Genomic DNA, 57,671 nt, shown 5'->3' with positions numbered 1-57,671 from the left:
GTCGGCACCGGGCTCGAACGCCAACTCCGCCCCATCGCCGACGACCTGGTCGGACACCATCTCCAGGACTGCGGCCACATCATCCCCCTCGACCGCCCCGACGCACTGTTCGCGCTCCTTGCCCCCTTCCTCTCCGCCGATCTGCCGAAGTGACCGGAACGGGGCCGAAGGATCACCGCCGGCGGTCCGGGCGCTCGTCCCAGCGGTGAGTTGTCCAGGGCCACCGGATCAGGCTGCGCACGGTGACGACTGTGTCGGCGTCGTATCCACTCGTCATATCGGTCTCCACGCGATCGGGATCAGGCTGGAGGCTGCCCGGTGACCTCACCGATCCGGTGCTCGTCGTGAACGTCGACCGCACCGACTGATGGTCAGGAGCGCCGGGGCGGCTCGTGCTACAGATCGGAAACAGTGATCGTCCGGGCCATGCGCGGACGCCCGCGGTGGGGCATATTCATTTCAGCCCCACTGATCCTCCATTACATCTTCACTTGACCTCCAGGAGTTGGCAGATGCACGAGCAGCCATCTGGCATACCCGCACAGTCGCCGGACGGGAACGTCCCGCCGCCACCCTCGCTCCCGCCCGCCTACGGTCCGCCTCCGCCCGGGTACGGGCCGCCGCCGGCCGGGTGGAACCAGCCGGCACCGGCCAAGTCCTCCCGCGCCGGGCTGTGGATCGCGCTGGGGACCGTCGCGGCGATCGTCCTGGCCGGCGCGGCGTTCGCCGTCACGAGGCCGGGGGAGACCGCGCAGCCCGGCACGGCCACGTCGGGTGCTGCGGCGGCTCCGGCCGGAGGTGCGGCCGCACCTCCGGCCGACGGCGCAGGGACGGCTACCGGGGCGGGTCCGGGCAAGCAGGCGCCGGGTGCGGGGAACCAGGCGATGGGTCGCCTTCGCCTGCCCGACACCTTCCTCGGGATGAAGCGCGACGACAACGCCCCCGAAGCCGCAACGCTGCGCCAGCAGGTCGCGGCCATGACCCAGGACGATCCGAACGCGCACGCCGTCGTGACCGTGTACAAGAGCGGCCAGTTCGGGGAACACCACGCGGTCGTCGTCGCGGTCGAGAGCGACGTCCCGTTCTCCGAGAAGGACCGCGCCGAGGCACTTGACGAAATGAACGACGGCTCGGCGAACGCGCCGGGCATACAGGTGAGCCATGGCGAGGTCAAGGACGCGGATCCGGGGCCGCTGGGCGGCGTCATGAAGTGCAAGGTGACCTTCACGAAGACCGAATCGACGGACGCGGCCGGCAACAACCTGTTCACCGCGACCAGTTGTGCGTGGCTGGACGGGAACACCTACGTGACCGTCTCCGAGAGCGACGGCATGACCGGGCTGAACATCGCCAAGGCTGCGGACAATGCCCGCCAGTTCCGCGCGCAGGCGGAGACCCGCCGGTAGCATGCCCGGCTCCGAGGACAGGCTCCGACGGGCGGGGCCCCGGCGGGGTGGCCGGGGCCCGTGAGGGGGGTGCGTGTCGGTTGTTGTGGCGGTGGTCCGGTCAGGGGGTCACGGTCACGGTGATGCTTTCGGGGCTGCCGCTGTTGTCCTGGTACGTCGAGTCGCCGCTGTAGACGGCGGTGACGGTGTGGGCGCCGATGGTGCGGAAGGCGGTGACCAGGCCGGCGGCGGCGCAGTTGCCGAGGCCGAGGACCAGGCGTGAGGTACCCAGGGTCGTGCCGGTGGTGGTGTCGGTGAACGTCACGGTGCCGGTGGGCCGAGTGGTCGAACCGCCACCGGGACAGACCAGGTCGCTGAGCACGACCGGCGCGCCGGTGCGGGTGCGCTGGGGCATTGCGCTCAGGAAGGTGGTGACCGGCTTGCCCACGACGTAGGTGATGATCACCTGGCCGTTGTGGTTCGCCGTACCGACGGTGGAGGTGCTGTAGCTGGTGCCGCTACCGGACGGGGTGGCGAAGCTGCTGCCCCCGCCGCCCCCGCCGCCGCTGCCCGTCGTGCCGAGGTTGTTGACGGAGGCGCTGCCGCCGCCCCCGCCGGCGAAGTAGCCGCCGCCACCGCCACCACCGGCACCGGTGACGGCGAGGGCGCAACCGCCGCCGATGCTGCCGCCGGTACCACCGGTGCCGACCGTGGTGCCGGTGAACCCGCCGCCCGGCCCGCCCGGCGTGGCCGAACAGGGCGGAGCGTTGCCGGCGGTGCCGCCGGCGCCACCGGTGCTGGTGCCGGTGCTGCCACCGCCGCCGCCCTGCCCCGGTGAAGACCCGGGGCCGGTGGCGGTCCCCGCGGTACCGCCGGTGGCGTCCGGCGTCCCGCCGTTGCCACCGCCGCCCCCGGCCGAGCTCCCTCCGGTCCCGCCGGCGCCACCGCCGCCCCCGGCGACCGCCAGCAGGGAGCCGCCCGCGCTGACGCTGGAAGCTCCGCCCCCGCCCGGGCCTTCGTCCTTGAAACCGGTGGCCGGGAAACCGCCGCCGGGGGCGCCCCCGTTGAACCCGCCGGCGCCCCCCGTACCGGTACCGTTGCAGCCCTTGCCGCCGGTGCCGCCGACGTTGATGGTGAGCGTCGTCGCGACGGTGGTCAGCGGGAGGGTGGTCACCACTCGTGCCCCCGTCCCGCCCGGTCCCGTGACAGTACAGGCGGTGCCGGTGTTGTCGGCGCCGCCTGCGCCGTCTGCGGTGATCGTGACCACCGCGTTCGCCGGGACGGCGAGGGACTGTGCGGCGCCGGTGTAGGCGAAGGTGTACGTCGGATCGGCACCCTGGGCCCGTGCCGGGGCGGTGGCCGGCGTGGTTCCCGCCGGTGCGGCGCTCGCGGGTGCCACACCCGTGCCGGACAGGGCTGCGCACAGGCCCGCCACTGCCCCTGCCTGCCACCACCGCTCACGGGCGAGGACGCCTGCGCGGGCCCGGCTGCGTCCGGCCCTCCCGCGGTCGGCCGATTGTTCCGGGGCGTGGTCTCCGAGTGGGGCGTGGTCTCTGATCACCGGTATCTCCTGACGTCCTGGCTCGGGGGTGGGACTGCCGGCGGCCGTGGGCCGGCGTGGCGGGGCTACGGCAGGCCGGTCGGTCGCTCATCCCTATTGCATGTGTACGATAAGTGGCGAAATGTCATGCTTTGGGATGCCGGACCACGCGTCGTGCCAACGATCCGTCACACCGGCCGCACGCTCCGGGCTGAAAGCCGGAGCATCAAGGCCGTCGATCTGTCGCGGCGGGCGGCCGCCTCGCCGCATCCCTGTCCGGCGGTCCGGCGCGCCCGGAGAGGTGGACAGGGCCGCGCCCCCTGGCGGGGCCCCGCCCGAAATCCGTTTGACCCAGAGCCGCGACGACGCTGCACTGTGGCACGCGGCGCCGCCACAGGGCGTGGTGCCGGCAACCAGGGGAGGCAGCACCAACAATGGAGATCCGTCCCACCACCGACCAGGATCGCGACGTCTTCGTCGACACGCTCCTTACCGCCTTCGGGATCTTCCCGGAGGCCCCCACCGCGAGCGGTACGGTCTGGTGGTCCGCGTTCGAGATGGACCGGAACCTGCTCGCCGTGGCGGCGGACGGGCGGCCCGTCGGCACCGCCGGTGCGTACTCCTTCGAGCTCACCCTGCCCGGCGAGGTCCTCGTCCCGACCTCCGGGGTGACCGCCGTCGGTGTCGTGCCCTCGCACCGGCGCCAGGGCGTGCTCACCGCGATGATGCGGCGTCAGCTCGCCGAGCTGCGGGGCCGGGGGGAGTTCCTCTCCGTTCTGCTGGCCTCAGAGGCCCTGATCTACCGCAGGTTCGGGTACGGCCCGGCGACCTACACGCAGAAGCTGACGGTGCCCCGCCACCGGGCCGCCCTCGCCGTCCCCCGGGCGCGCGGGGCGGCCGACGACGCCGCGGGCGGCTCGGTCGAGATACTGAGGCGGGCCGAGTGCGGCGAGATTCTTGAGGACGTCTACGACCGCTACCGCCGCGCCCAGCCCGGCGCGCTGTCCCGGCCGCACCGCTGGTGGGCGTCGGGCGCGGGGCAGCCGCCGATCTCTCCGGCGCCGCGCTACGTCGCCGTCCACCGCGACGGTGACGGCATCCCCGACGGGTACGCCAGCTACGCGATCGGCGAGCCCGGCACCTTGACGGTCGACGAGACCATCGCCACCGACGACGCCGTCTTCACCGCGCTGGTGCGATGCGTGCTCGGCCACGACCTGGTCACCCAGGTCGTCTTCAAGCATGTCCCGCCCGGCCACCCGCTGCGCTGGCAGCTCACGGACTTCCGCGCCGGCCAGGTGAGCGACGACACCGACTGGCTCTGGGTGCGGCTGCTGGACGTCCCGCGCGCGCTCACCGCGCGCGGCTGGTTCACCGACGGCGAGCTCGTCCTCGACGTCGACGACCCGTTCCTCGGCGAGCGCGGCCGCTACCTGCTGACCGTTCGGGACCGCAAGGCCGACTGCGTCCCGACGGACCTCGCGCCCGACCTGTCGCTGGACGTGAGCGACCTCGGCTCGATCTACCTCGGCGGCACCGCCCCGAGCACCCTCGTGCGGGCCGGCCACGTCCGGGCCCACCACACGGACGCGGCCGCCCTCGCCGACGCGCTCTTCCGCTCCGACCCCGCCCCGCACTGTCTGCACTGGTTCTGACCCCCGAACCCGTGGCGCTGAACGGCCCGCCCGGCCGGCTCCGGGGTGGGCGGGGCGGACCCTCGCGTCACCACCGGCCCCGGCGGTGACGCGAGGGTCCGCCGCTGCCCCCGATCAGCCGTCGACGTCGACGTCGGACGAGGCTGCTCCCGCGATCCCGCGCAGGGCGTCGACGCAGGCCGCGATCGCCGGTTCGTGCGCCGTGTCGTGGCGGACGGCGATCCCGATCGTGCGGGCGAGGGTGGCGTCCGTCACCGGTCGCGCGGTCAGCGCGGGCGGGAGGTGCGTGGTGGCCATGCGCGGGATCAGGGCCGCGTGGCCCGCGCTCGCGGCGAGGGCGATCATGGCGGAGAAGTCGGTGCAGACGTTCCGCACCCGGGGGGTGAACCCTGCCGAGCGGCAGGCCTGGAGGACGGCGTCCCCGCAGGCGGTCTGCGCCGGGGCGGTGGTCCACAGGGTGTCCGCGAGCTCCCGCAGCTCGATCGAGGGCCGACCCGACCGGGCGGCCGGATGGTCGGAGGGCAGCACGGCGACCAGGGGGTCGTCCCGCAGCGTCCGGGTCTCGACGTCCCGGTACGGGGGCGTGGCCAGGTTGTCGTACCGGTAGACGAGGGCGAGGTCGGCGCGCCGTTGGGTGAGCAGTCGGACGGCGGCCTCGGGTTCCGCCTCGGTGACGTGGAGCCGCACGTCCGGGTGGGCGGCCTCCAGCGCGTGGCCGAGGGGCGCCGCCAGGGGGACGAGTGCGCTGGGGAAGCAGGCGAGGCGGAGGGGGCCCGCGGGAGCGCCGGACTCGGCGTGCAGCCGGGCGCGCGCGTTCTCCAGGGCGGCGAGCACCTGTTCGGTGTCCTTGGCCAGTCGCCGGCCCGCCGCGGTGAGGTGGACGGAACGGCCGGTCCGCTCCAGGAGGCCGACACGCGTCTCCTCCTCCAGGAGCCGCAGCTGTTGCGAGACGGCCGACGGGGTGACCCCGTGGAGGTCGGCGACGGCGGTCACCGTGCCGTGCGCCTCCAGGTCGCGGAGAAGGACGAGTCGTCGGACGTCGAGCATCAGTCCATCTTAACGACTGACTGTAGGAGATGTAGCTGGACGCGGGGGCGCCTGTGGGGCGACCCTTGCTGCCGTCGCCCCGCCACGTCCACGACAGAGGAGTCCTTCCGTGCGTGCCACCGTGATCCACGGCCCCAACGACATCCGGGTCGAGGAGGTGCCCGACCCGGTCGTGCGCCACGCCACCGACGCGGTCGTCCGCGTGGTGAACGCCTGCATCTGCGGCAGCGACCTGTGGGCCTACCGCGGGGTGGCCTCGCGTACGGCGGGGCAGCGCATCGGCCACGAGTTCCTCGGGATCGTCGAGGCGGTCGGCTCCGAGGTGCGGGACGTCCGCCCCGGCGACTTCGTGGTGGCCCCGTTCGTGTGGTCGGACGGCACCTGTGACTTCTGCCGCGAAGGGCTGCACACGTCCTGCCCGCAGGGCGGGTTCTGGGGCGAGATCGGCTCCGACGGCGGGCAGGGCGAGGCCGTGCGGGTGCCGTTCGCCGACGGCACCCTGGTGCGGCTGCCCGGGGAGACCGCCGGCGAGGAGAAGCTGCTGCCCTCCCTGCTCGCGCTCTCCGACGTGATGAGCACCGGCCACCACGCGGCCGTGACGGCCGGAGTGCGCCCGGGCGCCACCGTCGCGGTGGTCGGCGACGGTGCGGTCGGCCTGTGCGGCGTCCTCGCCGCCCGGCGGCTCGGTGCGGAGCGGATCATCGCGCTCGGCCGGCACGAGGCGCGCACCGCGATCGCCCGTGCCTTCGGCGCCACCGACGTCGTCGCCGAACGCGGCGACGACGCCGTGGAGGCGGTCCGGGAGCTGACCGGCGGCCAAGGCGCCCACGCGGTGCTGGAGGCGGTCGGCACCGAGCAGTCCATGCGGACGGCCATCGCGATCACGCGCGACGGCGGCGCGGTCGGCTACGTCGGCGTGCCGCACGGCGGCAGCGCCGGCATCGACATCGGCCGGATGTTCGACCGGAACGTCTCGCTGCGGGGCGGCGTCGCCCCCGCCCGCGCCTACATCCCCGAGCTGCTGCCGGACGTGCTCTCCGGCGCGATCGAGCCCGGGCTGGTCTTCGACCGCACCGTGGACCTCGACGGGGTGCCGGCGGGTTACCGCGCGATGGACGACCGCACCGCGCTGAAGGTGCGGATCGCCTTCTGAGCCCGTCCGCCCGGCGGCGGCGGAGACCCCGGAGCACCACCGGCTTCGTCCTGATGTTCATGGCAGGCGAGGCCGAGCCCGACGAGCAGGACGTCGCCCTGGGGATGCACACACACTGCCTGGTCACGGCCGGGCAGGGCATGCCTGCGGGCGCGTGCGCGAGGCCGTCCTCGACTTCTTCTCGCCCAGCAGCTCGCGCTGGTGTTCGTCGCAGTGCCAACATGCCGCGGCTGAGCTTGGGGTTCAACGTCGCTGGTCACTCGACCTGCTGAGATTCAGGGTTCCGGGGACGCGTGACATGGCCGTTCTTCACGCTTCGAGATGTCGAGTAACGAAGTGCGAGAGAACGGCCGCTGCGTATGAGTCTCCCCGTTGACGTGCCCGCAGGCGAGGCCCTGGGCTCGTTGTCCCGCTTTCGGGTTGAGTTCTACGAGTGCCTGTATGTCCGCGCGGACACGCTCTTCGAGCTCGCTGACGCGGTGCTCTGCGTGGATGGGCCAGTGAAGACGCTGGTCGAGCCGTCGCTCGCGGTCGAGCACCGGCGCGGACACGGTGCGCTGTACGCCGCGCCGGACCGGGGCTGGATCGAACCGACGCGGTTGCGCCGCACACTGGCCGTCCTGCCACTGCCGAAGGCGGCGGGCGCCCTTCAAGATCGGAGCGGCAGCAGCCACTGACATCCCCGCCCAACGCGCAATCCCGCCGTTGCAGTGGCCGTGACGGGTTACAGCTACGGGGTTGTGGCGCCGTCGCTCGGGTTCAATGCAGGACGTGACCGGTGCTGCGGCGGACAGGTCGTGCGAGGTGAGCGATCAGGTGGCGGACCTCAGCGACGGTCAGCGGTATCCGCCCGGGCGGCCGCGCGGATGCGCCGCCAGCGCAAGGCCGCGGGCGGGACGCGTCGCCTGTTGTGATGGCGGAGAGTCGGGGCGCCCAGCCGGCTTCGGAGGGGCAGCAGAGTTGGTTCTCGCAGTGCCTGGAGCAGTGCTCAAGACTTGTGGATCAGCCCCGGGCGCGACGTGGAAGGCGTACCTTCCCGAATGATCCTGTGATGGTCACCGAACCGAACCCAGTGCTGCTCGCCAAGGGTGGGGACCCGCGAGGCGACACAGCCAAGACCACGGTCGGCCGGAGCTGGAGGGTCGGAGTGGCCTGACTCTCCGACAAACCCGTTCCGGGAAAGCTGATTTAGGGCAGACTGCTCGCCACCGACGGAGATTTCGAGGGGGGTCTATGGCAGGGACCGAGGGTATGGGTGCCGAGACAGACGAGGAGGTGACAGCTGGAGCGGCGGCGGGCCCCCCGCTCGCCGGAACGGCGCTCGTCATCGCGGTCACGGTTATCGCACTGTGGCTCGGGCTCCTTGCCTGGCTGGCCTTCAGCGCCGACGCGAGTGACGTCACCTGGTCACGCTTGCTTGTCGTTCTCGGGTCCGTGGAAGCCGTCGCGTTCGCGGCCATCGGCGCCTTGTTCGGCACCACAGTGCAGCGGCAACGGGTGGCAGACCTGACGGCTCGGACCGAAGCAGCCGAGTCCCGGGCGGACGCCAACGCGACAGCGGCCCTCAACGGGCACAGGCTGGCGGCTGCGGTCCAGGCCACCCGTGCCCCCGGAGGCGGGCCAGGCGCGGAACAGCTCTCGGCCGACGGCCGATCCGGCAAGGATCCCCTGCTCGAACTGGCCAACCGACTGTTCCCGGACTGAGGCATCTCAGTGGACACCATCGGAAGACTCGTACGTGACGGCGAGCCGGTCGGGACCGCGGTCGTCCTCACAACCGACGGGCTCGCCGCGACCGCCGCTCATGTCCTTGCGCCGCACCCGGCCGCGCGATGGACCTTCGAGCCGATTACCGCGCCCGGAGTCTCCCACCCCGTCGACTGCTCGCTGCCCTCGGACAGCGCGAGCGACGTAGCGCTGATCCACGTAGGCGAGGCCGACGACTGGAACCCGATGACGCTCGCCTCGCACACGAGCGCCGTGCCGGGCGCCCCGGTCCATCTCCGCGGATTCGCTGTTTCCCGCGACTACGACTCCGGTGTCGGCCATTACGTCGGCGTCACAGCACAGGACGGCCGGTCCTGGGTGAAAGTGAGCTGCCGCCACGCCCAACCCGGCATGAGCGGCGCACCGGTGCTGCTCACCGGGACCGGCAGTGTCATCGGCATCGTGTCGGCGCGCCTCAACGCGGGGCTCTGGAACCGCGACACCGTGCTGCTCTCCCCGATCGAGCGCCTCGTCACTCTCGCCCCGGATCGCCTACGCCTGGCCGCACCGGTCCGCCGGTTCACCGATGGCACCCTTCGGCTGTCGTGGCTGCACGGCAGCAGGACGGAACTCATCCTGGAAACCGACGACTTCACTGTTTCGATGGGTCGTAACATGCACAACCGGGTGTACCTGCCAGACCAACGCGACAGCCGTTTCCACGGCCATCTCACTCTGATCGGTACGACCTTGACCTACCAGCACCTGGGCTCCCACCCTGCCTTCCTGTCCGGCGCCACACGCCAACTGAGACTGGCCAAGGGGGACTCATGTCCGGTCGGGGACAAAGACAGGCTGACCGTCTCAAGCGGAACAATGCTGGTGGAGTTCTCCGTGCCCGACCTGTTCGACCCGAACGCGAGAGTGACCCCGGAACAACCCGAGTGACAGGGGAACCACCAGTTGGACAGCGATACTGACCTGACGGCCGAGGGACCGTACGAGCCACCGCCACCGCTTGCCGGCGCTCCCGCTGTCATCGGCGAGGTACTGACCGGTCGCTGGTCGGTGGCGGAGGTCCGTCGCGGCGGGCAGGCCTGGGTGCTCATTGTCGACGACCTTGAGCACGGAGGCCGCCGCGCGATCAAGACCCCTCTGTCCGGCACCCTCGCGGGTGACGCCGAACTCGCGATGCTGCTCGACCTCGAACCACATCGGCACATCGTCACCACACTCGACGTGATCGATGTACGGGGTCGGCCGGGCATTCTCCTCGACTACGCGCCCTCGACCCTGACCGACCTGATCCAGTTACAGCACGGACCCGGACTCGCCGCAGTGCTGCAGCAGGTGTGCGCCGGCATGACCCACCTGTCCAACGTGGCCGAGGTTGCCCACCTCGACCTCAAACCGTCGAACGTACTCATCGACGGCACCGGCGAGGCCAAAGTCGCTGACTTCGGCCTCGCCCAGCACATACGCATTGAAGGCGGGCGCTTCGCCTCGGCCCGGGGAGGCACCTGGGCGTACGCCGCGCCCGAGGTGCTGCGGCGGGAACCCTGCGACACCCGTGCCGACATCTTCTCCTTCGGGGTGCTCCTCTACGAAGCCTTCACGGGCAAGCTCCCCTACCCTTTCGTCCTCGACCCCGACCCCGCGACGCAGTATGCACAACTACTGAACTACTACGCATCACCAGGTCCGGAGGATCGGCAGGCCGAGCTCTACTACTGGGGCCGGCACAAGCGTGTCCAGGTACCCGTAACCCCGCCCGAGGACATCAGCATACTTGTGTCGAGTTGCCTGCAGCAGTACATGTCCGAGCGTCCGCAGTCATTCCCGATGCTCGGTCGCATGCTCGCAAGGGCCGTTCGGAGCCAACCGGTCGAATCCCCGGGGATTCCCTTGCCCAAGATTGACAGGCAGTGCCGAGCACTGTCGCTGGCCCGGGCGCTGATTCGGCTCGGCCGACACGACGAGGCCATCAACGAGCTCAACCGATTGCTGGCCGCGCCCCTTCCCGAGGCTCTCTTCGTCACCGTACGAGAGACAGCCGCGCAGGCACTTGCCAGCGCCGGGCGGCATACCGAAGCAGCCGAACTATCAGATTGACGGTGAACATCATGCGACGATTCGAACTGTCGGACTGGGAACAGGGCCCGCGCCTCACCCACCTGCGGAACACGGTGGCAGGACTACTGACCAAGGGACGAAACCGTAGCGCCCTGGACGAGGTCCTGCGCTACCTCCGCCGCGATCCGGAGAACACTGACGCGCTGTTCGTGGCGCTCCTGGTCGCATACCAGAGCCGCACGGCACGGCTTGCGTCCGGTGAGCCTCTCACCGACATGCAACGGCTGAACGCACTGCTCGCTCCCATCACGACGGAGTGCTCGGCCTGTCGCAGCGGCTGGTTCTCGACTCACGCGATCCTGGCGATGGACGGCGGCGGGGAGATTACCGTGGCGAACCCCATTGGCCTGCAATGCCAGGCCTGCCGGTACACGCTGTGCCGGGACTGTCTGAGGCGGAAGCAACCGCCCTCGTACACAGACCCCGTCGACGTGGCGGACCCGGTCGTCGTCCTGTGCGAGAACCCGCGCTGCGGGCGCCACCAGCCCCTGAAGACACCTGTGCTGCCCACAGGACGCTACAACGTGACACCGATAGACCCCGACAGTATCGAAGGCGTGGTCGTCGCCCGGGCCGGCATCATCCGCCCCACGACAGACGAAGCCCTCGTCGTCGTGACCAAGTTCCTCCCGCTCATTCCTGAGGATGCGCCCCTCGTCCACATCCGCAGCGCCGGCCTCGGGACCCTGGGCGACGACTCGGCCCGTGAGGGACTCGCCCGCTCCCTGCTGCGCGACCTGGAACACGAAGGTGTGTTGGCCCCCAGTGCTTGGAGCCGTTCCAGCCGCATGCACGTCCTGGCGGGGACAGCGCGGGACACCGACTACCTGATCACCGTGGTACGCAAGACAGAGCATCGCCCGGCAGCGACATCTCCGCTGGAAAGGTCCCACTGAACCAATGGCCAACCGGGGAGAGCATCCTTCGGGGTTGGCGGCCCAGTCGGATACTCCGCGAAACGATCGGCGACGTCCTCGGCGCGCTCGGCGTCCTGGACACCGCCGCGGGAGCGGGAGCGGCTGATGCTGCTCGACCACGACCGGCGCGGGGTGGGGCTGGCCTCGCAGCCGTTCCTGGCACCAGCCGGGCCGGCAAGAGGTGGGTGGTGGAGCGGAGCCGCTCGTGGATGATGAACAGCTTCGGCAAGTTGCGGCGCTGCGCTGAGAATCTCAGTCGCGTCGTGGAATTCCATCTCTGCCTGTCCGCCACGATTGTCACACTGCGCATGCTCATCCGCCGCGCGACCGCGGGGATGGCCGCTCCACCACCAAGTGCCTGAGGTGATGCCTACCGGCGGGTGTTCTTGGCCGTGGGCTGTGTCTTCTGGTTGTAGATCTCCTTGCCGTCTGCGTTGTAGGCATGGACGTAGGGGGCCGGGGGGAAGGAGTTTCCGTCGGGGCTGGTGGAGACGGCCGCCGTGTAGACGAACGCGCCGCCTGCCATGACGGTCGGGTACTGAGTCGGGTCGTCGCCGTAGCTGATGGTGACCTTGGCGACCTCGGGTGTGTAGTGCCCGGCGCCCAGTGAGAGGCGTTGCCCCGCACCGGCCGGCGCGCTGAGGCTGTCGAAGAACTCGATCAGGTGACCGGTGCCCCACAGGCGATCGTTGATGAACGTCGCAGGGACGGACCTGCTGTTGCCCTTGTTGCCCTTCGATTCGCATTGCACGTACTGGTTGGCGGAGTTGACGGCGATGACCACGCCGTCGGTGTCCGCCGAGGCGACGGGAGTGCGGACCGCGATCACCGCGTGGTACTGCGACGCGTCGGAGCCCAGGCAGGAGGCCAGGATCCCGGGGACGGCCCCGGCGTCGATCGGGGTTGTGCTCGTGCTGGTGACGGTGAAAGCGGCCGGGGTGGCAGTCGAACGGGTAACGGACGGGCCGCTGCCGGGGACAACCGAGGCTCCGGCCGAGCCGGCGCCGGACGCCGAGGCGGTGGGCGTAGCGGAGGGCTCGCCGTGGGCCGTGGGGGTGGGCGTGGAGGTGCCGGTTGCGGCGGTGGCCATTCCCCCCGCGGTCGCGATGGCTGCGGCGGTGGCGGCGATGAGCATGATCGGGCGGATACGCATGAATCCGTGTCCTTTCCTGCCGGGCGTCCGGTTGACGCCTGCGCCCCTGTACGCCTCCTGACGCCCGGCAGGTCGCGCCCCGTGCACGTGATCCAGGTCATAGGCCGCGGGTGCGACCCTGGGGCGGTGCTCGTGCGTACAGGGCGGGAGGCTCCGCCCAGGACGCACGGCTCCACGCCGCAGCCGAGGAGTGCTTCCTCGCGAGCCGCCTGTGCCGCGAGCTGACGGACAGCCCCGGAGGAGAGGCCCTTGATGACGCCACAGGAGTTCGACGCGTTCTACGCGGCGTCCTTCTCCCGCCTGACCGGGCAGCTCTACGCGATGACCGGCAACTGGTCCGAAGCACAGGACGTGGTCCAGGAGGCCTTCATCCGCGCGTGGGACCGAAGGCGCACCTTCGACCCGGACAGCGCCCCGGAGGCGTGGATCCGGACCACGGCCCGGCGGCTGGCCCTCTCCCGCTGGCGACGTGTGGCCCGGGGCCTGCACTTGGCCGCACGCCACCACCGCCAAGAACCGCCCACCGTCAAGCCGCCCACCGAGGAGCACCTGATGCTGGTCACCGCGCTACGCGACCTGCCCGAGGTGCAGCGGAGCGCTCTGGTCCTGCACCACATGTGCGACCTCTCCGTCGAGCAGGTCGCGGCCGAGACCGGCGCCAGCGTCAGCGCCGTCAAGAGTCGCCTCGCCCGCGGCCGGGTCGCGCTCGCGGCCAGACTCGCCGACCGGACCTCGACCAGCGAGGAAGGAAAGCTCCGTGTCTGACCCCGTCCACGACACCCTCGCCGACCGGCTGCGGCTGCTCGGCACGCAGATGCCCGCGCCGAGCCTGCCCGCTGCGGAGATCCGCCGACGCGCCGACCGGCGCCGGCGCCGCCGACACGCCCTCGCTGCGACCGCGGCCTGCACCGCGGCAGCCTTGTGCCTGGCTCTCCCGTCCGTGCTGCACTCACCGGGACCACGGAAGGGAGCGGCCACCACAGACGTCTCCTCCGTGCCTGCTTCCGTTCCGGCTTCCCCGCGTCCCCCGGCCGCTTTCACCGTCACCAGCACGAGCACAGCGCCGATCGACGCTGGGGCCGTCCCCGGGATCCTGGCCTCCTGCCTGGGCTCCGACGCGTCGCAGTACCACGCGGTGATCGCGGTCCGCACTCCCGTCGCCTCGGCGGACATCGACGGCGTGGTCATCGCCGTCAACTCCGCCAACCAGTACGTGCAATGCGAATCGAAGGGCAACAAGGGCAAGAGCAGGTCCGTCCCTGCGACGTTCATCAACGGTCGCCTGTGGGGCGCCGGTCACCTGGTCGAGTTCTTCGACAGCCTCAGCGCGCCGGCCGGTGCGGGGCAGCGCCTCTCACTGGGCGCCGGGCACTACACACCCGAGGTCGCCAAGGTCACCATCAGCTACGGCGACGACCCGACGCAGTACCCGACCGTCATGGCAGGCGGCGCGTTCGTCTACACGGCGGCCGTCTCCACCAGCCCCGACGGGAACTCCTTCCCCCCGGCTCCCTACGTCCATGCCTACAACGCAGACGGCAAGGAGATCTACAACCAGAAGACACAGCCCACGGCCAAGAACACCCGCCAGTAACTTCAGTGGGAGGAGTCCTCGATGCTGCCGGGGAGGGCGAGGTGGCGCAGGCCCGGAAGGTCGGCCAGCAACATCGAGTCCGGGGTTGGGCAACGGGACGGGTCGAGGGAGCGCGGCGCGGGGAGGGTGCGCAGCGGGGCGAGGTCGATCGGGGTCTCGGAGCCCGAGCTCTACCGGGCTGACTTGGCCGCGGTGTCGGGAAGGTGGACGTGCTGGGTGAGGAAGAGGGCTGCGCGGTCCAGTGCCTGGTCGGCCTCGTCGAGCACGCCGGCGAAGGACTGGAACACGTGGGGTACGTCGGCGGTGATGTCGAGGATCACGTCCACTCCGGCTGCGCGGGCGCGGGCGGCCATCCGGGTGGAGTCGTCCAGGAGCACTTCGTCGGTGCCCGCCTGGAGGAGCACCGGCGGGAAGCCTGTCGGGTCGGCGAGGACGGCGGGGCTGAGCATGGGCTGGTGCGGGTCGGCTCCCGCCAGGTACATGGCCCCGGTGTGTCCCAGGCTCTCGCGGGTGAAGAACGGGTCGACGCCTGCCTTGGTGTCCATGCTCTCGCCCGTCCGGGTGGCGTCGAGGCCGGGGGAGAAGGCCACGATCGCGGCGGGCATCGGGAGACCGGCGTCGCGGGCGGCGAGGCAGGTGGTGACGGTGAGGCCGCCGCCGGCGGAGTCCCCGGCGAACGCGATGGTCGAAGGGTCCTCGCCGCTGTCGAGGAGGGCGCGGTAGGCGCTCAGCGCGTCCTCGATTGCGGCCGGGAACGGGTGCTCGGGGGCGAGCCGGTAGTCCAGCGAGTACGCCGTGAGCCCGGTCCTGGCCACGAGGTTCCCCGTGAGCGACAGCGCGGTCTCGGGGGAGCCGAACACCCAGCCGCCGCCGTGGAAGTACAGGATCGTCCCGGTGCGCGTCCCGGTGCCCGGCTCGACGTACAGCGCCGGTCGGTCGCCGAGCGTCGTCCTGGTGATGCGGAGGCCGTCCGGGACGACCATCTGGGCCATCATCGCCTTGAATCCGGCCCGGAGCGCCTCGACCGACTGGGGGCCGTCGGGTCGGGGCTGCCGCAGCATCGCGCTGATCTGCGTGCGCTGTTCCTTGCTCATGATGCGTGGTCCCGTCGTAGGTAGCTTCTTCAGCACTATATGCCGCGGCATCTAACGTAGGCTATATGCCATGGCATCTAAAGTGAGCGTTGAGACGGTCGACCTCCCGGGCTTCTTCGCCGACCTCGTCCGATGCGAGACGCGTCTGTACAACGCCCTCAACGACCGTTTTCGCGAGCGGCACGGGATCGTCACGTCACAGTTCGAGTTCCTGCGCCACATCCGCGACCACCCCGGGGCCCGGGTGGCGGATCTGGCAGCCGAGTTCGCCGTCGGCATCGGGGCCACGAGCAAAGGCGTCGACCGCCTGGAGCGGCAGGGATGGGTCGCCCGCATGCCGAACCCGTCGGATCGCCGGTCCTCACTGCTGGAACTCACCGACGACGGCCTGCAGTTGGTCGACGCGGCAGAAGGGACCTTCAGCGAGCGGTTGGCCGAGCTGATCGCAGATGCACTCAAGTCGTCCCCCGTCGCAGCCGCCGCGCAGGCCCTCTCGGAGCTGCGTTCCGTCCTGGAGCGCGACCAGATCGGCACGCCCACGGGGTGACGCGATTTCGCAACCCGACGAAGAGGGCGGTAAGTGAGTTGACGTCCGTGCCGTTTCGGCCGGGACAGGCGGCCTGGTCGCCGGCTCGCGGGGCGGCCACGGCCGGGGCCGGGCGAACGCCCCCTGCTCGGTATCGGCCAGGATCCCGCGGTCGACCGGCCGCTTGAGCTTCGGGCGGACGATATTGACGGGGTAGCGTGGTCTTACTGAGTTCGGCCGGTCAGGGCGCGGTGCGGTGCGGGGCGCGGAGGGCCGGATGCCGGCACCGGCCATGAAGCCGTTGTCCGGGCCCGGCACCTGTGTGTCCGATACTGGCCCCATGTTCTTCCGTCGTCGACGCCGCCGCGCCGCGCCGCCCTCCGACCAGGCGCCGGCCCCCGTGCCGATACCGGCGGTGGAGCCGGCCGAGCCGTGGGCTGCGGAATGGAGCACCGGCCTCGCTCCCAGCCACGGTGAACCGATCAGCAGCGTGGCCACGGCAGTTGTGGGAGGTCGCACGGTCGCCGTCACCGCGGGGCGGGACGGAGTCGCCCGGGTGTGGGAGGTGGACGGCGGCCGTCTCCTCGGCGAACTGCCCGTCGGCCGCTGGGGCAGCGTCGCGCTCAGCGCGCTGGGCGACGCCCCGGTGGTCCTTGCAGTCGGCGACTACCGGCCGGAGTTCGCCTGGGACCTGGCCTCCGGCCGCTGCCTGCAGACCTTGCCCGCAGATGACGCGATGGCCGTGACCACGACCGTCCTCGACGGCCGGCCCGTGGCCGTCACCTGCCACGAGGACGGGACGGTGGGCGGCTGGGACCTCGGCGACGTCCGGCAGCCCGCCCGGCAGTTCGGCCGGCCCGTCGGGGGTCACGGCTTCGCGCTGCACGCCGTGGCAGCGGCTGCCGTCGGCGGTCGCCTGCTCGCCGTGTCGAGCAGCGGCATGAACGCGGACCAGAGTTGGGACGAGGACGTCCGCCTGTGGGACCTCACCGCCGGGACGCCGGTCGCCGTCTTCGACGCCGCCCGGACGTCCTCGGTCGATGCCGTCGCCCTCGCCGACCTGGACGGCAGGCCGGTGGTGGCCACCGCCGACTGGCAGGGCACGGTACGACTCTGGGAGCCCTCGCCCGGTGGGCGGCGGCAGGACGACGGGGTGGAACTGCGCGGCCACACGGCCGGGGTGTGGACACTGGCCGTCACCACGCTCAGCGGCCGTCCCACCCTGGCCTCCGGCTGCGACGACGGCACGGTGCGCCGCTGGGACCTGGCGACGCGCCAGCAGATCGGTCAAGTGCTCCGTTTCCCCCATCCCGTACGCGCGCTGGCCGCCGCGCCGGGCGATCGGTTGGTGGTCTGCTTCGGGCCGAATGTGGCAGTGCTGGCTCCTGAGCGGCCCTCGGGTGCCGAGGCGGGTCGGGTCTCCGGCTGAGTGCTGCATGCGTCATGCGTCATGCGCCATGCGTCATGGCATGTCCGGCCAACTGCTCCTCGAAGGTGGCGAGTTCGCGGACGGCGTCGGCCGATAGCCGTTGCGAAGGGCCGGCGTCCCGCGGTGTCCGGGCTATGGTGTTCCGTCACCGCCCCACACTCCGATAACCATCGAGTTATCGATCAATGCACAAAGCCTGCGTTGATCCCGACACGGCGCTCGCGGGAGGCTTGAGGCGCCCGGGCAGGCCGCTCGTCGGGGATCTCGGTTCCCCGGTCGTCGCCCCGCCCGGACGCCTGTCCCGTGATGCCCCGCCCCGTCGGGCGCGGCGTTCCGCCGCCGCGTCCCTGAAGGAAGCAGCCCACGGCTTCGCCGGACAGGCGATCAGTCGCCGAGACGAAACCCCGCGTGCACTGCGCGGGTTCGAAGCAAGTCACCCTGCCCTCGAACGAGACGCAACGTTTCGTTCCTCCAGACGGGAGCGTCATGAAGGTTCTGCTCACCGGTGCCACCGGCTACATCGGCTCCGCGGTCACCGACCACCTGGTCGCCGCCGGTCACCAGGTCGTCGCCCTGACCCGTGGCGCCGAGCCGCGGCCCGGCCGGGGCTGGCACGCCCAGCTGGTCGGGGACACCGCCGATCCGGCCTCGCTGGCCGGTGTGGTCACCCCGGACATCGAGGCCGTGGTCCACCTGGCGCCGCCGAGCGGTGACGTCGACGTGGACACCGCGGTCGTCGAGGCGCTGGCCGCGCCGCTGCGCGGTACCGGCCGTCCCTTCGTCTACACCAGCGGGGTGTGGGTGCTGGGTGCGACCGGTGAGGCGCAGGAGGTCGGGGAGGGGGCTGCGACCGATCCGATCGACATCGTCGGCTACCGTCCGCGGATCGAGCAGCGGGTGCTGGCCGAGGCGGCGGAGGGTGTGCGGGCGGTCGTGGTGCGGCCCGGCATCGTGTACGGCCGCGGGGGCGGCATCCCGGCGATCCTGGTCGACCGGGCCCGCGTGCAGCGGGTGCCGGAGTACTACGGGCAGGAGGGCGTGCGCTGGCCGACCGTTCACGTGGACGACCTGGCCGAGCTGTTCGTGGCCGCCGTCGAGCGGGCCGGGGCCGGCACCGTCTGGCACGGCGTCGGCGAGTCGGCCGTTGCGGTCCGGGATCTCGCGCGGGCCGCCGGGCGGGCGGCCGGCGTGCTGGCCGCCCCGCAGGTGGTGCCGGTGGAGCGGGCGGCGGAGGTGTTCGGTCCGCTGTTCGCGGACGCGCTCGCCCTGGACCAGAGCGTCAGTGGTGCCGCGGCCCGGTCCGTTCTCGGGTGGCGGCCGGTGCGCCCGGGTGCGGTGGCCGAGTTGGTGGCGGGCTCGTACCGGCCGGTCGAGGTGTTCGGTGCACCGGTCGGTGCGGAGACCGATGCCGAGGTGGCGGCGATCCGCGGGGTGGTCGCGGAGGTCGAGCACGCCCAGCAGAACGAGCTGGTCGACCGGTTCCTGGGCGTCTTCCGCCGGGAGGACCCGGTGTGGACCACCGGTCACGGCAGGCGGCTGTCGGGCTTCGAGGAGATCGCGGCCTTCACCCGCAAGGTGCTGCCCGGTGCGGCGGCGGAGTCCACCGCCGTCTACGACGTCGAGCGGGTGCTGTTCCTGCGGCCCGACGTCGCCGCGGTGAACGTCCGTCAGCAGCCGGTCCGCCACGACGGTACCCGGATCGCCGACCGGCCCGAGGGCCGTCCGTTCTACATCCTGGTCAAGGAGGACGGTGCCTGGCGCGTCGGCGCCGCCCAGAACACCGTCGTGGTCGACTGACGCCCCGCCGACCACCCGCACCGCCCCCGGCGCAGACACCGAACCGTAACAACGAGGAGGGGAGTGTTGACGGGCCGCGGCGCGGCGGCCGGCCGGGCCCCGGCCGGCCGACCGGGGTGCCGTCAGGCGGACGCGCGGTCGACGAGGTCGGCCAGAGCGTCCGCCAGGGCGCCGAGCCCGGGGCCGGCCGGACCTCCGGGCTCGGCCATGTAGAGGTCGCGGCGGATCTCCACCATGAGCGCGCTCACGTTCGCGGCCTTCCCGTAGTACCGCAGGGGCACGTACGTTCCCGCGAACGGGCTGTCGAGGCCGGTACCGCCGAAGCCCCCGAACGCCTGCTGCGCCGCGTCGAGGAGGGCGGCGGGCGTGTGGAAGGGGTCCGTGCCGAGGCAGATCGGCGGGCGCGGGCCGTCGCCGTGGAGCTCGTACGGCAGGGCCTTCGTCGGGTACGAGTGGACGTCGACGATGACCGCGCGCCCGACCGCTTCGATGCGCTCCGCGACGGCGGCGGTCACCGCCTCGGCGTACGGGTGGAAGTAGCGGTCCAGCAGTGGCTGTCCGTCGAAGCCGGCCGGGCGGAGCTCCTCGCGGTGCGTGGTCCGGGTGTAGACCGCTCCCATTCCGGCGGCCAGCATCTCCTCGCGCTCGTCGGGGAACCGCTCGGGGTCGACGACCAGGCGGGAGAGCCGGTTGACGAACCGCCAGGGTGTGACGCGCGCCGCTGCCGCCGCGCCGGCGGCGATCTCGGCGGTGTGCGCGTCGGTGATGTGGTCCAGCTCCAGCGCGAGCGCCCGGTCGTCCGGCACGATCCCCGCGCGGACGTCGGCGGGTATGGCGCGGGCGGAGTGCGGGACGTGCAGGATCACGGGGGAGTCGGGCGATCCGGGGTGGAGCCGGAAGGAGGTGGGGGTGTCGGTCATCCGTTCCTCACTGCGTGTCGTGTGTCTCTGTGAAGAGCCACCTTCCGGCGACGGGATCCTCCCGGAGTGATGACCGATCAGTAACTTACAAGATGATGACGATGGAACAACCGCGGTCCTCCAGATGACTAACGGTGACCTTATTTAGGTTAGCCTCACCTCATGCATCACGCCCTGCTGGCCGCGGACACGGCCGGATACACCATGCCCCAGCTCTGGCGGGTCCTCACCAAGGCCGGCTACTTCATCGGCCTCAGCGGAGCCATCGGCGCCACCGTCACGTACGCGACCACCGTGCGCCCCGCGCTGCGCGCCCCGGAGACCAGCGGCCAGGACGCCGAGGTCCTGCGAAGAAGATCGGCGACCTACCTCGCCTGGGGAGGGGTGGTGCTGCTGGTCGCCGGCTACTTCCAGCTCGCCGCCCGTCTCGCCCGCGCCGGCAAGGGCATGCCGTTCGGCGACGCCCTCGCCCCGGACCGGATCTGGGACTACCTCCACGCCCCGGCCGCGAAGGGCGCCTGGATCGCCCAGGGCACCGTCTACCTGGTCCAGAACGCCGTGCTGGCGGTGACGGCTGCAGCCCTGATCGCCCTCTTCGTGCCGGCCGTCCGCCGCCACACGGACGCCGTCGCCCTCACCGCGCTGCCGCTCTCCGTGGCCGTCACCCTGATCGCGGCCGTCCCCGCCACCAAGCCCGCCGACCTCGACCGCTGGCTCGACCTCGCATTCGACCAGACCCACATCATCTCCGGCGTCGTCTGGCTCGGTGGCCTCGCCGTCCTGGTCGCGCTCGCCGGCACCCGCGGCCGCCTCGGCGACGGCGCCGGCCTTCTCTGGGCCGACATGTGGCGCCGGTTCAGCCTCGTCGCCATGGTCTGTGTCGGCGCCGTCACCGTCTCGGGCCTCTGGCTCAGCTGGAAGCACGTCGGTGCGGTCTCCCAGCTGTGGACCACCGGCTACGGCATCGCCCTGCTCGTCAAGATCCTCCTGGTCGCCGGCCTCGTCACCGCGGGCGCCTTCAACCAGTTCTGGCTGATGCCCCGCATCGCGCAGGCCCGTCGCGCCGACGACACCTCCTCCCTCCTCCACCTGACCCTGCGGCACTTCCCGAAGGTCGTCTGGGGCGAGGTCGCCCTCGGCCTCGCCGTCCTCGTGGTGATGCCCTTCCTCGCCGGCTCCGCCCGCACCGAGGCCGGCAGCGCCAAGGCCGTCTCCTCCGGCAGCATCTTCGCCGCCGGTGCAGCCCTGGCCATCGCCCTGGCCGTCTCGCTCTACGCCACGGCCAAGGCTTCCGACGCCCTGTCCCGCCGCCCGGCGGCAACCACCGCCTGAACAGAACACCTGAACCCGGCTGCACGCGCGGCCGGGGAACGGGGCCGTGCGGGCCGGTCCGGCCCGCACGGCCCCGCCGTCCGATCGTGCACGGGAGGGCCCGGCGTCCCCGCGCCCCGGGCGCCTACAGACGTACCGGCAGGGCGACGAGGGCGCGGACCAGTCGGGACTGCCGCCAGACGAGCCGGTCGGCCGGGGCCGCCAGGCGCAGACCGGGGAACTGCTCCAGGAGGACGCCGAGCACGATCTCGATCTCTGCGTGGGCCAGCGGGGCGCCGAGGCAGCGGTGGATCCCGTGACCGAAGGCCAGGTGGCCGGCGGCGTCCGCGCGGCGGAGGTCGAGCCGGTCGGGGTCGGGGAAGCGGGCGGGGTCGCGGTTGGCCGCGCCGGGACACACGAAGACCGGGCTGCCGGCGGGCACGTGGGTGCCGCCGAGGTCCAACTCGTCGGGAGCCCAGCGCCAGGTGGCGATGCTCACCGGGGAGTCGTAGCGCAGCAACTCGTCGACCGCGGTCCGGATGCGGTGGGGGTCGGCGCGCAGGTGCTCCATTTCGGCGGGGTGTCGGAGCAGTGCCAGGACGGCGTTGCCGATGGCCGCGGTGGTGGTCTCGTGGCCGGCGACCAGCAGGAGTACGGCGAGGGAGAGCAGTTCGTCCTCGCTGAGCCGGCTGGCGTCGTCGTCGTGGACGGCGATCAGCTCGGACAGCAGTGAGCGGTCGGGGCGGGTGCGCTTGCCGGCGATCAGGTCCGCCATGTAGCCGGCCAGGGCGTGGGAGGCGGCGTCGATGCGCCGGTGGTCGCCGGTGGCGAACAGATCGGTCGACCAGGCGCGGATCGCCGGTCGGTCGGCCGGGGGGACGCCCAGCAGCTGGCAGATGACGGTGACCGGGAGGGGGCCGGCCAGTTCCTCGACGAGGTCGATCTCGGTGCCGGGTGCCCAGCGGCTGACGAGCTGTCCGGCGAGCGACCGGATGTAGGGGCGCAGTCCGTCGACCACGGTGGTGGTGAACGCTCTGGTTACCAGGCGGCGCAACCGGGTGTGCTCGGGCGGGTCGGTGGCGAGCATGGTCCGGGCAACGGCCGGATGCAGGGAGCGGTCGGACGGCCTGTCCGCGAAGTACGCGCCGGTGTCCTTCGACAGCGGGGCGGCGAAGGCCTGCCGGGCGGCGTCGTAGCCGGTGACGACCGCCGCGGTACCGGCCTTGCCGTCCATGGGGATCCGGAGGACCGGCGACTTGGTGCGGAGGGCGTCGTAGGTCGGGTAACGGTCGCGGTAGAACGCCGGGTCGGCGAAGGGGGAGGTCATGGTCGAACCGATCCTATGCCGCTTCGGGCGCCGTCTGCCGCTGGGCGGCGACGACGACGGCGCGGACGCTGTCGGAGGTCGTGTACCGGCGGGAGACCGAGCGCCGCCAGAACGCGCCGGCTTCATCTGTCAAGGGATTTCGGTGGCGGGGCTGATCCGCCGGGTTCATCGTGCATCATGGACGCCACCCTCACCTTGATCGGCCCGGCCCGGCCTGCCCCGGCCCGAGGCCGCCTTCCCCCCGGAGCGCCTTGCCCATGAACACCTCCCGCCTGATCGGCCGGGCCGTCACCGTCGCGGCGGTCGTGGCCGGCTCCCTCAGCCTGGCCGTGCCGGCCTTCGCCCACGTGGAGGTCGAGTCCGAGAGCGCCCAGGCGCTGGCCACCGACGCCACGATCACCTTCACCGCCGAGGCGGAGTCCACCACCGCCGGGCTCGCCAAGTTCCAGGTCGTCCTGCCCGAGGGCATCGCCCCTGCCGACGTGGCCCTGGCCGACGCCCCGGCGGGCTGGACCCTCACCCCCACCGCCGACGGCTACACGGTCGGCGGCCCCGCGCTCGCCCCGGGCAAGGACGGTGTGTACAAGATCACCGTCAAGCAGCTGCCCAACGCCGAGGAGCTGGTCTTCAAGACCCTGGAGACCTACAGCGACGGCCGCATCGACCGCTGGATCGAACTCCCCAAGGCCGGCACCAAGCCGGAGCACCCCGCGCCCACCCTCAAGCTCTCGGCCGCCGCGCCCGGAGCGACCCCGATCGGCACGCCGAGCGCCGCGCCGACCAGCGCCGCGCCCTCCGCGGCCGCCTCCGCCTCAGTGGCCCCGTCGGCGCCGGCTTCACCCTCGACGTCGGCCGCCGCGGCGGGCGCTCCGAGCGTGACGGCCTCGCCCAGCACGGCGGCGACCGCTTCGAGCAGCGACTCCTCGTCCGCCGCTCCGATCGCCGTCGGTGCCGCCGTGGTGGTCGTACTCGCCGCGGGCGGCGCCTGGTGGTGGCGCCGCAAGCGCACCGGCGCCGCCTGACGGTCCTCGGTCGCCCTGGTGCCCGGCCCCGTGACGTGGGGGCCGGGCACTGCGGCTCTCAGCCGACGTGGAGGGTGAGTTCGGCGGTGTGCAGTTGTCCTGCGGTCCGGAACTGGAGGTGGACCCGCCAGTTGCCCGGTTCGGCGAACAGGGCCTGGAAGGTCAGGGTGGGCCCGCCGTGGTCGCCGTTCACCGGGTCCGCCGGGTGGAGGTGGGCCAGCGCCTGGTCGCCTTCGTGGAACGCGCTGAGGTGGGCGTAGCTGTCCAGGTAGGGCTGGAGGTCGGTGACCGGCCGGCCGTCCTGGCTGATGACTGCGGTCAACCGGTGTGCGCCGGCCATCGGTCGGGCGTTCAGCGTGACGGTGTAGCCGTCGACGGTGGTGCTGTCGCTCGGGGCGGGCAGGGGCACCGGGGCGGACTCGCCGGAGACCGTCACGGTGCGGCTCAGGACGAGCTCCGTGGCGTGGGCGCCGGTGTCGGGGATGAAGTCGGCGTACAGCCGCCAGGCGCCCGGGGCGAGGGCGGCGAGGTCTGCCGTCCAGGTGCCGTCGTCGGCCATCTCCGGGTGCAGGTGCTGGAAGCCGGTGAGGTCGGAGCGGATCGCGTAGAAGTGCAGCTTCCTGGTCTGGTGGACGGCGAAGTCGGTGACCGGCCTGCCGTCGGGGCCGGTGACGATGAACTGGAAGGCCGTCGGTTGTCCGGCCGGCATGCTGCAGGTCACGGCGTTCAGCCGGTAGCCGTCCTGTTCGGCGGCGAGGCCACGCGCGAGGGCCTGGGAGGCGTCCGCCGGGTGGGACATCCCGGCCATTCCTGCCATCCCGGCCATTCCTGCCGTGCCCGGCGTGCTCGCCGTCGCGGGCTGGGGGAAGTCGGCGGGAGCCTGCGGCGCGGGCGGGACGGATGCGGCCATCCCGAGAACGAGCAGCACGGGCACGCAGGCCGCGAGCAGCCAGCCTCGGGCGAGCGGACGAGGGGGAGCAGCGGTCATCGGCAGGTCTTTCCCGTAGCGGGCGCGCCGTGACGGGCGCCGTCCGGAGCCGAGGGGATTCGGCCTTCCTACAACAGGAGACCGGTGCCGGGAGGCGTGATAACCGAAAAGCGGCGACGGGAACGCAAAGCCGTCCGTGGGGCGCGGATGCAGGACGGACCCGGCATGGCTCGCAGCTGCCAGGCCGGATGCTCGTTCGGTCGGGCTAATGCCAGCCTGATGTCCTCCTTCTCCTGGCATTGACCGTTCTATGCTCGCGGAGACCGTCCCACGGCCCAGGGAGACCCCGTGTACCGTTCCGTCACTGCCGGCGTCGTGGCCGCAGCTCTGCTGGCGCTGGGCGCCTGCTCCTCGAGCAGTTCGAGCACCTCGTCCAGCCCCTTCGCCTCGGCCTCCGTCTCCGCCTCCGCGTCGCCGACGGTCACCGGGACGGTGACCGTCTTCGCCGCCGCCTCGCTGAAGAACACCTTCACCCGGATCGGCAAGATGTTCGAGGACGCGCACCCCGGTAGCAAGGTCGTCTTCAACTTCGGTGGCAGTGACACCCTGGCCGCCAGCATCGTGAACGGTGCACCGGCGGACGTGTTCGCCTCCGCCAGCCCCGCCACCATGAAGACCGTCACCGACAACGGCGACGCGGCCGCCGCCCCCACCGTCTTCGCCGGCAACGAGCTGGAGATCGCCGTCCGGCCCGGCAATCCCCTTCACGTCACCGCACTCCAGGGTCTCGCCAGCCCCTCGGTCAAGGTGGTGCTCTGCGCGAAGACCGTCCCCTGTGGCGCCGCCGCCCAGACCGCGCTCGCGGCGGCCAACGTCACGGTCACGCCCGTCAGTTACGAGCAGGACGTCACCGCCACGCTCACCAAGGTCGAGCTCGGCGAGGCCGACGCGGGTCTCGTCTATCAGACCGACGTCAAGGGTGCGGCCGGCAAGGTCGACGGCGTGACCTTCCCCGAGTCCGTCTGCGCGATCAACAAGTACCCGATCGCGACGCTCTCCCAGGCCCCCAACTCGGCAGGGGCCGCTGCGTTCGTCGCGTTGGTGCAGTCGCCGGACGGTCAGAAGGTGCTCACCGAGGCCGGCTTCCTCGGCCCGTCGGCCTCCCCGTCCGCCTCAGCCTCGACGTGCCGGTCCTCGTCCCCGTCGGCCCCGGCTGCCGGCTCCGCCTCCGCCTCGCCGGCCACGCCCTGAAGGGTCGGGCCGGGGGCGGGTCGCGCGGTCGGCCGCGGGTGGGTCGCACCTCCGACCGGCCCGACGCCTTGAACGGTGACGCCGCCGGCGATGAACCACGTCGGCCACGGGCTGCTACCCGCGTGCGGGCTCCAGGACGAAGACGGGGATCAGGCGGTCGGTCTTCGCCTGATACTCGGCGTAGGGCGGATACGCGGCGACCGCTCGCTCCCACCACTCGGCCTTCTCGGTCCCGGCGATCTCACGTGCCGTCATGTCACGGCGTACGGGCCCGTCCTGGAGCTTCACGTGCGGGTCGGACTTGACGTTGAAGTACCAGACCGGGTGACGGGGGAAGCCGCCGTTCGAGGCCACGGCCGCGTACCGCCCCTCGTGCTCCACGCGCATCAACGGGATCTTGCGGATCTTGCCGCTCTTCGCGCCGCGTGTCGTGAGAATGACGACCGGCAGGCCCGTGTCCCAGAGCGTCGATCCCTGTGTGCCGCCCGAACTCTCGTACAGCTCGACCTGTTCGCGGATCCACTGCACGGGACTCGGCTCGTACTCGCCCTCAAGCGCCATCGCATTCACCCCATCGTCACGTCATGAAATGTGGTGTCCGACAGGTGGCCGGATGAGGCGCAGAGCGCCCACGACCAGCAGGGAATGAGGACTGTCGAGGCCCTTGTCCCCGCTCCGGTGAGGCACCTCTCAGGTGAGGCAGCATATCGGGTGCCACCCGCGTGCCCGTGCCGGAATCGGTGGCTGTTCGGGTGATCTCACGGGCCCCGGGCGGTGCTGCTGGTCGAGAGGCCGCAGGGCCGGCTCATTGTTCGAGCCTGCCGCCGCCGAACTCGGCCTCGCCCGGGACCCGGTGTCTTCGAGAGGCTGCCCGTCAGTGACGGGTGGCCGTCGGGATCCGGGCGAGGACGGCCGTCGCCTGCGCCGTGTCGGCGCGCAGCCAGGCGGCCAGGTGCTCCCGGACGGCCTCGGCGACGCAGGTGCGGACGGGTCCGTTGCCGAGCCGGTCGTGGAGGGCTCCCTCGAACTCGGGGTGGTCGAGCTTCACCGACACCACCGCGGTCAGGCCCGCACCGAGCTGGGCGGGAGTGAAGTCGGGGTCGGCCGGGGTGAGGAGCTGTTGTTCCCGGGCGTACGCGTTGACCGCGGCCGCCAGGCCGTCGCGGAAGCCGACCTCGTGCGCGCCGCCGCTGAGGGTCGGCCGGCTGTTGGCGTAGCTTGCGACCCGCTCCTCGCGGGAGTCGCACCAGCGGAGGGCCACCTCGACGGTTCCCTCCATCTCGGGGCACTCGCGCTCGAAGCCGATCACGTCCGGGTGGAGGGGGGCGCGGGCGGTCTGCGCTGCCACGTGGTCCCTCGGTCCGCCCGGGAAGCGGAAGCGGGCGGTCCGGGGCCCGGCGGGGCCGCGGTCATCGGTCAGGCTGATGTCCAACTCCCGGTTCAGGAATGCCAGTTCCCTGAAGTGCTCGGCCAATGCTTCGAACGAGAACTCCAGTGTCTCGAAGATCTCGGCATCGGGCCGGAAGGTGATCGCGGTCCCGCTGCCGTCGGCCGGCCCGGTGCGGACCGGCACCCCGACGGGCACGGCTCGCTCGTACTCCAGCACCCAGCGGGAGCCGTCGCGCCGCACTTCGGCCGTCAGGCGGACCGACAGCGCGTTGACGACGGCCAGCCCCACGCCGAAGAAGGCGCCGTACAGCGAGCGCCGGTCGCCCCGTGCCCCGCACCCGCCGGAGAGCGCGGTCAACCAGGTCTCCAGCGCGGGGCCGTCGCTGTGGCCGGCGTGCTCGACCGGCAGGCCCGGGCCGTCGTCGGCGACGCGGACGCCGCCGTCGGCGGTGAGAGTGATCTCGACGCGGCCGGCGGTGCCGCCGAGGATCTCGTCCAGTGCCCGCTCGGCGACCTCGAACGCCAGGTGGTGAAGGCCGCGTTCACCGACCGATCCGACGTACATCCCGGGCCGCTTCCGAACGGCCTCCAGCCCCTCCAGAACCACGATCATGCTGGCGTCGTACGCCGTGGGTTCCTCGCTCATGATGCCCCCTCCGAGAGTGTCCGACAGAGCTCCCCAGCCTAGGAGATTTCCGAGAAAACACCAGGTCAGGGCGGTTTCGGCGAGGCCGTGGACGGGCTTCTGAGGGGCAACCGGGAGCGCCCGGCCGCCTGGGTTCCGCACTACCGCCGCAACCCCGCCGTGCCCCGCCGAGGGCCTCCTGCGGCACCGTTTCGGGCGGCTGCGAGGCCACCAATTTCAGGAATTCCCCGCGACGGCCCGGCCTGCGACCCCGCGCCGGGCACTGACCGGTTCCGCGGTGCAGCCGTCAGTCCGCGCCCGCTCGCATAACGGGGACGTGGGGCGGGCCGGGGGCCAGGCCCGCGACGAGGTCGCCCGCGGTCAGGCGCTCCAGGTCTTCCGGCGCGGCGTCGACGGGGCCCGGGTAGAGCCGGTACAGCGTTCCGGACACCTGCTCCGGTGCGGGCACGTCGCCGTCCACCAGGGAGATGAACGCCCGTCGCCCGGAGAGGAGTTCCGAGAGGGCGGGGGCCGGCTCCGGCTCCTCGTCCCGGAGGGCCCGGAGGCGGGCCGCGAAGCGTCCGACGCTCTCCTCGGCGCCGCGCCGCCATCGCCGGACCCGGCCGTCGAGCCCGCGCACCAGCACGTCGTCCGTGCACGCGGCCGCCCGGGCGAGCGCGACGTCCCAGAGCGTGGCCCTGTTCTCCGGGGCGAAGTGCGCGAGGACGTCGCGGCTGAGTGCGCCGACCTCGGCCTGGTGCCGGTACACACTGTGGAAGCCGCCGTCCGCACCGGTGTTGAGGTCGGTCCAGGTGTACCGGCGGGCGGCCATGTCGACGATCATCGGTACGCACACCTTGGCGTCCCCGACCAGGTCGAGGCGCTGCCGGACGGACCGCGGGTGGAAGTGCGGGCTTCCGGAGGGGGTGACGCCCAGATCCATGAACCCGGTGAAAGCGTCGGTCAGTTGCTCGAAGGCGACGTCGTTGTAGCTGAACACGATCACGACCGCGTACCGCGAGCCGCCCGCGACCAGCCGTGCGAGGTCCAGGTCGACGAACTCCGTCGCCCCGTTCGGCGGCGGCGCGGACACGTAGTCGCCCGAGTGCACGGCGGCCCGGTCGCCGTGCACCAGGTTGGTGTAGTCGCACAGGCCGGTGAACTGCCAGCACTCGTCGTAGAGGGCCACCGACAGATCGAGGTCGACCCGTAGGCCCTCGGGCTGCATCCAGTGCAGGAACAGGCGCAGTCGCTCCCCGGCCGGCAGCGGCTGCCGACTGCCGCGCGGCACGCACACCAGGGTCCTGGCCGCGGCCCGCTCGGCGAACGGCGCGACCAGTTCGGCCAGCCCCTCGTCGAGCAGCGCCACCTCGTACCGCTCGCCGTCCGCGCCGCTCCGCCGCAGAAGCTCGGTCTCGATCGCCAGGACCACCGGGCGGGCGAGCGCGGCGGGCACCACCGCGCCGTGGTCCTCCCGGGCGTGCGCCAGCGAGACCGTCCCACGCGGGAAGTACAGCCGCCGTTCCCCCGCCGTCCGCGTGCCGCGCAGCGCCCCGTAGGCGCCGAGCAGCGGGCCGGGTGCCACTCGGGCCAGCGCGGCGGTGACGGTGTCCAGCGCACCCGGGGCGAGCGGCGTCCCGGGCGCGGCGGTGGCGTGCACCCGCAGGACGTGGTGCAGCCTGCGCACCAGCTCGCCCGGCCGGTGGGCCAGCACCCGCAGGGCGCCCTCGGTGTCCCCGGCGGCGAGCAGGGCCTCGACCCGACCGGGGAATCCGGTGAACCCCAGGCGGGTGCGCTCCCCGGCGCTCACCACGCGCAGTGGCCCGGCGTGCGGTTCGGCGAACTCCCGCCCCACCTCGTGGGTGCGCAGGTCCGTCCCCCGCAGCACCACGAACGCCGCGGTGACGTTCGGGACGCGCCGCCGGTGCTCGTACGGGTGCAGCAGCTCACCGGCCCGCAGCCAGGCCGACCGGTGGCGGCGCAGGTCCTCGACGAGGGCCGTCGGGTGCAGCCCCTCCATGATCTCCAGCAGACCGCGCCGGACCGGTCGGGACAGGCCCCGCAGTCGCAGCCGCCGCGCGGTGCCGGGCAGCAGGTCGGGCTCGGCGCCGGACCACGCCCACAGCAGCCGCAGCACATCGGTCGCGGTGTCGATCCGCTCGGCGAGGACCGGCAGGGCGTCCGCCCCGCCGCGCCGCAGCAGGGCGGCGAGCACGGTGGCCTTGACCTCCCGCAGCGGGATCCGGACGGGCAGCCGCTGCGGCAGGTCCGCCGGTGCGTGGGCGAGCAGAGCGGCCAGGTCGTCGCGGTCCTGTGGCGACAACGGGGTGCGGCGCGCCAGCAGCCGGTCGAACTCGCCCATGGCGGCGGTGACCTGGTCGGCCGTGATCAGCCGCAGCGGACGCAGCGCCTGCTCGCCGCCGAACTCCAGGGCCGCCCGCTGCCCGATCCGGTTGTCCTCGGGGAGGTACGTACCGGCGCTCAACGGCGTACCACAGGTCGGGCACCACTCGGCCCGGCCGTCCGCCGTGAGCCCGTCGAAGCAGCCGGCGCAGAGCAGGTGCGCGCACGGCGCGAGCGCGCCGATGCCGGCCTCGGCGCCGCGTCGACCACAGTGCGAGCACGGCTGCCGGGGCTGGTTGAGCAGGAACGCCCGGATCTGCCGGGTCCAGAACAACTGCGCGTGGTCGGGCACGGCATCGGGGAAGCGGCGGAACAGCGGTACGTGCTCCCGGTCGGCACCGAGCAGATGGTCGATCCGGACGAGCAGCCCGTCGCCGACCTCCGCCAACCGCGTGGGTGACAACCTGGCCAGCGCGGACCTCAGTTGACTGGTGAGCAGGAATCCACGCCGCGCCAGATCGGCGTCCAGCGCCACCAGTCCGCGCGTAGTCCACGGGTCGGGTTCGGGCAGCAGGTCACGGGGCGCCACACAGACGGCACCACGCCGGCGAAGCAGGAACGAACCGAGATCGAGGTCGACATCACTGTCGAAGGGAGCCGTGATGGCTCGGGGCATGCGGAAAGACCCTCACGAAAGTGGCAGGGAAGAGCAGAGAAGGGCGGAGAGGGGGCGCACTACAGGTTTCGGAAGGAGTGGAGAAGGAAGCACGCCGCGGAGCCGCCCGCCCGATCAACTGGCGGGTGAGCAGCACGCGGCCGCGTTCGGTGTCGTAGGGCAGGACGACCGCGCCGTTGCCGCGGTCGTAGGTCTCGCGCTGCTGGGTGACCCAGCGTCCGTCGCGGCGCCGGTAGTCGAAGGTGGTGCGGCGCAGGACGTGCCAGCCCTGGGAGGTGAGCTCGACGTCGCGGACCACGACGTCGGGGTTGCGGTTCGGGTCCCGGCCGACGCGGTCGAGGCCGGTGCGGCCGCGGTGGTCGGGGGCGTCGACGCCGGGGCGGGCGTTCACGCGTTCTCCTGCGGGGTGCGGCAGGGGATCTCGTTCACGTCGTGGTAGACGGGCAGGCCGCGGCGGCGGGCGGTGGCGACGTCCTGATCGGCCCCGGTGGAGTCGCCGGGGAGTCGGAGCACGGCGTCGCAGTGGGTGAGCAGGCGCTCGGCGGTCGGGTAGAGGACCTCGTCGGCGAGGGGGTCGGTGGGGCCCGCGCCGGCGGAGCACAGGACGGGCAGGGCGATCCACTCCCCGATCACGGGGACGTGGCCGGCGGCGAACACCGGCCAGGCCGCGGCTTCGAGGCGCGCGAGGTTGGCGGCCATGGCCTGCGGATCGCCGTCGGTGCCGGAGCGGTAGGGCCCGGCGATGAGGATGAGCATGGGCTTGTCGGTCATGGCGCGCTACACTACACGCAGAAACGTGCAAGAACAGGAGAAAGTACGGATGCTGGCTGCCGAGAGACGTGACCACCTGCTGGCTCTGCTCGCCCGCGAAGGCAAGATCGTCGCCAAGGACGTCGCCGCCGACCTGGGCATCTCCGAGGACAGCGTGCGCCGGGACCTGCGCGACCTCGCCGCCGAAGGACTGTGCCAGCGGGTCTACGGCGGGGCCCTGCCCGTCTCCCCGGCCATCGCGGACTACGCCGCCCGCCAGACCGTCACCCCCGACGGCAAGCGGCGGGTCGCCGCGGTGGCCGCCACGCTGGTGCAACCGGGCAGCGCCCTGATCCTGGACGGCGGCACCACCGCCCTCGCGGTCGCCGGCGCCCTCCCGCCGGACCTGGCCTGCACCGTGATCACCCACAGCCCGACGATCGCGGCCGCCCTGCTCGACCACCCCCGGGCCGAGGTCTTCCTGCTCGGCGGCCGCATCTTCAAGCACTCGGCGGTCGCCTGCGGGGCGGCCGCGGTCGAGGCCGCCCAGAACGTCTCGGCCGACCTGTGCCTGCTCGGCGTCACCGGCGTCCACCCGCAGGCCGGCCTGACCACCGGCGACGCCGAGGAGGCAGCGATGAAGCGCGCCCTGGCCGCGCGGGCCGCGGACACCTACGTCCTCGCCTCGTCCGAGAAGATCGGCACCGCCTCCCGGTTCCGCGTCCTGCCCTGGGAGGACGTGAGCGGACTCATCACCGACGCCGACCCTGGCCACCCGGTCCTCGAACAACTCACGGCGCACGGCGTGGAGATCCTGACGGCCGGCTGACGGCCACCATGCCAAGCGCGGGGCAGGAGCTGGTTGCGAGACCGTTCGGGGTGGGGCCGGCGGCCCCGGGTGTCAGGGCTCGGTGGACATGGACCTGATGCCGGTGCTGAAGGTGGCGGTGACCGCACCGATGGAGACGACCAGGGCGAAGACCAGCATCGCCGCCGCGCTGGACAGGTGGTCCAGCAGCAGGCCCGCCAGGGCGGGGGCCAGGGCCGCGGCGGAGGTGGCGGCCAGGATGACGACGCTGAAGACGCGGCCCTGGAGGTGGTCCGGGGTGATGGCCGCCTGGTAGCCGAAGAGGGCCGCGTTGGCGGTGGGGCCGAGGAAGACGGCGGCGGCGAGCGGAACGGCGGCCAGCACACTGGTGGAGAACAGCGCGCTGGCGGCCATCAGCGCGGCGGTGGCCCAGCTGAGCACCAGGATCAGCGTCGGCAGCCGCAGCCGGCGCTGGACGGCGGGGGCGGCGAAGGCGCCGAGGAGGCCGCCCACCGCGAAGATCGTGCTGGCCAGGCCGACCAGGTAGGACGAGGTCCCGGAACGCTGGAGCGAGACGATGATCGCGAAGATCATGCCCGTGAACGCCATGTTGAGCGGGGCGGCGATCAGCAGCAGGGCGCGCAGGAAGGGGTTGGCCAGGACGAACCGCAGGCCCTCGGCCCCGGCCGCCGCGCCGGAGGACTCGGCCGCCTCCTTCCGGGGCTCCTGCATCGGCTCGCGGATCGCCAGCAGGGCGGCCAGTGAGAGGAGGTGGCTCAGCGCGTTGCCGAGGAACGGCACAGACCTGCCCAACCCGAACAGCAGACCGCCCAGCGGCGGGCCGGCCAGCTGGGTCCCGTACGAGCGCGCCTCGTTGCGGGCGACCGCGTCGGAGAGCTGGTCGGGACGGACCAGGTTGCGCACGGCCGCGTGCTCGGCGGTGCTGAACACGGCGTTGGCGGCGGCGCCGACGACGACCAGCACCAGCACCATCGCCATGTTGGCGACGTCGGCGAGCACGGCCGCGCCGAGCGCGCCGTAGGCGGCGGTCCGCAGGACGTCGCAGAGCACCATCAGCCGCCGCCGGTCGAAGCGGTCGGCCAGGACGCCGGCCGGCAGCCGGCAGACCATGCCGGCCACCAGGGCGGTGGTGCCGACCAGGCCGGCCGCGGTGGGCGACCCGGTCAGCTGGAGCACCAGCAGCGGCAGGGCCAGGTTGGCCATGGCGCTGCCGAGGTCGGAGAGGCACTGGCTGGTCCAGAGCAGGTTGAACGCTCGGTTGCGCCAGAGACCGGGCGGCGGCTCGGTCCCGGTGGCGGGGACGGTGTCCTCGGTGGTCGGCCGCACTACTGCCTCGCTTTCGGAGCACGTCGGGTACGGCGGGCGGGTCCCGCGAACGGGAGGGACGGCACGCACGGGAGGGACACGACGGACGGGCCGGACGGCACGGACGGGGTCACCGGGGCCACCAGGAGCCGAGGGCGGGGCGCAGGTCGTCGAACCACTCGGCGGCCGGGTCGTGGTGGGCGAAGAACTGACGGCCCACCTGGCGCGCGTCACGGGCCTGGAGCAGCCGCAGGGAGAACACCTCGGTGCCGCCGATGTCCGTGACGGCGTCGATGAGCACCTTGCCGGGGGCGGCCGACATCACCGGCCCCCGGGCGCTGCGGGCCAGGCCGGAGACGCCTCGTACGGAGTCCGTGTAGATCTGCAGGGCCCGGGTCAGCGGGACGCCGAAGTAGTTGCGGGCGCCCGTGTCGCGCTCGACGAACATGTAGTAGGGCACCACGCCCAGTTCGACGAGCCGCTGCCACATCGCGGACCAGTCCTCGGCCCGGTCGTTGACGTGCGCGATGACCGGCGCCTGGGCCCGGATCACCGCCCCGGTGGCCCGGATGCGCCGGATCGCCTCGCCGACCTCGGGGTGCTCCAGTTCGCGGACGTGGGAGAAGTGGGCCATCACCGCCACGTGCCGGCCGCCGGCCACGATGCGGTCGAACAGCCGGAGCATGTCGTCGGCGTCCTGGTCGGTGGTGAAGCGGGCGGGCCAGTAGGACAGCGCCTTGGTGCCGAAGCGGATCGTCCGTACGTGCTCCAGTTCCGGGGCGAGCAGCGGGGTCACCCACCGGTCCAGCACCGTGGCGCTCATGATCATGGGGTCGCCGCCGGTGAAGAGGACGTCGGTGACCGAGGGACTGGCGGCCAGGTAGGAGACCACCCGGGAGACGTCGCCCGCGGCCTGCCGGATGTCGGCGTTGCCGACGAACTGCGACCAGCGGAAGCAGTACCCGCAGTAGGAGTGGCAGGTCTGCCCCTGCGAGGGGAAGACCAGGACCGTCTCGGCGTACTTGTGCTGCACGCCCGCCAGCGGGCTGCCCTCGTGGACCGGCACGTTCGCGTCCACCTGGGCGCCCGGATTGGGGTTGAGCAGCGCATGGGCCGCGCGGGCGGCCTTGCGGATCACGCCCGGGGAGGCGGCGGCCAGGTGGAGCGCCGACAGGGTCTCGAACATGTCCGGCGGCAGCATGTCCCGGTGCGGGAAGGTGAGCCGGAAGATCGGGTCGTCGGGGACGGCGGACCAGTCCACCAGCTCGTCCACGACGTACTGGTTGACCTTGAACGGTAGGACCGAGGAGACCACCCGCAGTTCGTGCAGGTACTCCGCGGGCATCCCCCGCTCGGCGGCCAGCCGCTCCAGCCGCTCGTGGGAGTAGACCTTCATCACCACCACCTCTCTGTCCTGCTTTCTCGTGGATGCCCGGAGCTCCGGAGGCCGCCTGGCGCCCGGGCCGCGCGGGCCCGGGGCCGCCGCGTCGGTGCGGCGGCCCCGGGTGCGGATACGTCGGGTGCGGATACGTCGGGTGCGGATGCGTCAGGACTGCTCGGCCGCGGCCATCCGCAGGCGCAGGCTCAGCGGGCGCATGTCCGTCCACACCTCGTCGATGTGGGCCAGGCAGGCGCTCTTGACGCCCTCGAAGCCGGTGGCCGTCCAGCCGGTGGGCAGCTCGCGGCCCGCGGCCCAGATGGAGTACTGCTCCTCGTGGTTCACCACGACCTGGTAGACGGTGTCGTCCTCGGTGTCGGACATCTCAGGTGGTCCTTTCTGGTGTCGGGTGTCAGGTGTCGCGCGGGATCGGTGGTGGGGCGGTCAGAGCCGGACCGGCAGCGACCGGAGACTGCGGTTGAGCAGCGAGGGCTGCCAGCGGACCTCGTGGTCGGCCAGGGCGAGGCGCGGCGAGGCCGCCAGCAGGTCGGTGAGCGCCGCCCCGGCGACCAGGCGGGCCAGCGGCGCGCCCAGGCAGAAGTGCTCGCCGTGGCCGAACCCGAGGTGCGGATTGGGGGAGCGGCCGATGTCCAGCTCGTCGGGGCGGTCGAACCTGGACGGGTCCCGGTTGGCGGCCGCGGTGACCAGGTAGAGCCGGTCGCCGGCCCGCAGGGTGCGGTCTCCCAGGGCGAAGTCGGCCGCGACCTGGCGGACCGACAGCTTGGAGGGCCCGTCGAAGCGCAGCAGCTCCTCCACGGCGCCGCGCGCCGACTCGGGGTCGGCGCGCAGCAGTTCGAGCTGGTCGGGCCGGCGCAGCAGGTTCCACACGCCGACGGCGATCAGGTTGCTGGTGGTCTCGCCGCCCGCGAACGCGATGTGGGTGAGCATGGCGACGAACTCGTCCTCGCCGACCTCCTCGCCCACCAGGCCGCCGGCCAGGGCGGCGCTGATCAGGTCGGCCCCCGGCTCCTCGCGGCGCCTGCGGACCAGCCGGCGCAGGTACGCGAAGAGGTCCAGCAGGGCCCGGTGGGAGTTCTCGGTCTCCTCCGGCGACTGCACCGAGCCGAGGGCGAGGTCGCCGACCATGATCGCCCAGCGCTGGAAGTCCGCGGTGTCCTCCGGCGGCACGCCCATCCAGGCCGCCGCGACAGTGGCGGGCAGCGGGCGGGCGAAGTCGGCCACCAGGTCGGTGACCGGGCCGCCGGCGCCGGCCGCGGCGGTCAGCCGGGCCACCGCCTCCTGCACCATCGGGCGGTTGCGCCGGATCTGCCCGGGGCCGAAGGCGCCCCGGAAGACGCTGCGCAGCCTGCGGTGTTCGGGCGGGTCGACGAAGACCATCCAGCCGGCCATGATCTGGAAGGCGCGGGCGGCCTCCGGGCCGAGCAGGTGCAGGGGCGTCTGGGACAGCACCGGGGTGATCCGGTCGGCGGACACCGCGGGCTCCGCGAAGCACGCGGCCACCTGGTCGTAGCCGGTCACCAGCCAGGCCCGGTTGGCCGGGCTCCAGTGCACGGGCGCGGCCTCGCGCAGTCGGGCGAGGTGGGGGAACGGGTCGGCGACGACCTCGTCGTCCAGCAGGTAGGGGTCGAGGGCCCGGTCGGTGGCGGTCACGTCGTCTGCTCCATCAGGTCGGCGGCGATGGCGGCGACGGCGGCCACGTCCGGGTCGGTGACCATGCTCCGGTGGGTGCCGGGCAGGTGGTGGACGGTCAGCTCGCCGGGGAAGAGCTCCCGGCAGCGCCGCTCGTACGCGGCGTAGCCGTCGCCCGCGGCGACGGACCTCCGGTCCGGGGCGGCGTCGAGGGCCTCGGCGCTGACCACCAGGTGCACCGGGCCCCGGTAGGGCTCGGGGCGGTAGCCGGCCGCGGCGCGCAGCAGGGCCGTCCACATCGCCACGGGCCAGTCGGCGCCCAGGTGGGCCTCCGTCTCGTTGACGCCGGCGGCGAGCAGGGTCGTCACCAGCTCCCGCTCCTGGCTGAGCCTGGCCGGCGTGCCGGGGGAGAGCTCCCGGATCGCCTCGCGCAGGGCGACCGCGCGGTCCAGCAGGTCGAGTGCCTCGGTGACGGCGAACATGCCGTCCTCGTCGGGTACCGCGGGCTCCAACAGCAGCAGCACCTCGACCCGCTCGCCCGCCGCCGTGAGCTGGATGGCCATCTCCTGGACGATGTTGCCGCCCATCGACCAGCCGAGCAGCGCGTACGGACCCTGCGGCCGGTGGGCCCGCAGCTGCCGGACGTAGTCCTCGGCCAGGGCCTGCATCGTGTCGGCGTCGGTGCCGCCGTCGAGGCCGCGGGCCTGGAGGCCGATCACCGGCCTGCCGGGCGGCAGGGCCCTGGCCAGCGGGAGGTACCAGGCGACGCTGCCGCCGCTCGGGTGCACGCAGTACAGCGGGTTCCCGCTGCCCTCGCGGAGTACGACGAGCACCTCGCCCTCCCGGCGCCGCGCCGGGGCGGCGTCCGCGAGCCCCGCCGCCCCGTCCGGGCCGGCCTGGACCCGGGTGGTGACGGCGGCGGCCAGCGAGGCCACGGTGGGGTTCTCCAGCAGGTCGGCCACCCCGACCGGGAGGCCGAGGTCGCAGGCCCGGGCGGCGACCCGGACGATGGCCAGCGAGCTGCCGCCGAGGTCGAAGAAGTCGTCGTGCACCCCGACCCGGTCCAGCCGCAGGATCTCGGCCCAGAGCTTGGCCAGCGTGGTCTCGGCCTCGGTGCGCGGCCCCACGTACGGGTGCTCCGGCTCGACCAGCCCGTCCGGCGCGGGCAGCGCCGCGCGGTCGAGCTTGCCGTTGGCGGTCACCGGCAGCGCGGCCAGCGGCACGAGCGCCGTCGGGACCAGGTAGGCCGGGAGGCGGTCGCGCAGCCAGCGGCGCAGTTCGGCGGTCGTGGGCAGGGCGGACCCGGCCGCCGGCACCAGGTACGCCACCAGGACGGCGTCGCCCGGCCGGTCGGTGCGGGCGAGGGCGGCGGCGGCCGCCACGCCGGGGTGCGAGGTCAGGACGGCCTCGATCTCGCCCGGTTCGATCCGGCGGCCCCGGATCTTCACTTGGCCGTCCAGCCGGCCGCCGAACTCCAGCTCGCCGTCGGCCCGCAGGCGCCCCCGGTCGCCGGTGCGGTAGAGCCGCCGGCCGTGGCCGGCCGGGTCGGGGACGAACCGTTCCGCCGTCAGACCGGGCTGGCCGACGTAGCCGAGGGCCAGGCAGTCGCCGCCGACGAAGATCTCCCCGGACGCGCCGACCGGGACGGGGCGCAGCGCCTCGTCGAGGACCAGGACGGTCGTCCGGGCCAGCGGCCGGCCGATCGGGACGGCGACCGCGTCGGGGGCGACGGCGCCCACCTCGTGTCGGGTGACGATGAAGGTGCACTCCACCGGGCCGTACGCGTTGATCACGCGCAGGGCGGGCAGCTGGCTGCGCAGCTCGCGCAGGTGGGCCGGGGAGGCGGCCTCGCCGCCGGTGATCAGCTGGCGCAGGCCGCGCAGCCCGTCCGGGTCCTGCTCGACGACCAGGTTGAGGAGTGTGGTGGTGAGGAAGGCGGTGGTGACGCCGTGCCGCCGCAGCGAGGCGGCGATGCCGGCCGGGGTGAGCGCTTCGGCGGGGTGGAGCGCGCAGGTGCCGCCGGTCAGCAGCGGCCCGAGGATCTCGAAGACGGCCGCGTCCCAGCTGACGCTGCTCAGGTGCAGGACCGTCTCGTGCTCGTCGAGGCGCACGAAGTCCTGGGCGACCAGCGAGTCGACGACCGCGCGGTGCGGCAGTGCGATGCCCTTCGGGCGGCCGGTGGAGCCGGAGGTGTAGAGCACGCAGGCCGTGCTGTCGGCGTCGGGAAGCGCCAGGCCGTCGGTCGTGAGGCCGTCGTCCAGCGGGAGGCCGTCCTCGGGGCCGTCCTCGGCGAGGCTCAGGACGGTGCCCACCCGGGCGGGTACGACCCCGCTCCAGACGGGCTGGACGAGCACCACGTCCGCGCCGGTCTCCGCGACCATCCGGTCGAGGCGCAGGGCCGGGTCGTGGGGGTCCAGCGGCAGGTACGCGGCGCCGGACCTGAGGATCCCGAGCATGCCCGCCACCAGGTCCGCGGAGCGCTCCGCGCAGAGCCCGACGACCCGGCCGGGTCCGGCACCGTGCCGGCGCAGCCGCCGGGCGATGCGATCGGCCCGCGCCCGCAGCCCGGCGTACGTGATCGTGCGGCCGTCGGCCGTGGCCAGCGCCACCCGGTCGGGGTGCGCGGCCGCCCGCTCCTCGAAGAGCGCCGCCACGCTGCGGTCGTCCCGGGCCTCGGCGGTCTCCCGCGCCGGGCGCAGGTCCCGGGCCTCGGCGGGCAGGCCGGGGGCCGCCTCCGGGTCGGCGACCATCGCGGCGAGCAGCGCGCAGTAGGTGTCGGCGAGCCGTTCCACCTCGCCCCGGGACATCCGGCCGGCGTCGGCCTCGAACGAGACGCCCGTCGGGCCGGTGGTGACCATCAGTCCGAAGTTGGTCCGGGCGATCTCCTCGATGTCCTCCTTGTGCTCGCTGCCCAGGCCGTGGAAGTGCACGTAGTTGAAGGCGGTGTCGACCAGTACCTCCCCGGCCCACCGGCCGCTCTGCAGCTCGGCCAGCGGGAAGCGGCGGTGGGGGATCACCTCCCGCTCGGCGGCGAAGACGTCCTGCAGCAGCCCGAGCCAGCTGGTCGCGGCGGAGTGCGTGCCGAACGGCACCACGTTGAGGAACACCCCGCGCATCCCGTCCGCCCCGGCCCGCTCGGGGCGGCCGTTGGTGGCCATCCCGGTCGAGTAGGCGTCGCCGTCGGCGAGCCGGCGCATCAGGTGGTAGTAGGCGGTGAACAGCACCGTCCGGCGGGGCACCCCGGCCCGGGCGGCGAGCGCGTCGATGCCGGCCCGCAGGTGTCCGTAGGAGCGGAGCGCCTCACAGGTGGACTTGTCCGCCAGGTCGCCGCCGGCGGCGCGCGGCAGGCGCACCGGCGGGAAGGACTCCACCACGGCGTCCCAGAACGCCCGGGCGGCGGGGTCGGCGACGGCGGCGCGCTCCAGCGCCACGTACTCGGCGAAGGCGGGCACCGGCGGGCCGTCCAGCGGGTCGTTCATCGGGCCGTCCGGCGGGCCGTCCAGCGGGTCCGCCTCCGGCGAGCCGGTCGCGGGGGTGCCGGTCGCGCCGGCCGCCGGGGCGCCGCCGGTACGGGCCCGCCGGTGCCGCTCGACCAGCTCGGCGATCAGCGAGGTGAGGCTCCAGCCGTCCAGGACGGCATGGCAGTCGGTGATGGTGAGCCGGTACTCGGTCTCGTTGAGCACGTGCACGTGGAGCCGGATCAGCGGCGGCACCGCCAGCTCGAACCAGCGCCCCGCCTCGGCGCGCAGGTACTCGCGGACCCGCTCGGCCGCGGCGGCCTCGCCCAGGCCCCGCAGGTCGTCCACCCCCACCGGCAACTCGGCGGTGGGGTGGACCAGTTGCAGCGGTTCGTCGTAGCCGCTCCAGTCGAAACCGGTCCGCAGGATCTCGTACCGGCGGACCACCGCCCGGGCGGCGTCTCGCATCGCCCCGGCGTCGAACCCGGCGGGCTCCTGGATCCGGAAGCTGGTCACGTTGTGGTACGCGCCCTTGCCGGCGTCGGCGAGCAGTTCGTAGAGCATGCCCTGCTGCATCCGGGTCAGCGGGTACGCGTCCGCCAGCCCGGCGGGCAGCCGCTCGCGGTCCGCCGCCGACAGCAGGGTGAACGGCTCCACCGGTCCGGTGGCCGCGGACGGCTCCCGCCCGGGGGCGTCCGCCGCGCGCGCCCGCTCGGCGGCGTCGTCCACGGCGCGGGCCAGCTCGCCCAGCCCCTGGTGGGCGAAGACGTCGCGCAGCGCCACCGCCAGCCCGCGCTGCTCCGCCAGGCCCACCACGCGCAGCGCCAGGATCGAGTCCCCGCCGAGGTCGAAGAAGCGGTCGGTGACGCCGACCCGCTCCACGCCGAGCGCCGCGCACCACACCCCGGCGAGCGCCCGCTCGGTCGGGGTGGCCGGCGGGACGTGCCGCCGGACGCTGTCCAGGCCGGCGCCCTCGGCCGCCGGCAGCGCCCGGCGGTCTATCTTGCCGTTGGCGGTCAGCGGCATCGCCGCGAGCACCGTGAACGAGGCGGGCACCATCGGCTCGGGCAGGCGGTCGAGCAGCCGGCGCCGCAGCTCGTCGCGGTCCAGGGCGCCGCCGGGGACCAGGTAGGCGTGCAACCGGTACTCGCCGCTGCGCGTCCCCCGGGCCACCACGGCGGCCTGCTCGACGGCCGGGTGGCCCAGCAGTGCGGCCTCCACCTCGCCGAGCTCGATCCGGTGGCCGCGGATCTTCACCTGGTCGTCGGCGCGGCCCCGGTACTCCAGGGTCCCGTCGGGCAGTCGGCGGGCCCGGTCGCCGGTGCGGTAGAGCCGGGACCCCGGCCGGGTGCCGAACGGGTCGGGGACGAACCGCTCGGCGGTCAGCCCCGGCCGGCCGAGGTAGCCGCGGGCCGGGCCGGCGCCGCCCACGTACAGCTCGCCGACCACGCCGGGCGGGACCGGCCGCAGGTGCCGGTCCAGGACGTGGACGCTCAGGTCGCCCAGGGCCCGGCCGATGGGGGAGAGCGCCGCGCCGGCGAGGTCCGCGGAGGTGACGGTGTGGTGGGTGACGTGCACCGTGGTCTCGGTGATGCCGTACATGTTGACCAGCCGGACCCCGGCGCCCGGGCCGTCCAGCCAGCCGTCCAGCTCGGGCAGGTCCAGCTTCTCCCCGCCGAGCACCACGGTCCGCACGCCCAGCGCGGCCAGCGGCCGCCCGGCGAGGGCCGCCCGCAGGTTGCGGAAGGCACCCGGGGTCTGGCTGAGTACCGAGACCCGCTCGGCCTCGACCAGCGCGGCGAACCGGCCCGGGTCCCGGGCGGTGTCCCGGTCGACCAGTACCACGCTGCCGCCCCGGGTCAGCGCGCCCCACAGCTCCCAGACCGAGAAGTCGAAGGCGTACGAGTGGAACAGGCTCCAGACCCCGCCCGGGGCCAGCTCCAGCGCCTCCTCGCAGGCGTCCAGCAGCCGGACCACCTGACGGTGCGGCACGCAGACGCCCTTGGGGCGGCCGGTGGAGCCGGAGGTGTGGATGATGTACGCCAGCGCGTCGGCGTCGCCGAGCGGCTCCGGGTCGCGGTCCGGCTCGGCGTCCAGCGCCGGGTCGTCCAGGCGCAGCTGCGCGCCGACGCCGGCCGGGACCTTGTCGCCGAGGCCGGGCGAGACCACCGCCAGGGCGATGCCCGCGTCCGCCGACACGTACGCCAGGCGCTCGCGCGGATGTTCCGGGTCCAGCGGCAGGTACGCGCCGCCGGCCTTGAGGATGCCGAGGATCCCGACCGCCAGGTCGGCGTTGCGCTCCACGCACAGCCCGACCACCGTCTCGGGGCCGACCCCGGCGGCGCGCAGCCGGTGGGCGAGCCGGTTGGCCCGCCGGTTCAGGGCCGCATAGTCGAGCCGCTCGCCGCCGGCGACCACCGCGAGGGCGTCCGGCCGCGTCGCCGCGTGCCGCTCGAAGCGCCGGTGGAGCAGGTCGCCGCCGTCGTACGAGCGCTCGGGGGCCGCCCACGCGGCGAGCCGGCGGCGCTCCTCCTCCGGCAGCAGCTCCAGCGCCGACAGCGGGGTGTCCGGGTGCGCGAGCGCCTGCTCCAGCAGGTGCGTGTACTGCTCGGCCCAGCGCCGTGCGGTCTCCGGGCTCCACAGGTCCGCCCGGTGGAAGAAGGCGGCGACCACGCCCTCGGGCCGGCGGGCGGCCTGGAGCACCAGGTCGAACTTGACGGCGTCCAGGTCCAGGTCGTAGCGGGTGCCGGTGAGCCCGGCGAGCCGGACCGGGCGGTCGTCGGCGTCCTCGTCCAGGCTGAACATGGCCTGGAACAGCGGGGTGCGGTGCAGCTCCCGGTCGGGGGCGAGCGCGTCGACGATCCGCTCGAACGGGACGTCCTGGTCCTCGTACGCGTCGAGGGCGTCCGCGCGCACCCGGTGCAGCACCTCGCCGAAGGACGGGTCCCCGGACAGGTCGGCCCGCAGGACCGAGGTGTTGACGAAGAATCCGATCAGCTGCTCCACCTCGGGGCGGCTGCGCCCGGCGACCGGGGTGCCGACGGCGAAGTCGCTCTGGCCGCTCCAGCGGGACAGCAGGACCTCGAACCCGGCCAGCAGGGTCATGAACAGCGTTGCCCCGTGCCGGCGGCCGAGCCCTTCCAGGCCGGCCACCAGCTCCGGTGCCAGCGTGAACTCGCGGACCGCGCCCGCGGTGGAGCGCCCGGCCGGGCGGGGGCCGTCGGTGGGCAGCTCCAGCGGCGGCAGCCCCGCCAGCCGTCTGCGCCAGCGGTCCGGCCGGCCGGACCGTCGGTCCCCGGCGGCCGCGGTACGGCGCTGCCAGGCGGCGAAGTCGGCGTACCGGACGGGTGGTTCGGGCAGCGTGCCGCCGGCGTAGAAGGCCTCCAGCTCGCGCACCAGGACGCCCGTCGACCAGCCGTCGGCGGCGATGTGGTGCAGCGCCACCAGCACCACGTGCTCCTCCTCGGCGAGCCGCCAGAGGGTGACCCGCAGGACCGGACCGGCCGCGAGGTCGAAGGGCTCGTCGGCGGCTTCCCGGACGGCCCGGGCGAGCTCCCCGGCCGGGACGTCCCCGCGCCAGTCGACGCCGGGCCAGCCGGGGTCCACGTGCTGGCGGACGGCACCGTCGGCCACGGTGAACCGGGTGCGCAGCGGCTCGTGCCGGGCCACCACCCGGTCGAAGGCGGCGGCCAGCCGCGCGCGGTCCAGCGGTCCGGTCAGCCGCCAGGCCACCGGGATGGTGTATGCCGGGCCCGGTCCCTCCAGCCGGTCCAGGAAGACCAGCCGCTCCTGGCCGAACGACACCGGGAGGTCCCCGGTGCCGGTGACCGGGGTCATCGCGTCCGCGTCCGGGCCGGGGCCGGCCAGCCCCGCCAGCCGTCGGCGGAGCAGCTCCCGCTGAACGGGGGAGAGGTCGCTCATGAGTTCTCCTCCAGCTTCCGGGCGAGCCCGGCGATGGTCCGGGCCTCGAAGAAGGCGCGGAGCGTGACCGTGGCGTCGAGTCGTGACCGCAGCCGGGAGATCACCCGCATCGCGGTCAGGGAGTGGCCGCCGAGGTCGAAGAAGTCGTCCTCGACCCCGATGTCCGGCCGGTGCAGCAGTTCGGCCCACACCTCGGCGAGGGCCTTCTCGGTGTCGGTGCGCGGGGCGACGTGCGCGGCCCCGCCGACGGCGGCCGGCTCCGGCAGCGCGGCCCGGTCCACCTTGCCGTTGCCGAGCAGCGGCAGGGCGTCCAGGACCACCAGGGCGGCGGGGACCATCGCGTACGGCAGGACGGCCTCCAGATGGGCCCGCAGTGCGGGGACCGTCACCGGGGAGCCCGGCACCTGTTGGGCGTAGCCGGTGAGCCGCCAGCCGTTCGGGCCGTCGGGGCGGGCGACCACGGCCGCCGCGCCCACACCGGGGTGCGCGGCGAGGGCCGCCTCCACCTCGGCCGGCTCGATCCGCACGCCCCGGACCTTCACCTGGCGGTCCAGGCGTCCGGCGAACTCCAGCGAGCCGTCGGCGAGCCGGCGGCCCCGGTCGCCGGTGCGGTACATCCGGGCACCGGGCGCGCCGAAGGGGTCGGGGACGAAGGCGGCCGCGGTCTGGCCGGGCCGGCCGTGGTAGCCCCGGGTGGGGCCGGTGCCGCCGATGTACAGCTCGCCGAACACGCCCGTCGGCACCGGGCGCAGCGCGGCGTCCAGCACCTGCACGGTGGTGCCCGGCATCGGCCGGCCGATGGACACCGTCCGGACCGGCACCGCGGGGTCCAGGTCCTCGAGGGTGGTGGTCAGGGTGCACTCGGTCGGGCCGTAGTGGTTGACCACCCGGCGCAGCCCCGGCAGCGCGCGGTGCAGCCTGGCCAGCAGCTCCGGGGTGCAGGGCTCGCCGCTGAGCACCAGCAGGCGCAGCGCCGGCAGGTTCGCGGGGGTGAGGTCGCCGCCGTCGATCAGCTGGTGCAGCAGCGACGGCACCATGCTCAGCACGGCCGTCGGGACGGGCCGGCCCTCCCCGGCGAGGTCCTCCGCCAGGCCGGACAGGTCGGACTGGCCGGCCATCAGCACGGTCGCGCCGACGGTGAGCGGGCCGATGCAGTCGCGGAGGAAGGCGTCGAAGGAGGGCGAGGCCCGCTGCAGGACCACGTCCTCGGGGCTCAGCCGGTAGTGGGTGAGCACCGTGTCCAGGTAGGCGGTGACGGTGTCGAAGGCGGCCAGCACGCCCTTCGGCGTCCCGGAGGAGCCCGAGGTGTAGACGACGTACGCGAGCCCGTCGGGCGCCGGGGCGGTGTCGGGGGCGGTGTCCGGCCGGCGCTCCAGCGCCGGGTCGGCCAGGGTGGCGCCGTCGATCACCACCCGGATCCCCGCGTCCTGGGAGATCCGGGCGGTCCGGGCCCCGGGGAGGTCGGGGTCGAGCGCGACGAACGCGCCGCCGGCCTTCCAGACGCCGAGGACCGCGACCACGGTGTCGGCACCCCGGCGCAGCCGCAGTCCGACCCGGGTCTCCGGCCCGACGCCGAGGGCGATCAGGTGGTGGGCGAGCCGGTTGGCCCGCCGGTCCAGCTCGGCGTAGCCGATCCGGACGTCCCCGCTGATCACCGCCGTCGCCTCCGGGGCGGTCCGGACGTGGTCGGCGATCCGTTCCAGCAGCGGGCGGGCCGGTGCGGTCCGCGGCGGGGTGCCGGCCCGGGGCGGCGTCGGCAGCAGGTCGCCGATGCGCGTGGCGGGGGCGGCGACGGCCTCCCGCAGGATCCCGGTGTACGCCTGTGCCATCCGTCCGACCGTGGCGGCGTCCAGGATGTCGGTGGTGAAGTCGAGGGCGCCGGCCAGCCCGTCGGGGCCGTGCACGAGTTCCAGGGTGAGGTCCAGTTTGGCCGCCGCCCGGTCGACGGGCACGGCCGTGCCGGTGGCGGGGCCGAGCCGCAGGGTGTCGAGGTCCCAGTCGTTGAAGCTGAACATGGCCTGGAACAGCGGGGAGCGGTTGAGCTCCCGCTCCGGGTGCAGCTCCTCCACCAGGCGTCCGAACGGGACGTCCTGGTGCTCGTAGGCGCCGAGGGCGTCCGCGCGGACCCGGCCGAGCAGCTCCGCGAAGGACGGGTCGCCGGCCAGGTCGGCCCGCAGGACCAGGGTGTTGAGGAAGAAGCCCACCACGTCCCGGACCTCGGGACGGCCGCGGCCGGCGACCGGGGTGCCGACGCCGAAGTCCCGTTGGCCGCTCCAGCGCCCGAGCAGCACCTGGTAGGCGGCCAGCAGGGTCATGAACAGCGTCGCGCCGTGCTCCCGGCCCAGCTCCTCCAGACGGGCCGTCAGCTCGGGCCCGACGGTGAACCCCACCGAGCCCCCGGCACCGGTGCGGACGGCCGGTCGGGGCCGGTCGGTGGGCAGCTCCAGGGCCGGCAGCCCGGCCAGCCGCTCCCGCCAGTGGGCGAGTTCCCCGGCCGGCCCCTCGCCGCCGAGCCGCTCACGCTGCCAGCGCGCGAAGTCGGCGTAGCGCACCGCGGGGCGGGGCGGCTCGGCCCCGTCGTGGCAGGACTCCAGGTCGCGGACCAGCAGCCCGACCGACCAGCCGTCGGCGACGGTGTGGTGCATCGCCAGCAGGAGCACGTGCTCCTCCGCGCCGACGCGCCAGAGCACGGCCCGGAACAGCGGCCCGCCGACGAGGTCGAAGGGCACCCGGGCCTCGTCCTGCAACGCCCGCTCGGCCTCGGCGCCGGACGGGGCCTCCCGCAGCTCCAGGCCGGCCCAGCCGGGGCGGATGTCCTGCGACACCACGCCGTCGGCCAGCGAGAACCCGGTGCGCAGCACCTCGTGCCGGGCCACCACGGTGTCGAGGGCGGCGGCCAGCCGGCCGTGGTCCAGCGGCCCGGTCAGCCGCCAGGCCACCGGGACGGTGTAGGCGGCGCCGGCGCCCTCCAGGCGGTCCAGGAACACCAGGCGCTCCTGTCCGAAGGAGGCCGGCAGTCCGGTGTCGCCGGTGCCCCGGAGGATCGGGGCGTCCTCGGCGGGACCGGTGCCGGCGAGCAGCCGGGCCAGCCCGGCGACGGTGCGGGCGGTGAAGAGGTCCCGGAAGGTCAGCTGACGTCCGGTCCGTTCGGCCACCGCGCCGACCACCTTGATGGCGAGCAGCGAGTGCCCGCCGAGGGCGAAGAAGTCGTCGTCCGCGCCGGGGTCGTCGACGCCCAGCACCTCCGACCAGACGGCCGCGAGCTGCTGCTCCAGCCCGGCGGCCGGGCGGCGGCCGCGTACGGCCGGGGTGCGGGCCGGCGCCGGGAGGGCGGCCCGGTCCACCTTGCCGTTGCGGGTGAGCGGCAGTTCGTCGAGCACCACCACGGCGGACGGCACCAGGTACGCCGGCAGGTGCTCGCCGAGGAATCCGGGCAGCCCGTCCAGCCCGTCGCGGTCGCCGACCACGTAGGCGACCAGGGCGAGGGCGCCGCTGCGGTCGGGCCGGGCCACCACCACGGTGTCCCGGACCGCCGGGTGACGGCGCACCGCGCCCTCGACCTCGCCCGGCTCGACCCGGAACCCGCGGACCTTGACCTGCCCGTCGGCCCGGCCGACGAACTCCAGCCGGCCCCGGGCGTCCCAGCGCACCAGGTCACCGGTGCGGTAGACCCGGCCGCCGGGCGGTCCGAACGGGTCGGGCAGGAACCGCTCGGCGGTGCGGCCCGGCGCGCCCGCGTACCCGCGGGCCAGGCCGGCGCCGCCGAGCAGCAGCTCCCCGACCACCCCGACGGGCACCGGCCGCAGCCGTTCGTCGACCACGTGGGCGGTGGTGTTGTCCACCGGGCGGCCGATCGGCACCTCGGCGGCGCCGCGGTCGTGGCCGTCCACCAGGTGCCAGGTGGCGAAGGTGGTCGACTCGGCCGGACCGTACATGTGCAGCAGCCGGTCGGGGCCCGGCCCGGAGAGCAGGGCGTGCACCGCCGACGGGTCGGCGGCCTCGCCGCCGAAGAGCACCGTCCGCAGGGCCGCGAGCGCCCGTGGCCGCTCCCGGACGACCTGGTTGAACAGTGCGGTGGTGAGGAAAAGGGTGGTGACGCCGTGCCGGTCCAGGTGCCCGGCCAGGGCGTCCGGCGACAGCACCACGTCCGGCGGGGTGACCACCAGGGCCGCCCCGGCGACCAGGGTGGCCCAGACCTCGAAGGTCGCCGCGTCGAACACCGGACTGGCCGCGAAGGCCACCCGGTCGTCCGGGCCGAGGGCGAGGTGGCTGCCCGCGCGGACGGTGCGCACCAGCGCCCGGTGGCCGATGGCGACGCCCTTGGGTCGCCCGGTGGAGCCGGAGGTGTAGACGAGGAAGGCGAGGTTGTCCGGGTCGACCGCCACCTCGGGCGCGGTGCCGGGCCGCCGGCCGATCCCGGCGGCGTCGCGCGCGAGGTCGACCACCCGGCAGCCCAGGGCGTCGAGTTCGGGCCGCCCGCCGGAGGTGACGAGCAGCCGCGCGCCGCTCTCCCCGGTCAGGTGACGGCTGCGCTCCACCGGCTGGTCGGCGTCCAGCGGCAGGTAGGCGGCGCCGGCCTTGAGCACCGCGAGCTGCGCCGCCACCAGCTCCGCGCCGCGGGGCAGGCTGACCGCCACCACGGTCTCCGGGCCGGCGCCGAGCGCGGTCAGGTGGTGGGCGAGCCGGTTGGCCCGCCGGTCCAGGTCGGCGTACGTCCAGACGGTGGCGCCGTCCACCACGGCCGGGCGGTCGCCGTGGGCGGCGGCCCGGGCGGCCACGAGCCGGTGCAGGGCGAGCGGCTCGATCGGGGGAGTGGGGGCGGTGCCCGCCGCCACCAGCCGGGCCGCCTCCTCGGGGCCGAGCAGGTCCCAGTCGCCGAGCCGCCCGCCGGGGTTCGCGGCGAGCGCCAGCAGCAGCCGGTGGTAGCCGGCGGCGAGCCGCTCCACCGTGGCGGGGTCGAACAGGTCCGTCGCGTACTCGATCAGGCCGGTGCAGGTGCCGTCGGCGGCCCGGTCGACGAAGAGGGTGAGGTCGAACTTGGCGGTCCGCCAGCCGAGCGGGATCTCCTCGGCGGCCAGTCCGGGCAGCCGCAGTGCCGCGGTGGCGTCGCGGAGCGCGAACATGGTCTGGAACACCGGGTTGCGGCTGAGGTCGCGGTCCGGCCGCAGCTCCTCCACCACGCGCTCGAACGGCACGTCCTGGTGGTCGTACGCGCCGAGGACGGCCTCCCGGACCCGGCGGAGCAGGTCGGGGAGGGTGGGGTCACCGCCGAGGTCGGCCCGCACGGCGAGGGTGTTGGCGAAGAAGCCGACGACGTTCTCCACCTCGGCGTAGGAGCGGCCCGCGGCCGCCGTGCCGACGGCGAAGTCGTGCTGCCCGCTCCACCGCCCCAGCAGCACCTGGAACGCCGCCAGCAGCAGGGTGTGCAGCGTGGCGGAGCCGTCCCTGGCGTACCGGTCGAGCGCGCGCAGCGCCTCCTGCGGCAGGTCGAAGCGGTGGGTGGCCCCGTCGGTGCCCAGGACCGCCGGCCGGGGCCGGTCGGTGGGCAGCTCCAGGACCGGGACGCCGGCCAGGGCGCCGCGCCACCACCCCAGGAGGGCGGCCAGCCGCTCCGGGGTCAGGTCGGCGCGCTGGCGGCGGGCGAAGTCCGCGTAGCGCACCGGCGGCAGCGGCGGCGTGCCGCCGGCGTACAGCTCGCCCAGCTCGCGCGCGACGACGCCCAGCGACCAGCCGTCGGCGACGAGGTGGTGCAGCACCAGCAGCAGGACGTCGTGCCCGGGGAGCCGGAGCAGCAGCGCCCGCCAGGCCGGCTCCGCGGCGAGGTCGAACGGCCGGCGCAGCTCGGCGGCGATCTCCTCCTCCCACCCGTCGGCGTCGGCCAGCCGCAGGTCCACGACGGACTCGGGGGCGATGACGGGCGGGTGCTCCCCACCGGGGAAGCGGGTGCGCAGGGCGTCGTGCCGGGCCGCCAGGCGCTCCAGCGCGCCGCGCAGGACGGCCGCGTCGAGCCGGCCGTCCACCCGCCAGGCGATCGGGATGACGTAGCCCGCACCGTCGGCGTGCAGCCGGTGCAGGAACAGCAGCCGCTCCTGGCCGAACGAGGCGACCACCGGCTGGTCGTCGCCGCCCCGGGTGAGCGCCGGTCTTGCGGGGCGGGCGCCCGCGCGGTCGAGCGCGGCGGCCAGTCCGGCGACGGTCGGCCCCTCGAACAGGTCGCGCAGCGAGACGTCGGCGCCCAGCTCCTCGCGCAGCCGGGCGATCAGCCGCACCGCGAGCAGCGACTGGCCGCCGAGGGCGAAGAAGTCGTCGTCGGCCCCGATCCGGTCGAGGCTGAAGAGCGAGGCCCAGACCGCTGCCAGCCGCTCCTGGAGCCCGCTCTCCGGCGCCCGGTACGCGGTGGCCAGCTCGGGCCGGTCCGGGGCGGGCAGGGCCTTGCGGTCGAGCTTGCCGCTGGGTGTCAGCGGCAACGCGTCCAGCAGGACGAAGGCGGACGGGACCATGTAGCCGGGCAGCCGGGCCGCCAGCCCCTCGCGCAGGTCCGCGCGGTCGAGGCCCTCGCCGACGACGTACGCGACGATCCGCCGCTCGGCGGCCGAACCGGCGGCCACCACAACGGCCGCGCGCACGCCCGGCCGGTCGTTCAGGACGGCCTGGATCTCGCCCAGCTCGACCCGGTTGCCGCCGAGCTTGAGCTGGTCGTCGGTCCGGCCCAGGTACTCGACCACACCGGGCCGGTGCCAGCGCGCCAGGTCGCCGCTGCGGTACATCCGTCCGCCCGGTTCCCCGTACGGGTCGGGCAGGAAGCGCTCCGCGGTGAGGCCCGGCTGTCCGAGGTAGCCCCGGGCCAGCTGGACGCCGGCCAGGAACAGCTCGCCGCTGCCGTCGTCCGGGACGGGGCGCAGCTGCGGGTCGAGGATGTGCAGCCGGGTGTTCGCGACGGCCGCGCCGATCGGCACGGACGGGCCCGGCCACTCGGGCCGGCACTGCCAGGCGCTGACCTCGATGGACGCCTCGGTCGGGCCGTACAGGTTGTGCAGCTCGACGTGGGGCAGCAGCCGCAGCACCCGGTTCTGGAGGTCGGTGGGCAGCTCCTCGCCGCTGGTCAGGACGCGGCGCAGGCCGTGGCAGTCCTCGACGCCCCGCTCGCCGGCGAACAGGCCGAGCATGGTGGGGATGAAGTGGACGGTGGTGACGGCGCGGCTGCGGATCAGCTCGACCAGGTAGCCGCCGTCGCGGTGCCCGCCGGGCCGGGCGACGACCAGCCGGGCGCCGACCGTGAGCGGCCAGAACAGCTCCCACACCGACACGTCGAAGGCGTACGGGGTCTTCTGGAGCACCCGTTCGTCGGGGGTCATCCCGTACTCGTGCTGGCCCCAGCGCAGCCGGTTGCAGACGCCCCGGTGCTCGACCACCACGCCCTTGGGCTGCCCGGTGGAGCCGGAGGTGTACATCACGTAGGCGGCGTTCCGCTCGTCGACGACCACGCCGCACGGGCCGTCGGCCTCGTCGGAGGCCTCCGGCCGGTCGGCGGTGCCGTCCAGGACGACCTCGGGCAGCTCCGGCCGGCCGAGGTCCAGGTCCATGCCGGGGCCGCGGACCAGGGCGACCGGGCCGGCCCGGCCGACCATCGAGGCGAGCCGGTCGACCGGCAGCTCCAGGTCCAGCGGCAGGTACGCCGCGCCGCTCTTGAGGATGCCGAGCAGGGCGACGACCAGCTCCGGGGAGCGCTGCGCCCCGACGGCGACCACGCTCTCCGGCCCCGCGCCGAGGGCGCGCAGCCGGTGGGCGAGCCGGTTGGCCCGGCGGTCCAGCTCCCGGTAGGTCAGTTCCTCGCCCTCGAACTCCAGGGCGACCGCGTCGGGACTGCGCCGGGCCTGTGCCTCGACCAGTCCGTGCACCGTGCTCATGGCTGCTTCCCCTTCAGTGCCTCGGCGACGTCCTCGCCGGTCATCGCCGCGATCTCCCTGGTCAGTTGTTCCTCGACGGCGGTGGCGAGCCGCGCCACCGTCGGGCCGTCGAAGAGTGCGCGCACGCCGATGTCGCAGCCGAACGCGGTGCGCATCCGGATGGCGACCCTGGTGGCGAGGAGGGAGTGGCCGCCGAGGTCGAAGAAGTTGTCGTGGATGCCGATCCGGTCGAGTTGGAGGACTTCCTGCCAGACGTCGGCGATGGCCTGTTCGGTGGGGTTGCGCGGTGGCTCGTGGGTGCCGGCCGGTTCGGGCCGGTGGTCGTCGGGGTCGGGGAGGCGGGTGCGGTCGGTCTTGCCGCCGACGGTGCGCGGGAGTTCGTCGAGGGGGATGAGGGTGCTGGGGACCATGTAGTCGGGGAGTCGTTCGCGGAGCCACTCGCGGATGGCGTGGGTGGGGGTGTCGGGGGTGGTGGCGAGGTAGGCGATGAGGCGGTCGTGGTGGGTGGTGACGGCGGCGTCGTGGATGTGGGGGTGTTCGCGGAGGCGGGTTTCGATTTCGCCGGTTTCGATGCGGTAGCCGCGGATTTTGATCTGGTGGTCGGTGCGGCCGTGGTAGGTGAGGTGGCCGTCGGTGGTCCAGCGGGTGAGGTCGCCGGTGCGGTAGAGGCGGGCGCCGGGTTGGTCGGTGTGGGGGTCGGGGCGGAAGTGGTCGGCGGTGAGGGCGGGCTGGTTGAGGTAGCCGCGGGCGAGTTGGGTGCCGCCGATGTGGAGTTCGGCGATGGTGCCGAGGGGGGTGGGGGTGAGGTGGTGGTCGAGGAGGTGGAGGTGGCGGTCGCCGAGGGGGCGGCCGATGGGGATGCCGTCGGGGCGGTGGGTGCTGTCGGGGGTGATCTCGAACAGGGTGGTGGTGATCGTCGCCTCGGTCGGCCCGTAGGTGTTCACCACCGTCATGTCCGGGAACCGCCCGGTCCACCAGGCGAGGTCGGCCGGCCGGACCACGTCGCCGCCGAGGACCAGCAGCCGCAGCCACGCGGGGTCCCAGTGCGCGTGCGGGGAGTCCGGTGCGGACAGCTCGGCGATCAGCTCGGTCAGGTACCCGGGCACCACCTCCAGCACCGTGACGTGGTGGTGGTTGAGGTCGGTGAGGAGGTGGGTGGGGGTGATGAGGCCGTGGTCGGGGAGGACGAGGGTGGCGCCGCAGGTGAGGGCGGGGAAGATCTGTTCGGCGGAGGCGTCGAAGGCGAGGGCGGCGAACTGGAGGACGCGGTCGGTGGGGCCGAGGGCGAAGCGGCGGCGGATGCGGGTGGTGTGGGCGGTGAGGGCGGTGCGGGGGATGCCGACGCCTTTGGGTCGTCCGGTGGAGCCGGAGGTGTAGATGATGTAGGCGAGTTGTTGGTCGTGGTGGTGGGGTGGGGGGTTGTCGTCGCGGTCGGTGGTGGGGAGGGGGCCGTCGAGGAGGAGGTGGGCTCCGGCGTCGGTGCGGATGTGGTCGAGGCGTTCGGTGGGCCAGGCGGGGTCGATGGGGATGTAGGCGCCGCCGGCTTTGAGGATGGCGAGGACGGCGGTGATCATGTCGGGTCCGCGGGTTTGGCGGACGGCGACGGGTGTTTCGGTGGTGACGCCGTGGTGGCGGAGCCACCAGGCGAGGCGGTTGGCGCGGGTGTTGAGTTCGGCGTAGGTGAGGGTGGTGTCGCCGGTTCGGAGGGCGATGGCGTCGGGGGTGCGGTGGGCCTGGTCCTCGAACTGGGTGATGGTGTCGCGTGCGGGGGCGGGGAGTTCGCCGGTTCCGAGGCGTCGTAGTGTCTGGATCTCCTCGGCGGGCAGCGGCAGTGTGCTCAGCGGGGTGTCGGGTGCGGTGGCGACGGTGGCCAGGAGTGTGCGGCAGCCCTGGATCAGCCGGTCGATCGTCACCGCGTCGAACAGATCGGTGCGGTACTGCACGAAGCCGCCGGCCGCCCCCGGGTCGGTGGTGAAGGTGAACATCAGGTCGAACTTGGTGACGCCGAACGGGATTTCGGCGGTGTGCAGCTCGGCGGAGCCGAGCCGGGGCATGGCGATGGAACGGACCTCCAGGTCGAACATGGCCTGGAACAGCGGCGACCGGCCCGCGCCGCGGTCGGGGTGCAGTTCCTCGACCACCCGGTCGAACGGCACGTCCTGGTGGTCGAGGGCGTCGAGGGTGTGGTCGCGGACGCGGGTGAGGAGGTCGGTGAAGGTCGGGTCGCCGGTGAGGTCGGCGCGGAGCACCAGCGTGTTGATGAACAGGCCGATCAGGTGCTCGACCTCGGGGCGGCCGCGTCCGGCGACGGGGACGCCGATGCCGAAGTCGCGCTGTCCGCTCCAGCGGCCGAGGAGGATCTGGAAGGCCGCGAGCAGGGTCATGTACAGGGTGGCGCCGTGGGCCCGGCCGAGCTGTTCGAGGCGGGTGACCAGCTCGGGTTCGAGGGTGAACTCGCGGGTGGCGCCGGCCCAGGACGGTTCGGCGGGGCGGGGCCGGTCGGTGGGCAGCTCCAGGGCGGGCAGGGCGGCCAGCCGCTTGCGCCAGTAGTCCAGGCCCCGTTCCAGGGTCGCGCCGGCCAGCTCACGGCGCTGCCAGTCCGCGAAGTCCGCGTACTGGATGGGGAGGTCCGGCAGCGCCCGGCCCTCGTACAGCGCGCCCAGCTCGCGGACCAGCACCCCCAGCGACCAGCCGTCCGAGACGATGTGGTGCAGCGCCAGGACGAGCAGGTGCTCGTCGGCGCCGGTGCGCCAGAGCGTGACCCGGACCAGCGGACCGGCGGCCAGGTCGAACGGGCGGTGCAGCTCCTCGGCGGCCTGCCGGACCGCCTCGCCGTACGGGTCGTCGAGCCCGCGCAGGTCGTGCCGGACGGCGGTGACGGCCGGTGCGGCGTCCACCCGCTGCACGGGCTGCGCGTCGACCAGCGGGAAGGTGGTGCGCAGCGACTCGTGGCGGGCGGCGAGCTGCCCCAGCGCCCGGTCCAGGCGGGCCGGGTCGAGTTCGCCCGCGACGCGCCAGGCCAGGGCCGCCGTGTAGTCGGGGGCCTCGGGAGCGAGCCGGTGGAGGAACCACAGGCCCTCCTGGGCGAAGGAGAGCGGGAAGTCACCGCTGCGGACCATGCGGCCGATCTGCGGCTCCGGGCGCGCGGGCGCGGGCGGAAGGGCGGCGGCGAACTCGGCGATCGTCGGGCGCTCGAAGAAGAGGCGGACGTCGACGGGCCGTTCCAGCGCCTTCGTCAGGCGGGCCACGGCCAGGGTCGCGAGGAGGGAGTGGCCGCCGAGGTCGAAGAAGTTGTCGTGGATGCCGATCCGGTCGAGTTGGAGGACTTCCTGCCAGACGTCGGCGATGGCCTGTTCGGTGGCGTCGCGCGGCGGCTCGTGGGTGCCGGCCGGTTCGGGCCGGTGGTCGTCGGGGTCGGGGAGGCGGGTGCGGTCGGTCTTGCCGCCGACGGTGCGCGGGAGCTCGTCCAGCGGGACGAGCAGGGTGGGGACCATGTACTCGGGCAGCCGCTCGGCGAGCCACTCACGGATCCCGTGCGTCGTGCTGCCCGGGGTGGTGGCGAGGTAGGCGATGAGGCGGTCGTGGTGGGTGGTGACGGCGGCGTCGTGGATGTGGGGGTGTTCGCGGAGGCGGGTTTCGATTTCGCCGGTTTCGATGCGGTAGCCGCGGATCTTGATCTGGTGGTCGGTGCGGCCGTGGTAGGTGAGGTGGCCGTCGGTGGTCCAGCGGGTGAGGTCGCCGGTGCGGTAGAGGCGGGCGCCGGGTTGGTCGGTGTGGGGGTCGGGGCGGAAGTGGTCGGCGGTGAGGGCGGGTCGGTTGAGGTAGCCGCGGGCGAGTTGGGTGCCGCCGATGTGGAGTTCGGCGATGGTGCCGAGGGGGGTGGGGGTGAGGTGGTGGTCGAGGAGGTGGAGGTGGCGGTCGCCGAGGGGGCGGCCGATGGGGATGCCGTCGGGGCGGTGGGTGCTGTCGGGGGTGATCTCGAACAGGGTGGTGGTGATCGTCGCCTCGGTCGGCCCGTACGCGTTCAGCAGCTCGACGTCCGGGAACCGAGCCGTCCAACTGCGCGCCTCGGCCGGCCGGACCACGTCGCCGCCCAGGATCATCAGCCGCAATGAGCTCGGGACACCGGCCTCGTTCTCGGCCAACTCGCCGATCAGTTCCCGGAAGTAGGCCGGGGGCAGGTTGGCGACGGTGACGTGGTGGTGGTTGAGGTCGGTGAGGAGGTGGGTGGGGGTGATGAGGCCGTGGTCGGGGAGGACGAGGGTGGCGCCGCAGGTGAGGGCGGGGAAGATCTGTTCGGCGGAGGCGTCGAAGGCGAGGGCGGCGAACTGGAGGACGCGGTCGGTGGGGCCGAGGGCGAAGCGGCGGCGGATGCGGGTGGTGTGGGCGGTGAGGGCGGTGCGGGGGATGCCGACGCCTTTGGGTCGTCCGGTGGAGCCGGAGGTGTAGATGATGTAGGCGAGTTGTTGGTCGTGGTGGTGGGGTGGGGGGTTGTCGTCGCGGTCGGTGGTGGGGAGGGGGCCGTCGAGGAGGAGGTGGGCTCCGGCGTCGGTGCGGATGTGGTCGAGGCGTTCGGTGGGCCAGGCGGGGTCGATGGGGATGTAGGCGCCGCCGGCTTTGAGGATGGCGAGGACGGCGGTGATCATGTCGGGTCCGCGGGTTTGGCGGACGGCGACGGGTGTTTCGGTGGTGACGCCGTGGTCGTGGAGCCACCAGGCGAGGCGGTTGGCGCGGGTGTTGAGTTCGGCGTAGGTGAGGGTGGTGTCGCCGGTTCGGAGGGCGATGGCGTCGGGGGTGCGGTGGGCCTGGTCCTCGAACTGGGTGATGGTGTCGCGTGCGGGGGCGGGGAGTTCGCCGGTTCCGAGGCGTCGTAGTGTCTGGATCTCCTCGGCGGGCAGCGGCAGTGCGCTCAGCGGGGTGTCGGGTGCGGTGGCGACGGTGGCCAGGAGTGTGCGGCAGCCCTGGATCAGCCGGTCGATCGTCACCGCGTCGAACAGATCGGTGCGGTAGACGAAGGTCATCGCCACCCCGTCCGCGCGAGGCTGGGCGAACAGGGACACCGTGAAGAGAGCCCGGGGCCGGTCGGTCCCGAAGTCGGTGAACCGCAGCGCCTCGGTGGACCGGGCGGCCTCCGGTCCGGCCTCCGCGTCCTCCGGCAGGTTCTGCATGGCGAACCAGGCGTCGATCAGGGAGTCGGTGTCCGGCCGCTCCGGCCGCAGCTCCCGGACGATCCGCTCGTACGGCACGTCCTGGTGGTCGAGGGCGTCGAGGGTGTGGTCGCGGACGCGGGTGAGGAGGTCGGTGAAGGTCGGGTCGCCGGTGAGGTCGGCGCGCATCACGAGGGTGTTGACGAAGAGGCCGATCAGGTGCTCGACCTCGGGGCGGCCGCGGCCGGCGACGGGGACGCCGATGCCGAAGTCGCGCTGTCCGCTCCAGCGGCCGAGGAGGATCTGGAAGGCCGCGAGCAGGGTCATGTAGAGGGTCGCGCCGTGGGCCCGGCCGAGCTGTTCGAGGCGGGTGACCAGCTCGGGTTCGAGGGTGAACTCGCGGG

At 73.6% G+C, this 57,671-nt stretch carries 35 protein-coding genes and 3 pseudogenes (2 of these 38 running past the window's edge); 19 read left to right on the top strand and 19 right to left on the bottom strand.

The window, feature by feature from the left end:
- Both RMN57_RS03925 and RMN57_RS03920 read left to right on the top strand, forming a co-directional pair.
- Positions 1–153: the 3' end of an alpha/beta hydrolase gene (locus tag RMN57_RS03925; RefSeq protein WP_313761946.1), read on the top strand. 705 nt of this gene lie to the left of the window's left edge; 153 of the gene's 858 nt are visible here — the last part of the coding sequence; its start codon lies off the left edge, out of view; the stop codon is at positions 151–153.
- A gap of 767 nt (positions 154–920) precedes the next feature.
- Positions 921–1,406, top strand: a complete 486-nt coding sequence (locus RMN57_RS03920) for a hypothetical protein (protein ID WP_313761945.1) — start codon at positions 921–923, stop codon at positions 1,404–1,406.
- A 100-nt stretch (positions 1,407–1,506) separates the two neighbouring features.
- On the opposite strand, the gene RMN57_RS03915 is transcribed toward RMN57_RS03920, so the two are convergent.
- Positions 1,507–2,784, bottom strand: coding sequence for an Ig-like domain repeat protein (locus RMN57_RS03915; RefSeq protein ID WP_313761944.1), 1,278 nt, complete (start codon positions 2,782–2,784; stop codon positions 1,507–1,509).
- Positions 2,785–3,359: 575 nt separating this feature from the next.
- On the opposite strand from RMN57_RS03915, the gene RMN57_RS03910 reads away from it, so the two are divergent.
- Positions 3,360–4,580, top strand: coding sequence for a GNAT family N-acetyltransferase (locus RMN57_RS03910; RefSeq protein ID WP_313761943.1), 1,221 nt, complete (start codon positions 3,360–3,362; stop codon positions 4,578–4,580).
- A gap of 114 nt (positions 4,581–4,694) precedes the next feature.
- On the opposite strand, the gene RMN57_RS03905 is transcribed toward RMN57_RS03910, so the two are convergent.
- Positions 4,695–5,627: a LysR family transcriptional regulator gene (locus RMN57_RS03905; protein ID WP_313761942.1), complete on the bottom strand. Its 933-nt coding sequence runs from the start codon at positions 5,625–5,627 to the stop codon at positions 4,695–4,697.
- 109 nt (positions 5,628–5,736) lie between these two features.
- Here RMN57_RS03905 and RMN57_RS03900 point away from each other — a divergent pair, with 109 nt between their 5' ends.
- The 7 genes and pseudogenes from RMN57_RS03900 to RMN57_RS03870 all read left to right on the top strand — a co-directional run.
- Positions 5,737–6,780 (top strand): zinc-dependent alcohol dehydrogenase family protein, encoded by a 1,044-nt coding sequence (locus RMN57_RS03900; protein ID WP_313761941.1) that lies wholly within the window; start codon positions 5,737–5,739, stop codon positions 6,778–6,780.
- A 359-nt stretch (positions 6,781–7,139) separates the two neighbouring features.
- Positions 7,140–7,421 (top strand): annotated as a pseudogene (locus RMN57_RS03895) (transposase); the annotation flags it as partial.
- Between the two features lie 610 nt (positions 7,422–8,031).
- Entirely contained in the window at positions 8,032–8,484 is a 453-nt protein-coding gene (locus RMN57_RS03890) for a hypothetical protein (RefSeq protein WP_313761940.1), read from the top strand.
- A gap of 9 nt (positions 8,485–8,493) precedes the next feature.
- Positions 8,494–9,435 (top strand): serine protease, encoded by a 942-nt coding sequence (locus RMN57_RS03885; RefSeq protein ID WP_313761939.1) that lies wholly within the window; start codon positions 8,494–8,496, stop codon positions 9,433–9,435.
- Between the two features lie 15 nt (positions 9,436–9,450).
- Entirely contained in the window at positions 9,451–10,599 is a 1,149-nt protein-coding gene (locus tag RMN57_RS03880) for a protein kinase domain-containing protein (protein WP_313761938.1), read from the top strand.
- A 2-nt stretch (positions 10,600–10,601) separates the two neighbouring features.
- Complete coding sequence (locus RMN57_RS03875) at positions 10,602–11,516, top strand: hypothetical protein (protein ID WP_313761937.1); 915 nt, start codon at positions 10,602–10,604, stop codon at positions 11,514–11,516.
- Between the two features lie 185 nt (positions 11,517–11,701).
- Positions 11,702–11,899: pseudogene (locus RMN57_RS03870) on the top strand (hypothetical protein); the annotation flags it as partial.
- Between the two features lie 8 nt (positions 11,900–11,907).
- Here RMN57_RS03870 and RMN57_RS03865 read toward each other — a convergent pair.
- Positions 11,908–12,690, bottom strand: coding sequence for a hypothetical protein (locus RMN57_RS03865; RefSeq protein WP_313761936.1), 783 nt, complete (start codon positions 12,688–12,690; stop codon positions 11,908–11,910).
- 252 nt (positions 12,691–12,942) lie between these two features.
- Here RMN57_RS03865 and RMN57_RS03860 point away from each other — a divergent pair, with 252 nt between their 5' ends.
- Both RMN57_RS03860 and RMN57_RS03855 read left to right on the top strand, forming a co-directional pair.
- Positions 12,943–13,455 (top strand): SigE family RNA polymerase sigma factor, encoded by a 513-nt coding sequence (locus RMN57_RS03860; RefSeq protein ID WP_313761935.1) that lies wholly within the window; start codon positions 12,943–12,945, stop codon positions 13,453–13,455.
- Complete coding sequence (locus tag RMN57_RS03855; protein ID WP_313761934.1) at positions 13,448–14,284, top strand: hypothetical protein; 837 nt, start codon at positions 13,448–13,450, stop codon at positions 14,282–14,284. Before RMN57_RS03860 ends, RMN57_RS03855 begins: the two co-directional genes overlap by 8 nt.
- A gap of 170 nt (positions 14,285–14,454) precedes the next feature.
- Here RMN57_RS03855 and RMN57_RS03850 read toward each other — a convergent pair whose 3' ends face one another.
- Positions 14,455–15,378, bottom strand: a complete 924-nt coding sequence (locus RMN57_RS03850; RefSeq protein ID WP_313761933.1) for an alpha/beta hydrolase — start codon at positions 15,376–15,378, stop codon at positions 14,455–14,457.
- 70 nt (positions 15,379–15,448) lie between these two features.
- Between RMN57_RS03850 and RMN57_RS03845 the strand changes: the two genes are divergently transcribed.
- The 3 genes from RMN57_RS03845 to RMN57_RS03835 all read left to right on the top strand — a co-directional run bounded on the left by RMN57_RS03845 (position 15,449) and on the right by RMN57_RS03835 (position 19,130).
- On the top strand, positions 15,449–15,925 hold the full coding sequence (locus tag RMN57_RS03845) for a MarR family transcriptional regulator (RefSeq protein ID WP_313761932.1): 477 nt from the start codon (positions 15,449–15,451) through the stop codon (positions 15,923–15,925).
- A gap of 469 nt (positions 15,926–16,394) precedes the next feature.
- Positions 16,395–17,333 (top strand): hypothetical protein, encoded by a 939-nt coding sequence (locus tag RMN57_RS03840; RefSeq protein ID WP_313761931.1) that lies wholly within the window; start codon positions 16,395–16,397, stop codon positions 17,331–17,333.
- 486 nt (positions 17,334–17,819) lie between these two features.
- The gene (locus RMN57_RS03835; protein ID WP_313761930.1) at positions 17,820–19,130 is read left to right on the top strand and encodes an SgcJ/EcaC family oxidoreductase; all 1,311 of its coding nucleotides are present in this window, start codon (positions 17,820–17,822) and stop codon (positions 19,128–19,130) included.
- Between the two features lie 122 nt (positions 19,131–19,252).
- On the opposite strand, the gene RMN57_RS03830 is transcribed toward RMN57_RS03835, so the two are convergent.
- The gene (locus RMN57_RS03830) at positions 19,253–20,050 is read right to left on the bottom strand and encodes an N-formylglutamate amidohydrolase (RefSeq protein WP_313761929.1); all 798 of its coding nucleotides are present in this window, start codon (positions 20,048–20,050) and stop codon (positions 19,253–19,255) included.
- Positions 20,051–20,212: 162 nt separating this feature from the next.
- On the opposite strand from RMN57_RS03830, the gene RMN57_RS03825 reads away from it, so the two are divergent.
- On the top strand, positions 20,213–21,382 hold the full coding sequence (locus RMN57_RS03825; protein ID WP_313761928.1) for a CopD family protein: 1,170 nt from the start codon (positions 20,213–20,215) through the stop codon (positions 21,380–21,382).
- Positions 21,383–21,506: 124 nt separating this feature from the next.
- On the opposite strand, the gene RMN57_RS03820 is transcribed toward RMN57_RS03825, so the two are convergent.
- Positions 21,507–22,688, bottom strand: coding sequence for a cytochrome P450 (locus tag RMN57_RS03820; protein ID WP_313761927.1), 1,182 nt, complete (start codon positions 22,686–22,688; stop codon positions 21,507–21,509).
- 257 nt (positions 22,689–22,945) lie between these two features.
- On the opposite strand from RMN57_RS03820, the gene RMN57_RS03815 reads away from it, so the two are divergent.
- A complete protein-coding gene (locus RMN57_RS03815) occupies positions 22,946–23,710 on the top strand; it encodes a DUF1775 domain-containing protein (protein WP_313761926.1) in 765 nt (254 codons plus the stop codon).
- Positions 23,711–23,768: 58 nt separating this feature from the next.
- Here RMN57_RS03815 and RMN57_RS03810 read toward each other — a convergent pair whose 3' ends face one another.
- On the bottom strand, positions 23,769–24,698 hold the full coding sequence (locus RMN57_RS03810; protein WP_313761925.1) for a hypothetical protein: 930 nt from the start codon (positions 24,696–24,698) through the stop codon (positions 23,769–23,771).
- Positions 24,699–24,986: 288 nt separating this feature from the next.
- On the opposite strand from RMN57_RS03810, the gene modA reads away from it, so the two are divergent.
- Positions 24,987–25,889: a molybdate ABC transporter substrate-binding protein gene (gene modA / locus RMN57_RS03805; RefSeq protein WP_313761924.1), complete on the top strand. Its 903-nt coding sequence runs from the start codon at positions 24,987–24,989 to the stop codon at positions 25,887–25,889.
- Positions 25,890–26,003: 114 nt separating this feature from the next.
- Here modA and RMN57_RS03800 read toward each other — a convergent pair whose 3' ends face one another.
- From RMN57_RS03800 to RMN57_RS03780, 5 genes and pseudogenes are all read right to left on the bottom strand, one after another.
- Complete coding sequence (locus RMN57_RS03800; RefSeq protein WP_313761923.1) at positions 26,004–26,450, bottom strand: nitroreductase family deazaflavin-dependent oxidoreductase; 447 nt, start codon at positions 26,448–26,450, stop codon at positions 26,004–26,006.
- Positions 26,451–26,763: 313 nt separating this feature from the next.
- On the bottom strand, positions 26,764–27,924 hold the full coding sequence (locus RMN57_RS03795; protein ID WP_313761922.1) for an ATP-binding protein: 1,161 nt from the start codon (positions 27,922–27,924) through the stop codon (positions 26,764–26,766).
- Positions 27,925–28,210: 286 nt separating this feature from the next.
- Entirely contained in the window at positions 28,211–30,922 is a 2,712-nt protein-coding gene (locus tag RMN57_RS03790; protein ID WP_313761921.1) for an MXAN_6230/SCO0854 family RING domain-containing protein, read from the bottom strand.
- A gap of 118 nt (positions 30,923–31,040) precedes the next feature.
- Positions 31,041–31,313, bottom strand: a pseudogene (locus RMN57_RS03785) (GDP-mannose pyrophosphatase); the annotation flags it as partial.
- A complete protein-coding gene (locus RMN57_RS03780; protein ID WP_313761920.1) occupies positions 31,310–31,693 on the bottom strand; it encodes a DUF4406 domain-containing protein in 384 nt (127 codons plus the stop codon). The gene RMN57_RS03780 and the pseudogene RMN57_RS03785, both read right to left, overlap by 4 nt.
- 49 nt (positions 31,694–31,742) lie before the next feature.
- Between RMN57_RS03780 and RMN57_RS03775 the strand changes: the two genes are divergently transcribed.
- Positions 31,743–32,501 (top strand): DeoR/GlpR family DNA-binding transcription regulator, encoded by a 759-nt coding sequence (locus tag RMN57_RS03775; protein WP_313761919.1) that lies wholly within the window; start codon positions 31,743–31,745, stop codon positions 32,499–32,501.
- A gap of 72 nt (positions 32,502–32,573) precedes the next feature.
- Here the strand turns inward: RMN57_RS03775 and RMN57_RS03770 are convergent, their stop codons facing one another.
- From RMN57_RS03770 to RMN57_RS03740, 7 genes are all read right to left on the bottom strand, one after another.
- Positions 32,574–33,827 (bottom strand): MFS transporter, encoded by a 1,254-nt coding sequence (locus RMN57_RS03770; protein ID WP_313761918.1) that lies wholly within the window; start codon positions 33,825–33,827, stop codon positions 32,574–32,576.
- 109 nt (positions 33,828–33,936) lie between these two features.
- Positions 33,937–35,202 carry a lysine 2,3-aminomutase gene (locus RMN57_RS03765; protein ID WP_313761917.1) on the bottom strand — a complete coding sequence of 422 codons (1,266 nt, stop codon included), beginning with the start codon at positions 35,200–35,202 and terminating at the stop codon, positions 33,937–33,939.
- A 150-nt stretch (positions 35,203–35,352) separates the two neighbouring features.
- Positions 35,353–35,568, bottom strand: coding sequence for an MbtH family NRPS accessory protein (locus RMN57_RS03760; protein WP_313761916.1), 216 nt, complete (start codon positions 35,566–35,568; stop codon positions 35,353–35,355).
- 60 nt (positions 35,569–35,628) lie between these two features.
- Positions 35,629–36,855 carry a cytochrome P450 gene (locus RMN57_RS03755; protein WP_313761915.1) on the bottom strand — a complete coding sequence of 409 codons (1,227 nt, stop codon included), beginning with the start codon at positions 36,853–36,855 and terminating at the stop codon, positions 35,629–35,631.
- Positions 36,852–44,213 carry a non-ribosomal peptide synthetase gene (locus RMN57_RS03750; RefSeq protein WP_313761914.1) on the bottom strand — a complete coding sequence of 2,454 codons (7,362 nt, stop codon included), beginning with the start codon at positions 44,211–44,213 and terminating at the stop codon, positions 36,852–36,854. Before RMN57_RS03750 ends, RMN57_RS03755 begins: the two co-directional genes overlap by 4 nt.
- Entirely contained in the window at positions 44,210–52,120 is a 7,911-nt protein-coding gene (locus tag RMN57_RS03745; protein ID WP_313761913.1) for a non-ribosomal peptide synthetase, read from the bottom strand. Before RMN57_RS03745 ends, RMN57_RS03750 begins: the two co-directional genes overlap by 4 nt.
- Positions 52,117–57,671: the 3' portion of a non-ribosomal peptide synthetase gene (locus RMN57_RS03740; RefSeq protein WP_313761912.1), read on the bottom strand. It continues 682 nt past the right edge of the window; the window shows 5,555 of its 6,237 coding nt (coding positions 683–6,237); the start codon falls outside the window, past its right edge — the gene reads right to left on this strand; its stop codon occupies positions 52,117–52,119. Before RMN57_RS03740 ends, RMN57_RS03745 begins: the two co-directional genes overlap by 4 nt.

Origin of the sequence: Kitasatospora sp. CM 4170 (assembly GCF_032110285.1) — a bacterium.
GTDB classification, from domain to species: domain Bacteria; phylum Actinomycetota; class Actinomycetes; order Streptomycetales; family Streptomycetaceae; genus Kitasatospora; species Kitasatospora aburaviensis.
The sequence above is the reverse complement of the archived record's forward strand: the minus strand, read 5'-3'. Positions and strand labels throughout refer to the sequence as shown.

What these genes read in the sequence shown, in the direction of transcription:
- RMN57_RS03775 (WP_313761919.1), top strand. Translation starts at nt 31,743, where the DNA reads ATGCTGGCTGCCGAGAGACGTGACCACCTGCTGGCTCTGCTCGCCCGC.
- RMN57_RS03910 (WP_313761943.1), top strand. Translation starts at nt 3,360, where the DNA reads ATGGAGATCCGTCCCACCACCGACCAGGATCGCGACGTCTTCGTCGAC.
- RMN57_RS03780 (WP_313761920.1), bottom strand. Translation starts at nt 31,693, where the DNA reads ATGACCGACAAGCCCATGCTCATCCTCATCGCCGGGCCCTACCGCTCC.
- RMN57_RS03845 (WP_313761932.1), top strand. Translation starts at nt 15,449, where the DNA reads ATGGCATCTAAAGTGAGCGTTGAGACGGTCGACCTCCCGGGCTTCTTC.
- RMN57_RS03765 (WP_313761917.1), bottom strand. Translation starts at nt 35,202, where the DNA reads ATGAAGGTCTACTCCCACGAGCGGCTGGAGCGGCTGGCCGCCGAGCGG.
- RMN57_RS03810 (WP_313761925.1), bottom strand. Translation starts at nt 24,698, where the DNA reads ATGACCGCTGCTCCCCCTCGTCCGCTCGCCCGAGGCTGGCTGCTCGCG.
- RMN57_RS03760 (WP_313761916.1), bottom strand. Translation starts at nt 35,568, where the DNA reads ATGTCCGACACCGAGGACGACACCGTCTACCAGGTCGTGGTGAACCAC.
- RMN57_RS03865 (WP_313761936.1), bottom strand. Translation starts at nt 12,690, where the DNA reads ATGCGTATCCGCCCGATCATGCTCATCGCCGCCACCGCCGCAGCCATC.
- RMN57_RS03745 (WP_313761913.1), bottom strand. Translation starts at nt 52,120, where the DNA reads ATGAGCACGGTGCACGGACTGGTCGAGGCACAGGCCCGGCGCAGTCCC.
- RMN57_RS03795 (WP_313761922.1), bottom strand. Translation starts at nt 27,924, where the DNA reads ATGAGCGAGGAACCCACGGCGTACGACGCCAGCATGATCGTGGTTCTG.
- RMN57_RS03825 (WP_313761928.1), top strand. Translation starts at nt 20,213, where the DNA reads ATGCATCACGCCCTGCTGGCCGCGGACACGGCCGGATACACCATGCCC.
- RMN57_RS03830 (WP_313761929.1), bottom strand. Translation starts at nt 20,050, where the DNA reads ATGACCGACACCCCCACCTCCTTCCGGCTCCACCCCGGATCGCCCGAC.
- RMN57_RS03800 (WP_313761923.1), bottom strand. Translation starts at nt 26,450, where the DNA reads ATGGCGCTTGAGGGCGAGTACGAGCCGAGTCCCGTGCAGTGGATCCGC.
- RMN57_RS03860 (WP_313761935.1), top strand. Translation starts at nt 12,943, where the DNA reads ATGACGCCACAGGAGTTCGACGCGTTCTACGCGGCGTCCTTCTCCCGC.
- RMN57_RS03815 (WP_313761926.1), top strand. Translation starts at nt 22,946, where the DNA reads ATGAACACCTCCCGCCTGATCGGCCGGGCCGTCACCGTCGCGGCGGTC.
- RMN57_RS03905 (WP_313761942.1), bottom strand. Translation starts at nt 5,627, where the DNA reads ATGCTCGACGTCCGACGACTCGTCCTTCTCCGCGACCTGGAGGCGCAC.
- RMN57_RS03890 (WP_313761940.1), top strand. Translation starts at nt 8,032, where the DNA reads ATGGGTGCCGAGACAGACGAGGAGGTGACAGCTGGAGCGGCGGCGGGC.
- RMN57_RS03850 (WP_313761933.1), bottom strand. Translation starts at nt 15,378, where the DNA reads ATGAGCAAGGAACAGCGCACGCAGATCAGCGCGATGCTGCGGCAGCCC.
- RMN57_RS03820 (WP_313761927.1), bottom strand. Translation starts at nt 22,688, where the DNA reads ATGACCTCCCCCTTCGCCGACCCGGCGTTCTACCGCGACCGTTACCCG.
- RMN57_RS03790 (WP_313761921.1), bottom strand. Translation starts at nt 30,922, where the DNA reads ATGCCCCGAGCCATCACGGCTCCCTTCGACAGTGATGTCGACCTCGAT.
- RMN57_RS03750 (WP_313761914.1), bottom strand. Translation starts at nt 44,213, where the DNA reads ATGAGCGACCTCTCCCCCGTTCAGCGGGAGCTGCTCCGCCGACGGCTG.
- RMN57_RS03835 (WP_313761930.1), top strand. Translation starts at nt 17,820, where the DNA reads ATGAAGGTTCTGCTCACCGGTGCCACCGGCTACATCGGCTCCGCGGTC.
- RMN57_RS03920 (WP_313761945.1), top strand. Translation starts at nt 921, where the DNA reads ATGAAGCGCGACGACAACGCCCCCGAAGCCGCAACGCTGCGCCAGCAG.